At 39.5% G+C, this 57,671-nt stretch carries 53 protein-coding genes (2 of these 53 cut by a window edge); 17 read left to right on the top strand and 36 right to left on the bottom strand.

Annotated features, from left to right (window positions below):
- From ACLIJJ_RS19775 to ACLIJJ_RS19765, 3 genes are all read right to left on the bottom strand, one after another.
- A protein-coding gene (locus tag ACLIJJ_RS19775) for a methyl-accepting chemotaxis protein (RefSeq protein ID WP_341078401.1) crosses the window boundary here: on the bottom strand, nucleotides 1–836 show its start. Its footprint begins 1,252 nt before the window's first position; the window shows 836 of its 2,088 coding nt (coding positions 1–836); its start codon is at nucleotides 834–836; its stop codon lies beyond the left edge, outside the window.
- Nucleotides 837–950: 114 nt separating this feature from the next.
- On the bottom strand, nucleotides 951–1,898 hold the full coding sequence (locus ACLIJJ_RS19770) for a phosphoglycerate dehydrogenase (RefSeq protein ID WP_411411503.1): 948 nt from the start codon (nucleotides 1,896–1,898) through the stop codon (nucleotides 951–953).
- A 111-nt stretch (nucleotides 1,899–2,009) separates the two neighbouring features.
- Nucleotides 2,010–2,981 carry a carbohydrate kinase family protein gene (locus tag ACLIJJ_RS19765; protein WP_411411502.1) on the bottom strand — a complete coding sequence of 324 codons (972 nt, stop codon included), beginning with the start codon at nucleotides 2,979–2,981 and terminating at the stop codon, nucleotides 2,010–2,012.
- Nucleotides 2,982–3,232: 251 nt separating this feature from the next.
- Here ACLIJJ_RS19765 and ACLIJJ_RS19760 point away from each other — a divergent pair, with 251 nt between their 5' ends.
- Nucleotides 3,233–4,069, top strand: a complete 837-nt coding sequence (locus ACLIJJ_RS19760) for an undecaprenyl-diphosphate phosphatase (RefSeq protein WP_233316528.1) — start codon at nucleotides 3,233–3,235, stop codon at nucleotides 4,067–4,069.
- A 125-nt stretch (nucleotides 4,070–4,194) separates the two neighbouring features.
- Nucleotides 4,195–4,422 carry a Spo0E family sporulation regulatory protein-aspartic acid phosphatase gene (locus ACLIJJ_RS19755; protein WP_411411501.1) on the top strand — a complete coding sequence of 76 codons (228 nt, stop codon included), beginning with the start codon at nucleotides 4,195–4,197 and terminating at the stop codon, nucleotides 4,420–4,422.
- Nucleotides 4,423–4,462: 40 nt separating this feature from the next.
- On the opposite strand, the gene ACLIJJ_RS19750 is transcribed toward ACLIJJ_RS19755, so the two are convergent.
- Nucleotides 4,463–5,470: an AI-2E family transporter gene (locus ACLIJJ_RS19750; protein WP_233316530.1), complete on the bottom strand. Its 1,008-nt coding sequence runs from the start codon at nucleotides 5,468–5,470 to the stop codon at nucleotides 4,463–4,465.
- A 397-nt stretch (nucleotides 5,471–5,867) separates the two neighbouring features.
- Between ACLIJJ_RS19750 and bcaP the strand changes: the two genes are divergently transcribed.
- A complete protein-coding gene (gene bcaP, locus ACLIJJ_RS19745; protein ID WP_341078411.1) occupies nucleotides 5,868–7,253 on the top strand; it encodes a branched-chain amino acid transporter BcaP in 1,386 nt (461 codons plus the stop codon).
- A gap of 35 nt (nucleotides 7,254–7,288) precedes the next feature.
- Here bcaP and ACLIJJ_RS19740 read toward each other — a convergent pair whose 3' ends face one another.
- Both ACLIJJ_RS19740 and ACLIJJ_RS19735 read right to left on the bottom strand, forming a co-directional pair.
- Nucleotides 7,289–10,417: an MMPL family transporter gene (locus ACLIJJ_RS19740; RefSeq protein WP_251644715.1), complete on the bottom strand. Its 3,129-nt coding sequence runs from the start codon at nucleotides 10,415–10,417 to the stop codon at nucleotides 7,289–7,291.
- Nucleotides 10,414–10,908, bottom strand: a complete 495-nt coding sequence (locus ACLIJJ_RS19735) for a MarR family winged helix-turn-helix transcriptional regulator (RefSeq protein WP_233316533.1) — start codon at nucleotides 10,906–10,908, stop codon at nucleotides 10,414–10,416. Before ACLIJJ_RS19735 ends, ACLIJJ_RS19740 begins: the two co-directional genes overlap by 4 nt.
- A gap of 129 nt (nucleotides 10,909–11,037) precedes the next feature.
- On the opposite strand from ACLIJJ_RS19735, the gene ACLIJJ_RS19730 reads away from it, so the two are divergent.
- Nucleotides 11,038–11,433 (top strand): PaaI family thioesterase, encoded by a 396-nt coding sequence (locus ACLIJJ_RS19730; RefSeq protein ID WP_411411500.1) that lies wholly within the window; start codon nucleotides 11,038–11,040, stop codon nucleotides 11,431–11,433.
- A gap of 39 nt (nucleotides 11,434–11,472) precedes the next feature.
- On the opposite strand, the gene ACLIJJ_RS19725 is transcribed toward ACLIJJ_RS19730, so the two are convergent.
- Nucleotides 11,473–11,841, bottom strand: a complete 369-nt coding sequence (locus ACLIJJ_RS19725; RefSeq protein WP_233316535.1) for a winged helix-turn-helix transcriptional regulator — start codon at nucleotides 11,839–11,841, stop codon at nucleotides 11,473–11,475.
- Nucleotides 11,842–12,021: 180 nt separating this feature from the next.
- Here ACLIJJ_RS19725 and hxlA point away from each other — a divergent pair, with 180 nt between their 5' ends.
- From hxlA to ACLIJJ_RS19710, 3 genes are all read left to right on the top strand, one after another.
- Nucleotides 12,022–12,654 carry a 3-hexulose-6-phosphate synthase gene (hxlA, locus tag ACLIJJ_RS19720; RefSeq protein WP_233316536.1) on the top strand — a complete coding sequence of 211 codons (633 nt, stop codon included), beginning with the start codon at nucleotides 12,022–12,024 and terminating at the stop codon, nucleotides 12,652–12,654.
- 6 nt (nucleotides 12,655–12,660) lie between these two features.
- The gene (hxlB, locus tag ACLIJJ_RS19715; RefSeq protein WP_233316537.1) at nucleotides 12,661–13,218 is read left to right on the top strand and encodes a 6-phospho-3-hexuloisomerase; all 558 of its coding nucleotides are present in this window, start codon (nucleotides 12,661–12,663) and stop codon (nucleotides 13,216–13,218) included.
- Nucleotides 13,219–13,350: 132 nt separating this feature from the next.
- Complete coding sequence (locus ACLIJJ_RS19710; RefSeq protein WP_233316538.1) at nucleotides 13,351–14,067, top strand: 3-ketoacyl-ACP reductase; 717 nt, start codon at nucleotides 13,351–13,353, stop codon at nucleotides 14,065–14,067.
- A gap of 36 nt (nucleotides 14,068–14,103) precedes the next feature.
- On the opposite strand, the gene ACLIJJ_RS19705 is transcribed toward ACLIJJ_RS19710, so the two are convergent.
- The 3 genes from ACLIJJ_RS19705 to ACLIJJ_RS19695 form a co-directional block, all read right to left on the bottom strand.
- Entirely contained in the window at nucleotides 14,104–14,685 is a 582-nt protein-coding gene (locus ACLIJJ_RS19705; RefSeq protein WP_233316539.1) for a class D sortase, read from the bottom strand.
- Between the two features lie 7 nt (nucleotides 14,686–14,692).
- Entirely contained in the window at nucleotides 14,693–20,035 is a 5,343-nt protein-coding gene (locus ACLIJJ_RS19700; RefSeq protein ID WP_411411499.1) for a 5'-nucleotidase C-terminal domain-containing protein, read from the bottom strand.
- A gap of 335 nt (nucleotides 20,036–20,370) precedes the next feature.
- The gene (locus tag ACLIJJ_RS19695; RefSeq protein ID WP_233316540.1) at nucleotides 20,371–20,607 is read right to left on the bottom strand and encodes a hypothetical protein; all 237 of its coding nucleotides are present in this window, start codon (nucleotides 20,605–20,607) and stop codon (nucleotides 20,371–20,373) included.
- Nucleotides 20,608–20,826: 219 nt separating this feature from the next.
- Between ACLIJJ_RS19695 and ACLIJJ_RS19690 the strand changes: the two genes are divergently transcribed.
- Both ACLIJJ_RS19690 and pyk read left to right on the top strand, forming a co-directional pair.
- Nucleotides 20,827–21,084 (top strand): hypothetical protein, encoded by a 258-nt coding sequence (locus ACLIJJ_RS19690; RefSeq protein WP_233316541.1) that lies wholly within the window; start codon nucleotides 20,827–20,829, stop codon nucleotides 21,082–21,084.
- Nucleotides 21,085–21,459: 375 nt separating this feature from the next.
- On the top strand, nucleotides 21,460–22,521 hold the full coding sequence (gene pyk, locus ACLIJJ_RS19685; protein WP_237941864.1) for a pyruvate kinase: 1,062 nt from the start codon (nucleotides 21,460–21,462) through the stop codon (nucleotides 22,519–22,521).
- Nucleotides 22,522–22,555: 34 nt separating this feature from the next.
- Here pyk and ACLIJJ_RS19680 read toward each other — a convergent pair whose 3' ends face one another.
- Entirely contained in the window at nucleotides 22,556–23,323 is a 768-nt protein-coding gene (locus ACLIJJ_RS19680) for an alpha/beta hydrolase (protein ID WP_233316543.1), read from the bottom strand.
- 197 nt (nucleotides 23,324–23,520) lie between these two features.
- On the opposite strand from ACLIJJ_RS19680, the gene ACLIJJ_RS19675 reads away from it, so the two are divergent.
- Nucleotides 23,521–24,060: a hypothetical protein gene (locus ACLIJJ_RS19675; RefSeq protein ID WP_233316544.1), complete on the top strand. Its 540-nt coding sequence runs from the start codon at nucleotides 23,521–23,523 to the stop codon at nucleotides 24,058–24,060.
- A 55-nt stretch (nucleotides 24,061–24,115) separates the two neighbouring features.
- Here ACLIJJ_RS19675 and cdaS read toward each other — a convergent pair whose 3' ends face one another.
- Nucleotides 24,116–24,739: a sporulation-specific diadenylate cyclase CdaS gene (gene cdaS, locus ACLIJJ_RS19670; protein ID WP_233316545.1), complete on the bottom strand. Its 624-nt coding sequence runs from the start codon at nucleotides 24,737–24,739 to the stop codon at nucleotides 24,116–24,118.
- A gap of 212 nt (nucleotides 24,740–24,951) precedes the next feature.
- On the opposite strand from cdaS, the gene ACLIJJ_RS19665 reads away from it, so the two are divergent.
- Entirely contained in the window at nucleotides 24,952–25,509 is a 558-nt protein-coding gene (locus ACLIJJ_RS19665) for a hypothetical protein (protein WP_341078435.1), read from the top strand.
- A gap of 10 nt (nucleotides 25,510–25,519) precedes the next feature.
- Here ACLIJJ_RS19665 and ACLIJJ_RS19660 read toward each other — a convergent pair whose 3' ends face one another.
- The 4 genes from ACLIJJ_RS19660 to ACLIJJ_RS19645 form a co-directional block, all read right to left on the bottom strand.
- Nucleotides 25,520–26,593 (bottom strand): nitric oxide synthase oxygenase, encoded by a 1,074-nt coding sequence (locus ACLIJJ_RS19660; protein WP_233316547.1) that lies wholly within the window; start codon nucleotides 26,591–26,593, stop codon nucleotides 25,520–25,522.
- Between the two features lie 61 nt (nucleotides 26,594–26,654).
- Nucleotides 26,655–28,052, bottom strand: a complete 1,398-nt coding sequence (locus ACLIJJ_RS19655; protein ID WP_251644720.1) for an aldehyde dehydrogenase — start codon at nucleotides 28,050–28,052, stop codon at nucleotides 26,655–26,657.
- A 64-nt stretch (nucleotides 28,053–28,116) separates the two neighbouring features.
- A complete protein-coding gene (aroD, locus tag ACLIJJ_RS19650) occupies nucleotides 28,117–28,881 on the bottom strand; it encodes a type I 3-dehydroquinate dehydratase (protein ID WP_233316549.1) in 765 nt (254 codons plus the stop codon).
- 38 nt (nucleotides 28,882–28,919) lie between these two features.
- A complete protein-coding gene (locus ACLIJJ_RS19645; RefSeq protein ID WP_396953777.1) occupies nucleotides 28,920–29,474 on the bottom strand; it encodes a shikimate kinase in 555 nt (184 codons plus the stop codon).
- Nucleotides 29,475–29,874: 400 nt separating this feature from the next.
- Between ACLIJJ_RS19645 and katA the strand changes: the two genes are divergently transcribed.
- Together katA and ACLIJJ_RS19635 are read left to right on the top strand one after the other, a co-directional pair.
- Nucleotides 29,875–31,329, top strand: coding sequence for a catalase KatA (gene katA, locus ACLIJJ_RS19640; protein ID WP_233316550.1), 1,455 nt, complete (start codon nucleotides 29,875–29,877; stop codon nucleotides 31,327–31,329).
- Nucleotides 31,330–31,498: 169 nt separating this feature from the next.
- On the top strand, nucleotides 31,499–32,353 hold the full coding sequence (locus tag ACLIJJ_RS19635) for an aldo/keto reductase (protein WP_233316551.1): 855 nt from the start codon (nucleotides 31,499–31,501) through the stop codon (nucleotides 32,351–32,353).
- A gap of 45 nt (nucleotides 32,354–32,398) precedes the next feature.
- Here ACLIJJ_RS19635 and ACLIJJ_RS19630 read toward each other — a convergent pair whose 3' ends face one another.
- Nucleotides 32,399–32,530 (bottom strand): hypothetical protein, encoded by a 132-nt coding sequence (locus tag ACLIJJ_RS19630; protein ID WP_267913432.1) that lies wholly within the window; start codon nucleotides 32,528–32,530, stop codon nucleotides 32,399–32,401.
- A gap of 263 nt (nucleotides 32,531–32,793) precedes the next feature.
- Between ACLIJJ_RS19630 and ACLIJJ_RS19625 the strand changes: the two genes are divergently transcribed.
- Entirely contained in the window at nucleotides 32,794–33,441 is a 648-nt protein-coding gene (locus ACLIJJ_RS19625; protein ID WP_233316552.1) for a GntR family transcriptional regulator, read from the top strand.
- 52 nt (nucleotides 33,442–33,493) lie between these two features.
- Here ACLIJJ_RS19625 and ACLIJJ_RS19620 read toward each other — a convergent pair whose 3' ends face one another.
- The 10 genes from ACLIJJ_RS19620 to ACLIJJ_RS19575 all read right to left on the bottom strand — a co-directional run bounded on the left by ACLIJJ_RS19620 (nucleotide 33,494) and on the right by ACLIJJ_RS19575 (nucleotide 45,496).
- Entirely contained in the window at nucleotides 33,494–34,252 is a 759-nt protein-coding gene (locus ACLIJJ_RS19620) for a MerR family transcriptional regulator (RefSeq protein WP_233316553.1), read from the bottom strand.
- Between the two features lie 141 nt (nucleotides 34,253–34,393).
- On the bottom strand, nucleotides 34,394–35,107 hold the full coding sequence (locus ACLIJJ_RS19615) for a GntR family transcriptional regulator (RefSeq protein ID WP_233316554.1): 714 nt from the start codon (nucleotides 35,105–35,107) through the stop codon (nucleotides 34,394–34,396).
- 239 nt (nucleotides 35,108–35,346) lie between these two features.
- Nucleotides 35,347–36,738: a glycoside hydrolase family 1 protein gene (locus tag ACLIJJ_RS19610; protein WP_233316555.1), complete on the bottom strand. Its 1,392-nt coding sequence runs from the start codon at nucleotides 36,736–36,738 to the stop codon at nucleotides 35,347–35,349.
- A gap of 48 nt (nucleotides 36,739–36,786) precedes the next feature.
- Entirely contained in the window at nucleotides 36,787–37,761 is a 975-nt protein-coding gene (locus ACLIJJ_RS19605) for an aldo/keto reductase family protein (protein WP_233316556.1), read from the bottom strand.
- Nucleotides 37,762–37,937: 176 nt separating this feature from the next.
- Nucleotides 37,938–39,719 (bottom strand): ABC transporter ATP-binding protein, encoded by a 1,782-nt coding sequence (locus ACLIJJ_RS19600; RefSeq protein WP_233316557.1) that lies wholly within the window; start codon nucleotides 39,717–39,719, stop codon nucleotides 37,938–37,940.
- Nucleotides 39,719–41,470 carry an ABC transporter ATP-binding protein gene (locus ACLIJJ_RS19595; protein WP_233316558.1) on the bottom strand — a complete coding sequence of 584 codons (1,752 nt, stop codon included), beginning with the start codon at nucleotides 41,468–41,470 and terminating at the stop codon, nucleotides 39,719–39,721. Before ACLIJJ_RS19595 ends, ACLIJJ_RS19600 begins: the two co-directional genes overlap by 1 nt.
- Before the next feature lie 157 nt (nucleotides 41,471–41,627).
- Nucleotides 41,628–42,254 carry a hypothetical protein gene (locus ACLIJJ_RS19590; RefSeq protein WP_411411498.1) on the bottom strand — a complete coding sequence of 209 codons (627 nt, stop codon included), beginning with the start codon at nucleotides 42,252–42,254 and terminating at the stop codon, nucleotides 41,628–41,630.
- 99 nt (nucleotides 42,255–42,353) lie between these two features.
- Nucleotides 42,354–43,628: an ABC transporter substrate-binding protein gene (locus ACLIJJ_RS19585; protein WP_233316560.1), complete on the bottom strand. Its 1,275-nt coding sequence runs from the start codon at nucleotides 43,626–43,628 to the stop codon at nucleotides 42,354–42,356.
- A gap of 77 nt (nucleotides 43,629–43,705) precedes the next feature.
- On the bottom strand, nucleotides 43,706–44,593 hold the full coding sequence (locus ACLIJJ_RS19580; protein ID WP_233316561.1) for a carbohydrate ABC transporter permease: 888 nt from the start codon (nucleotides 44,591–44,593) through the stop codon (nucleotides 43,706–43,708).
- 18 nt (nucleotides 44,594–44,611) lie between these two features.
- The gene (locus ACLIJJ_RS19575; RefSeq protein ID WP_233316562.1) at nucleotides 44,612–45,496 is read right to left on the bottom strand and encodes a carbohydrate ABC transporter permease; all 885 of its coding nucleotides are present in this window, start codon (nucleotides 45,494–45,496) and stop codon (nucleotides 44,612–44,614) included.
- A 518-nt stretch (nucleotides 45,497–46,014) separates the two neighbouring features.
- Between ACLIJJ_RS19575 and ACLIJJ_RS19570 the strand changes: the two genes are divergently transcribed.
- Nucleotides 46,015–48,243 (top strand): alpha-galactosidase, encoded by a 2,229-nt coding sequence (locus ACLIJJ_RS19570; protein ID WP_233316563.1) that lies wholly within the window; start codon nucleotides 46,015–46,017, stop codon nucleotides 48,241–48,243.
- A 32-nt stretch (nucleotides 48,244–48,275) separates the two neighbouring features.
- The gene (locus ACLIJJ_RS19565) at nucleotides 48,276–49,202 is read left to right on the top strand and encodes an ROK family protein (protein ID WP_411411497.1); all 927 of its coding nucleotides are present in this window, start codon (nucleotides 48,276–48,278) and stop codon (nucleotides 49,200–49,202) included.
- Between the two features lie 50 nt (nucleotides 49,203–49,252).
- Here ACLIJJ_RS19565 and ACLIJJ_RS19560 read toward each other — a convergent pair whose 3' ends face one another.
- The 9 genes from ACLIJJ_RS19560 to ACLIJJ_RS19520 form a co-directional block, all read right to left on the bottom strand.
- Nucleotides 49,253–50,260 carry a LacI family DNA-binding transcriptional regulator gene (locus ACLIJJ_RS19560; RefSeq protein WP_233316565.1) on the bottom strand — a complete coding sequence of 336 codons (1,008 nt, stop codon included), beginning with the start codon at nucleotides 50,258–50,260 and terminating at the stop codon, nucleotides 49,253–49,255.
- Between the two features lie 103 nt (nucleotides 50,261–50,363).
- Nucleotides 50,364–51,323, bottom strand: coding sequence for an acetylxylan esterase (locus tag ACLIJJ_RS19555; RefSeq protein ID WP_233316566.1), 960 nt, complete (start codon nucleotides 51,321–51,323; stop codon nucleotides 50,364–50,366).
- Nucleotides 51,324–51,636: 313 nt separating this feature from the next.
- Nucleotides 51,637–51,906, bottom strand: coding sequence for a hypothetical protein (locus ACLIJJ_RS19550; RefSeq protein WP_251644727.1), 270 nt, complete (start codon nucleotides 51,904–51,906; stop codon nucleotides 51,637–51,639).
- 35 nt (nucleotides 51,907–51,941) lie between these two features.
- Nucleotides 51,942–52,136, bottom strand: coding sequence for a hypothetical protein (locus ACLIJJ_RS19545; RefSeq protein WP_411411496.1), 195 nt, complete (start codon nucleotides 52,134–52,136; stop codon nucleotides 51,942–51,944).
- A 306-nt stretch (nucleotides 52,137–52,442) separates the two neighbouring features.
- The gene (locus ACLIJJ_RS19540; protein WP_233316568.1) at nucleotides 52,443–53,846 is read right to left on the bottom strand and encodes a glycoside hydrolase family 1 protein; all 1,404 of its coding nucleotides are present in this window, start codon (nucleotides 53,844–53,846) and stop codon (nucleotides 52,443–52,445) included.
- Nucleotides 53,847–53,968: 122 nt separating this feature from the next.
- On the bottom strand, nucleotides 53,969–55,264 hold the full coding sequence (celB, locus tag ACLIJJ_RS19535) for a PTS cellobiose transporter subunit IIC (protein ID WP_233316569.1): 1,296 nt from the start codon (nucleotides 55,262–55,264) through the stop codon (nucleotides 53,969–53,971).
- Between the two features lie 32 nt (nucleotides 55,265–55,296).
- Entirely contained in the window at nucleotides 55,297–55,629 is a 333-nt protein-coding gene (locus ACLIJJ_RS19530; RefSeq protein ID WP_233316570.1) for a PTS sugar transporter subunit IIA, read from the bottom strand.
- Nucleotides 55,629–55,940 (bottom strand): PTS sugar transporter subunit IIB, encoded by a 312-nt coding sequence (locus tag ACLIJJ_RS19525; RefSeq protein WP_233316571.1) that lies wholly within the window; start codon nucleotides 55,938–55,940, stop codon nucleotides 55,629–55,631. Before ACLIJJ_RS19525 ends, ACLIJJ_RS19530 begins: the two co-directional genes overlap by 1 nt.
- A 193-nt stretch (nucleotides 55,941–56,133) precedes the next feature.
- Nucleotides 56,134–56,778, bottom strand: coding sequence for a TetR/AcrR family transcriptional regulator C-terminal domain-containing protein (locus tag ACLIJJ_RS19520; RefSeq protein ID WP_233316572.1), 645 nt, complete (start codon nucleotides 56,776–56,778; stop codon nucleotides 56,134–56,136).
- 127 nt (nucleotides 56,779–56,905) lie between these two features.
- Between ACLIJJ_RS19520 and ACLIJJ_RS19515 the strand changes: the two genes are divergently transcribed.
- A protein-coding gene (locus ACLIJJ_RS19515; RefSeq protein ID WP_411411495.1) for an MDR family MFS transporter crosses the window boundary here: on the top strand, nucleotides 56,906–57,671 show its 5' portion. 731 nt of this gene lie beyond the right edge of the window; 766 of the gene's 1,497 nt are visible here — the first part of the coding sequence; it begins with the start codon at nucleotides 56,906–56,908; its stop codon lies off the right edge, out of view.

The following is a 57,671-nucleotide window of genomic DNA, read 5'->3' as shown; positions in this document are numbered from 1 at the left end:
TCAGTAAAGGCCACTTCGCCTTCCTTCTCTTTATACATTTCCTGAATCCACTGTGAATTATCCTTTGCACCAGTATTTGAATTAGGATGATAAATATAGTTTCCTTGTGCATCCAGGAGCAGCATATATCCTTGTTCACCGATTTTCGAGCCTCTGATCATATCCTTTAAAGAACTGATCTTTAAATCGATTGCAATGGCACCTTTTTTGTCATACGTGACCTTAGAGAACGTAACAATCGAATTCCCTGTTCGCTCATCCTCCCTCGGCTGGAGCATCACAACATTCCCGTCTGAATTAACAGCTTCCTTATACCAGGTTTGATCGAGAAAATCTATTCCATCTGGCACTTCCTGATTTGCATTTATGTATACCTCGCCATCTTCCCTAACATAGTAAACATTAAGAACATCTTGGTTCTGTCCTAAGTATTGGGTGAATATTCTTCTTATTTCATTTCTGTCTCCGTCGAGCATTGAATCATCAATTGCATTCGCCATAAAGGTTGCATCCTGCTCTTTCTTAGTTGTTATAGATGCAATTTCATTATGAATAAACTTGACACTTTCATGTGAGGAAACAATTAGATTTTGTTCAATTTTATCTTTTGCTATTACATAGGAAACAATGGAAATAATTAAGCTGGGAACTAGGAGAATAGTGAGAAAGGAGAATATAAGCTTTTTTCGTATAGATACGAACTTAGTCTTTGTCTTTCTATTTTTCCCCAGTCTTGCAAACACAGTATTAATTCCTTTTTTCCAGTTTCGTATGCTAGCTGTTACTTTAGTGCCACCTTCTTTCTTTTTGAAAAATTTAGACTTTTTGCTTTTCATGAATACTACTCCTTTTGGGCTATTTATGAAAATATTCATATAAATCAAATTACCTATTCATTATAGCAAAAAACTAAATTTTTCTGAATAAATTATTTATAAAAAATATTCTTTTTAGTCGTTTATTGTCACTTTATGTTGTATTTCTCCTTTTCGTAAGTAGCTTTTAATATTTCCTAGCACCATATCTCCTATTCTCGCTGAACATTCCTCTGTAGCCCCGCCTATATGACTAGAACAGATAACATTATCAAGCTCAACTAATTCAAGCACAGGCGGTTCCTTGCTAAAAACATCTAATGCAGCTCCTTTTATCTTGTTAGCTTTTAAACAGGCGATAAGCGCCTTTTCATCGATTAAATCTCCTCTAGCAATATTGATTAAATAAGCAGAGCTTTTCATTAAGGAAAGTCTCGTTTCATTTATTAAATGATAAGTTGATTTTTTTAGACTAGTGCTGATTACTACATAATCAGATGTGGCTAGCAGTTCTTCCAGACTGACAAATTGCACACCAAGCCTTTGTGCTTCTTTTTCATCTTGGTAATTTGCAAATGTGACTATATCCATATCGAAACCTGTTGCCCGCTTGGCAACTTTTTTGCCAATTTCTCCAAATCCAATGATTCCAAGCCGCTTTCCTTCAATTTCATTGCCCATATGCAGCAGCCAATTGCCGTTTTTAACTATTTCATTTGATTTTGTTAAATTCCTTGAAACAGACAGCATCAAACCTATTGCAAGGTCTGCAACAGAAGATGCATTTTGGCCGGGAGTATTTGTAACCATAATGTCTCGTTCTGATGCAGCAGCCAAGTCAATATTATCAACACCAGTCCCAAACTTGGAAATATATTTGAGATTTGGAGCATTTGCTATCGTGTCTCGATCAATCCGCTCTACCCCAGTCACAATAATTTCTGCATCATGCAGGTAATCTGTTATACTTTCCTTTTTTGTTGTAATACTTGTTACCGAAACACCAAGCTTGCCTAATTCCTCCTCGAGCTTTCGCTTCTCTTTCGTAAAACCCTCACTTAAAGACAGTAAAATATTTGTCATGATTCTTCCCCCCATTAAATAACTGCTCACATAATAGTTGTATTATACAAAATCTTCTAACTAATTTCACATTCAATGGAATAATTTCTAACATAAAAAACCAGCTCTTTATTAGAAGAGCTGGTTTTTATGAGGATTAGTAAAAAATTTTTCGGCAATATTGCTGTAGCCTCCAATGTTAGGCAATGCTCCTGGTTCCTTGGCAATTAATGCACCCATTATGTTCCCATTGCAGGCATATTCAGCAGCCTTTTGAATGTTGGCAGGAAAACCATCTGTATAAATACTGTATAACACTGCCCCCATAAAGGCATCTCCTGCCCCTGTCGTATCAACTGCCTGTACTGCTTTGCTCTTAACATGCTGCACTTGCCCTTGAAAAACAGCATATGACCCGGCTTTTCCTGCTGTCACAAATAAAAGGGGAATATTCATTTCTTTTACTCTACTCAATGCCGCATCAAGACTTTCTTCCTCTAGTAAGAAAAGAAGCTCTTCCTCTGAAAACTTAACAATGTCAGCAATCGGCAGTAAAGATAGAATAGTGCTTCGGCAATGCTCTTCGCTCTCCCATCTTTTCAAGCGGATATTGGCATCAAAGCTAATGTAAACACCATTGTTTTTTGCTGTCATAATTGCTTTTACTGTTGCCTCCTTTGCCGCTTCATGAAATAAGGTTCCCGAGCCAAAATAGAACAGCAATTTATTCAAGAAGGCTTCCTCTTTAATATCATCAACTGACAGGACATCATCAGGTGTCTTATTTTCATAGGAGTGGAAATGCCTGTCCCCATTTTGATCTAAATGAATGTAGACACTTGGAAGCAGCTTTCCTTTCGACAGCACACTATAATCAAGCTTAATATTTTCCTTAGCCAATTGTTCCTGTACAAACTGGCTATCTTGTTCATTTCCGAGCTTTGTCACATAAAAGCTTGGAATACCGAATCTGCTTAAATGGACTGCCAGGTTCACAGAAGCTCCTCCAAGCCGCTTTTCATAATTGTCATTGTTCTCATTAATAGACAAATAATCTATAAAAGCATCACCGATAGCAATTGCCCCTTGATGTACTATTCTCATCTTCTTATTCCTCTCTATCTGTTCATATTCTCCTATTTTATTGTAAAAACCAAATAATGTGAAACCCTTTTGGTTTTTTTCCCGTTAATATATTGGTGGACTTAGTTTAGTTCCTATGGCTTATGGAAAAGAGGGTAGATGCCTATAGAAATGGGAGTTTTTCTTTTCAAATAAATTTGTTATGATAGATAGGACATGCGCATAAAATCAATAGATTATTAATTACATATAAAGCATTAGGAGTGGATAGTTTGGACGTTTTATGGGAAATAGTTGTCGCCATCATCTTAGGGATTGTGGAAGGACTAACAGAATTTGCACCTGTTTCCTCAACAGGTCATATGATCATCGTGGATGATTTGCTGCTTAAATCTGGAGAATTGTTTAACCCTCAGGTTGCCAATACTTTCAAGGTGGTTATTCAATTAGGGTCTATTTTAGCTGTTGTCATTCTTTTCTGGGGTCGTTTTATGAATTTACTTGGCCTGAAAAAAGATATTAACGGCAAAAAAATCGAAGGACCTAAATTAAGTCTTGTACAAATTATTATCGGTTTACTGCCTGCTGCAGTTCTTGGCTTCCTTTTTGAAGACTATATCGATTCGAAGCTCTTTGGCATTCGCACAGTCGTTTACGCATTGATTGCTGGAGCTGTTTTAATGATTATTGCTGATTATGTACAAAAAAAGAAAAAAATCACAGCAGAAACTGTCGATCAAATCACTAATAAACAGGCATTCTTCATCGGCTTGTTCCAGTGTATCGCTTTATGGCCTGGTTTTTCCCGCTCTGGATCTACTATATCAGGGGGAGTGCTGATGGGCTTAAGCCACCGCGCTGCAGCAGACTTCACCTTCATCATGGCAGTTCCAATCATGGCAGGAGCAAGCTTTTTATCACTATTGAAGAACTGGGAATACATAACTGGAGATGTTCTGCCGTTTTTCATCGCAGGCTTTATCAGCGCATTTATATTCGCATTGATTTCCATTAGATTCTTCTTAAAATTAATAAACAGAGTTAAATTGGTGCCATTTGCCATTTACCGCATCCTTATAGCGGTTATCATCATTCTTGTATTCTTCTAAAAGAGAAAGCTTTTAAGCTTTCTCTTTTTTCATATAAAAACCAATCAGTATAAAAGAACTAATTTCCTTCATTTTATGGAATACTGGCAGGAAAATACTTTTTATTTCTCCCTTATTTTGTTAACATGCAAAAAGTAAGTTCAAATCCAAGGAGCCTGCCAAAAATGCCAAACATTTCGAAGGAAACGGAAGACATCAAGGAATTGCTGCGAATGATAGACCATTTAAGGGATGAGTTGGTCCAAATTGCTTCAAGCGAAGGCTTTTCAAGTCCAAATACAATCAGGACAAGCCAGCTGCTTGATTCCTATCTAGTTAAGTACCAACGAATTTGCAAAAAAAAGAAAGATTAACTACAAAAAAACAAGTGCAATAAATGCACCTGTCCTTATATTAAATCCTATTTTTATCCTTAACCTCTAAAATATCCAATAAGAAAATAAAAATTGGGATACCTACAATCAGTCCCCATACCCCAAAGAAATGCTCTGAAAAAATCAGGACAATAAAGGTAAAAAATACAGGTAAGTCAGTTTTTGAGGACATAAGCTTCGGATTAAGTATATATGCTTCAATTGCATGCACTACCATTACAATAATAATGACTGTTACTACCTTCGCAATACCGCCTATCGAAAACGCAATGATACATAATGGAATCAACGAAATAATGACGCCCGCAACAGGAATAAGCCCTAATATGAAGATCATCATGGCAATGCCAAACAGCTGTGGGAAACCTAGAAAGTATAAGGAAATCGTCGTCAAGCCACAGTTTACTAAAGCAATAATGAATTGTGCCTCAATTACCTTGCCAAAGGTTCCAGCAAATTTACTCCCAAAATAACTCAATTCACGATAAATCGGAGCAATCTTGCTTTCATTGAACTTATGAGAAAACTGCTTGAGCCGGTCTTTCTCCAATAAGTAAAACAAGCTTAAAATAATAGCCAAAAACAGCTGCAGACCAAGTTTACCGATATTCGTAAAATAACCGAGAACGAAGGAAAAGCCCTGCTCTAAATAATTAAGGACCTGATAACGGCTAATTGTCTCTATCATGTAGTTGATAACCGGATTATCATTCGGTCTCATGTAAAAACGGATTATATTGCGCACCAATTGTTTAATTTCTTCAATAAAGACTGGCAAATAGGCGGAAATTCCGTACACTAGCGCACCTATGACAATGATATATAATGCGATGGCAATAATGCTCCGCTTTATAGGAAGTCTTTTGGAAAATAACTCGACAAATCGATCCATCAAAAAAGCAAAGATGAACGTAAATAATATTAAGTTAATCATACTGCTCACTGCATAGAGGATGACAGCAAACAAAACAAGAATAAAGAATCTCTTTATATCCTTGTTAGCAAAGATATTTTTGTACTCACCCATAAAAAGACTCCTGACACCAATAAAATAAGCGATTCAAGTTAATCACTTCAAACATGAAATTTCTTCCAGCGTTATCCAAAAATTTTTTAACTTTAAAAACTTTCCTATATCTTATTATCAATTTAGTTGCACAAAATAACAAGTGTAATTTATTAAGGATGGAAGGAAATTCGAATCATTCATCAGGACAACCCCCTTTCAACACTTGTCCTTTTCTCCTACTGTTTGGTAAATAGTGGTTGTTTTTTCACAAAGCTGTCAAACTCAGCATTTTCAAGCAATAATGTTTATATTTTTTTGAAAATTTCTTCTTTACAGTTTATTAAAATCCTAGTAAACTGGACAAAAGTTTCAACTTTAGATAATTTTCGATCTATTTCGACATCAGGAGGTTCTTATGAACATTTTTCGTAAAAAAGCTGTTTCCACTAGCTCAGCTACTTCGTTAAATCGTGTACTTGGCGCATTTGACTTAACCATGCTAGGTGTCGGCGCAATTGTTGGAACAGGGATATTTGTTCTGACAGGTGTAGCAGCAGCAAAGTATGCCGGACCTGCACTTATACTTTCATTTATTATCGCTGGGCTTGCATGTACATTCGCAGCTTTGTGCTACTCTGAGTTTGCATCGATGATACCAGAATCAGGCAGTGCATACACATATAGTTATGTAGCTTTTGGAGAGGTTATCGCATGGATACTCGGCTGGGACTTAGTGCTAGAATACGGACTCGCATCGGCTGCGGTTGCAAGCGGATGGTCCGGATATTTCCAAGGCTTGCTTGCAGGATTTGGCATCCATTTGCCGACCTTCATGACAAGTGCTTATAATCCTGCAGCAGGCACGTATATTGATATCCCTGCCATAGTAATCGTATTTATTATTACACTCGTATTAACGAGAGGGATTAAAGAATCATCGAAGCTGAACATCGTGATGGTTGTCATCAAGATTGCTGTTGTTCTATTATTTATCGCAGTTGGGGTTTGGTACGTAAAACCAGATAACTGGGCACCGTTTATGCCATTCGGTTTCCAAGGTGTCGCCACAGGTGCAGCAGTTGTTGTGTTTGCATACTTCGGTTTTGACGCAGTTTCCACAGCAGCTGAAGAAGTAAAGAATCCGCAGCGGAACTTGCCGATCGGAATCATATCTGCATTAGCTATCTGTACAGTTCTATATATTATTGTATCCCTTATTTTGACTGGAATTGTGCCTTTCGCACAGCTTGACGTTAAAGATCCAGTAGCATTCGCATTGGCTTTTATAAATCAAAACTGGGCTGCCGGTCTCATTTCACTAGGTGCCATCATTGGTATTACAACCGTTTTAATGGTAATGATGTTTGGGCAAACTCGTTTGTTCTATGCAATCAGCAAAGACGGTCTATTACCGAAACCTTTGCAAAAAGTCAGCCCAAAGAGCCAAGTGCCAATTGTCAGCACATGGGTCACTTCTGCTTTAGTTGCTATTTTCGCAGGGCTTGTCCCACTTAACCAGCTAGCAGAGCTTACAAATATCGGTACATTATTCGCATTTTCAGCAGTTTCACTAGGAGTCATCGTATTGAGAGTCAAACAGCCTGATTTAAAGAGAGGCTTTAGAACACCGTTTGTTCCGCTTATCCCAGGCTTGGCCATTGTTTTCTGTGTATACCTTATGCTTCAGCTAAGCTCATTTACATGGAAAGGATTTGCTGTATGGCTGACAATCGGACTAGTTATCTATATCGGATACGGCTACAGAAACAGCAAGCTTAACGCAAATAAAGCATCATCCTAATAAAAAAAACGGGAATCAGATGATTCCCGTTTTTTTTACTCATTATTTGGCCGTTTAAATGGCCACCAGTTTGCTTCACCGAAATTCTTGACCATAACAGGGATAAATAGCGGCAGGATAATCAATGCATACAGGAACAAGCCAACTAAAACAATGCTTGCTATTTGCAGCAGTGACAGCATGCCAGATGGCATCATCGCTGCAAACGTCCCACCTAAAATGACTGCTGCTGAGATAATGACAGTCCCCATTTTCTTCATTGCTTCAAGCATTGCTTCTCCAATCGATAAATCTCTGTATTCATTGAAGCGATCCATTAAGAAGATACTATAGTCCACTCCAAGTGCGACAAGAATAACAAATCCGAAGAACGGAACAGCCCAGCTTATTCCCGTGTATCCTAACAGATTGACGTAAATCGCTTCATTGATTCCCATCGCTGTATAGAATGTCAAAATAAGTGAACCGATAATATATGCCGGCATGATGATGGAACGGAATAAGAAAATGAGGACGATTCCAATTCCTACAAGCATCCACAGCACCGTTTTCGAGTAATCCTGATTAGACATTGTGCGCAAATCCGCATTGGTGCTGGTAATTCCCCCAACTGCCACTTCTGCATTTTCTAATTTCGTTCCCGTAGTTGCTCTTTCCACCGTATCCTTTATATCGTCAATTTGGTTGATTGCTTCATTAGAATAAGGGTTCGCTGAAAAGACTACATCCATTGTCATAATTTTATTATTTTTAGATAAGTAAGCATCTAAAGCCCCTTGGAAGTCATCACTTTCTAGCACCTCCTCAGGCAAATAAAATTGATTTTGGTCATTTTTGGATAAACCAGATAAATAATCTGTTGCTGAGTTCAAGCCGTCTGACACTTGATCAAGCCCGTCAGCACTTTGATTCAAGCCCTCAGTCAAATCGCCAAGCTGTCCGTTAATGTCACCAAATCCATCAAGCAGCTGCTTCTGTCCGTCATTAATGCTTGTTAACCCGCCTGTCAGCTTCGGCATATTGTCGACGATTTGGCCTTGCCCGTCAGCTAATTGGTTTAAGCCGGCTTGTTGTTGTTCGATGGCTGCGATGAGCTGTTCTAGTCCTGTACTTACAGCAGCTTGATTTTCTAAAATTTCGCCATATGTGTTGTTGGCTTCACTGACACCTGCTTGAAGTTTAACTAAGCCTGCGTTTATGTTCATAATACCACTATATAAATTAGGTAAGTTATTTTGTGCGCCCTGCACTGCCTCTTTTATACCTTTATAAGCAAGGTCACTGCTAATACCATTGTATCTTTGTTCAAGACCGGTAAAGTAATCAGGCTCAATCTTAGCAAAACCGTCATTAAGTTCTTTTAAACCATCTTCAGTCTTCTTGTAATTAGTAAGAAGTGTAGACAAGTTTGATTCTGTTTGTTCATAGCCAGCCAGCAATTGCTGATGATACTTAAGAAGATCTTCAGCACCTGACTTCGCTGTCTCCAGTCCTGCTTTAATCTCATCAGACCCAGCAGAACCTTGACGGATACCGTCTTCTATTTTAGCTAAGTTCGTCTGTATTGTACCTAAATTTGTTTTAACTTCATCAGTACCTTTAATCAAGTCATTAATGCCACTTGTTGCGTCATTTAACTGAGGTCCTGATTTGGACAGCTGATCTCCTGCTTCATGCAAGCCTTCGCTGATTTGATCAATGCCGTCCTTACCTTCGCCCAGACCTTCTTCTAATGTTTCAGCCTGCTTAGAAATATAGAGATCCTCAATTGGTTCTCCTGTTGGCCTTGTGACGGAACGGACATCTTTAACAAGGTCTACTTTCTCTAATTCCTTGCTGATGTTTTCTGCCAAGCCTAGATATTCAATAGAATCCATTTCTTCATCATTTTTAATGGTAATGGTTGTTGTCATCGATTCACCTGGACCAAAGCTGTCAGCAATTGCGTTGAAAGCTTTGATGGACGGTGCATCGTCGCCGATTTCATCCAATGAGTTAAAGGAAAGTGTTCCATCATATGTAACAAGGAATGGAACAGTGATTGCAGCAACAATGGCAAGTGCAATAATAGGGCGCTTGATGGAGAAGCGGCCGGCAATCTCCCAGATTTTACTGTCACCATGCTCTGCACTGCCTTTTGAAGGCCAAAAGATCTTCTTCCCGAGCAGCACCATAATGGCAGGTACGACTGTAAATAACGCTACTAATAATAATGCTACACCAACAGCAACTGCTGATGCTGATTGATACAGCTTAAACTGAGAGAAACCGATAGCAGCAAACCCGATCATAACTGCTATTCCGCTGAACAGCACTGTTCTTCCTGCATTTCGATATGTCTCAACAATAGCTTCTGCAATACTTTCGCTATGCATCATCTCTTCCTTAAATCTGCTTAATAAAAGAATGCAGTAATCTGTACCGATACCAAATAGAACGGCAACAAGGAAGATTTGTGTGTAATTAGAGATAGGGAAATCGAATTTATCAACAAGGATAGATACGATTGACTGGGAAGCCAAATAGCTCAATCCGACTGTTATAAGCGGTATGAACGGCGCTATAACCGAACGGAATACTATTAAAAGTACAGCAAGTATAAATACGACCGTTATACCTTCTGTCTTTTTTAAGCCTTCTTCTGAGCTTGTTGTTAAGTCTTGGTCAATCATCCAATTACTTGTATAATAATGATCTACTTTAAACTCTTCTAATTCGTCATATAATGCCTTACTGACTTCTTCTGCTTCTCTGTCATTCCAGCTGACCTTTAGTGATACAAGAATGGTTTTGCCATCGTCAGAGACGAGCTGGTCTTTAAGACTTTCATCTGTGAAAGAGGAGAGAATTTCTGTGATGCCAAGCTTTTCCTTGTCTGCTTCTAGCTTTTTAACAGCCTTCTCAGTTTCTGCCTTTTCCTCTGCAGTCAATTTCTTGCTGCTATGAAAAACAAGTGCAACTGACGACTGATCACCTTGGTTCTCTTGGCTTTGAATCTCATCCATGATTTCTGTTGCTTTTGCAGAGGAAAAAGTATCTGGCACACTTACCTGCCCTTTCTCTCTGACAAGATCCCCCATATTCGGAGCAATCATAAACAGCCCGACAATAGCTGCTATCCACAGAACAAGAACAATCCATTTTCCTTTGAGAATGCTATTCACTCTTTGACCTCCGTCTTCGTATCTTTATTTTCTTCTATTAATTTGTCCAGCTTTTCAAACGTTGCTAAAAAGCCTGAAATTTCCTGATCATCAAATTTATTGATAAGACTCTCCACTAAGCGATGTATTCTTTCTTCCATTTTCGTAAAAATCGCATTGCCTTTTTCTGTTAATGTCAAATAAATGACTCTTCGATCTTTTTCATCCCTTGTGCGTTCAATCCATTCTTTTTCAAAAAGTCTATTAATAATAGATGTAATCGCACTTTTATTAACACCGAACACTGCAGCCAGTTCAGAAGATGTACAAACCTTCACTTGGTTAATGTGGCGCATTGTGTAGTGCTGTTCACAAGTGAGAACATCTCCGATTTCCATTCTAATGAGATTATCCAATTTCCGGTTTACAGAGAAATTGATGTCCACATACCTATCGACGACATCTTTAATTTTTTTGCTGCTGATTGCTTTCACCCCCAAATAATAGTTCAACTACTTAACTATTAAACATTTTAACTTTCTCCTTGTTTTTATGTCAATCAGTTTCTTTTTATTCTTTTATTTTTTCTCATTGCATAGAGACTATGCTATAATGACCTCAAAATGAAGGGGCTAATGCATATGAAATTCACTAATGAAAACACACTTATGGAAAGACTGGGAATTGAAATAACAGAAGTAAAAGAAGATGGAACATGCATTGCCACAATGCCTGTTGATGAAAAAACAAGACAGCCTTTTGGCTACTTGCACGGCGGCGCTTCTGTTGCCTTAGCAGAAACGGTTGCAAGCTTAGGTGCTGCAAGTCTTGTCGATTTAGAAAGCACAGCTGTCTTTGGCCAGGAAATTAATGCTAATCATATCCGCTCCAAAAAAGACGGAATCGTTACAGCAATCGCTTCTGTCATCCATCAAGGAAAAAGCAGCATGGTATATGAAATAAAAATTCAGGATGAAGAAGGCAAACTCATATCGATTTCCCGCTGCACGATTGCAGTCGTGAATAAGCGTAAATAAAAGGGTGCATCCATAAGATGCACCCTTTCTTTATATGAATTAGTTTGTACTTATATCCCTGATTTCAGGCGGACTGTCCAGAACAGTTTCTATATAATTTTTACCCCAATTGTACATGCTGTCGAGGATAGGCATTAAGCTTTCCCCTTCTTTCGTAAGGGAATATTCAACCTTCGGCGGAACGACTGGATAAACGACTCTTTTTACAATAAGATCTTCCTCTAGTTCACGAAGCTGGTTTACAAGCATTCTTTGTGTAATACCTGGCATTAATGCCTTTAACTCACCAAATCTTTTCGTCCCCTCTTTGCCGAGATGCCATAAAATCAGCATTTTCCACTTTCCGCCGATAATACCTAAAGTCAGCTCTTTCTCACAATTGAAGACCTTATCTTCCATGCGGCTCATAGACACTCCTCCATTCCTTTTCCCATACTTAGTATACTTTTAGACACTATATATAAATAAAGTGCGTACTTACGTATTAAAATTATAAGCCGTATAATCGACATTGTACAAGAAATAGGAATCAAGGCGGCTTTGTTAGGCAAATAATAAAAAGCCCCAATCAAAAAAGGAGTGTTTAAAATGAAATTACAATTAGCATTAGATTTAGTAAATATCCCGCAAGCAATTGAAGTAGTATCTCAAGTAGCAGATCATGTTGACGTTGTTGAAATCGGAACACCGGTTGTTATAAACGAAGGTCTTCGCGCTGTTAAAGAACTGAAAGATGCATTCCCAAACGTGACAGTTCTTGCTGATTTAAAAATCATGGACGCTGCTGGTTATGAAGTAAGTCAAGCTGCTGCTGCAGGAGCTGACATCGTAACAATTCTTGCCGTTGCAGAAGATGAATCCATCAAGGGTGCTGTAGCTGAAGCGAAAAAGCAAAACAAACAAATCCTCGTTGATATGATTGCTGTAAAAGATATTAAAGCACGTGCTAAAGAACTAGATGAGCTCGGTGTAGACTATATTTGTGTACACACTGGCTATGATTTGCAAGCAGTCGGCAAAAACTCTTTTGAAGACTTGAAAGCAATTAAAAGTGTCGTAAAAAATGCAAAAACAGCTGTTGCAGGCGGAATTAAGTTAGATACTCTTCCTGAGGTTATTGCAGCACAGCCTGATTTAATTATTGTCGGCGGCGGCATCACAGGCCAAGATAACTTACAAGAGACTGCTGCTAAGTTTAAAGAATTGATCCTTCAAGGGTAACAGACTATGAACACAAGCGGATACTTGGAGGCTGTTTTAGCTGAGCTGAAAGAAGCCTCCACACATGTTTCCACTGAGCAGACTGACTCTCTAGTTGAGGCAATTTTGTCAGCCAAAAAGGTATTTGTTGCAGGAGCAGGCCGCTCTGGTTTTATGCTTAAATCCTTTGCAATGCGAATGATGCATATGGGCATTGATGCATATGTAGTCGGTGAAACTGTAACTGCCAACTTCGAAAAGGAAGACTTGTTGATCATCGGCACTGGATCAGGTGAAACGAAGGGCCTTATTTCGATTGCTGAAAAAGCGAAAAGTATTGGCGGCAATGTCATCGCTGTGACGATTTTTCCAGAATCCACAATCGGCAAAATTGCTGATGCAGCGATTAAACTGCCTGGATCACCAAAGGATAAAACAAACAGTGACTTTAAAACAATTCAGCCAATGGGCTCCTTATTTGAACAGCTTATGCTGCTTACACTGGACAGTGTCATCCTGAAATATATGGAAGTAAGAAATCTTGATTCCAATACAATGTATGGTAAACATGCCAATTTGGAATAAACTTATATAGGCTGCCTTATAAGCCAAAGCCAATTGATTGTATAATGGTTCCATTATATAGTATATTGGCTTTGGCTTTATTTAGTCTGTCTCTTGTAGACTTAACTAACTTGATAAAGGAGTAAATAAATTATGCAATCACTTAAAGGAAAAACGGCATTAATTACAGGTGCTGGCAGAGGCATCGGACGTGCGACTGCTATTGCACTTGCACAGGAAGGCGTAAACCTAGGATTAATTGGGTTAACAGAAGGCAATTTAAAAAAAGTTGCAGAAGAAGTAAAGCAGTATGGTGTATCTGTTGCAATTGCAACAGCAGATGTATCTGACAACCAATCTGTTATTGATGCTGTAAACAGTATCAATCTTGAGTTAAAGCAAATAGATATCTTAATTAACAACGCTGGCACTGCTAAATTCGGCGGCTTCCTCGACCTATCTGCTGAAGAATGGGAGAATATCATTAAGGTAAATCTAATGGGTACTTACTATGTAACAAGAGCGGTGCTTCCAGGAATGATTGACAGAAAAGCTGGAGATATCATTAATATTTCCTCAACAGCTGGACAAAAGGGCGCACCTGTTACAAGTGCATACAGTGCTTCTAAGTTTGCTGTATTGGGATTGACTGAATCGTTAATGATGGAAGTGCGCAAGCATAATATCCGTGTAACGGCGTTAACACCAAGCACAGTGGCTACAGATCTTGCCATCGATACAAACCTGACAGACGGAAATCCAGAAAAAGTAATGCAGCCAGAAGATTTGGCTGAATACATGGTTGCACAATTAAAGCTTAACTCTCGTGTATTTATTAAGACTTCTGGTATGTGGTCTACTAATCCATAAGAAAAAAGCAAACTCGGCGGACGAGTTTGCTTTTTTTCACACCTTTTTCGCATAAATAATATAGCGCTGCGGCGCATTGCCAACAAAGCTGAAAGGATAGCAAGTGGTCAAGACGAGCTCTTCTTTCGTATTATCCAACGTAATAATAGTCTGATCATCTGCTTCAACAATCTTTGTGGACGTGATTTCATAGGAGAAGCTTCCATATGGAAGCACCACTCTCAGCTCATCACCGAGTTCTAATTCACCAGCCCTTCTGAACACCGTATCACGATGTCCTGATAAGACAATTTGACCATTTTCGTTCGGATAATAGCTGCCCTTAAAGTGTCCGACACCTTTTTCCAAATCATCCGGATCTGTTCCTTCTACAATCGGCAAGTTCCCTTCGATTTTTGGTATCTCCAGAATGCCGACCGATTCCCCTGTAGGAGGCACGAAACGATTATCCTGCTCCTCATCCACCCAATCGTCCTTTTTCTCTTTAACCACAGCTTCTGCCTTTGATAATGATTGCTCTGTTTTCACCTTTGTTTCAGCTATATTCCATGCTCCCAATCCGAGAAAAACCGCTCCTCCTACTATAAGCAGGAGGGCAAACCATTTCAATTTTTTCATTATCAGCTTACGCCTTTCTTCTTTTTACGAATAGTACAACACTTCCTACTACTAGCATCATACACCCAATCAGAAGATAATTATAGTCCATTGTTGCTGTATTCGGCAGCACAGGTGTTGGATTTGTCTCTTTATCAGGCGTTTCTGGATTCTCACCTGGTTCTGGATTCTCACCTGGTGTTTCTGGATTCTCACCTGGTGTTTCTGGATTCTCACCTGGTGTTTCTGGACTCTCACCTGGTGTTTCTGGATTTTCACCTGGTGTTTCTGGACTCTCACCTGGTGTTTCTGGATTTTCACCTGGTGTTTCTGGATTCTCACCTGGTGTTTCTGGATTCTCACCTGGTGTTTCTGGACTTTCACCTGGTGTTTCTGGACTTTCACCTGGTGTTTCTGGATTCTCACCTGGTGTTTCTGTGTCTTCATCAGTGATTTCAGAAATTCGTTTTTCTGCACTGTATGAAATCGGCTCTGTAAATGACTTAACAAAATCTACTGTCGCCTGCAGATCATCCGGTCCTTGTACAGGATTTTCACCGAATTCAGTTAAACGGTATTTGTCCGTAGTATGTGGGTACATATAGTTATTAACAACAACTGTATATGTTTTAGACAAGTCTAATTTTGAGCCGTCTGGCAGCATTAAATCAACTACTTCTCCAAATTCACCAAGTGATGCATCCCACGTATACTTAAAGCCTGCAATGCTTACATCTGGACCGTATGAGCTGAATTGAGTATTAAGCACTTCTTTTAATTCAGCACCTGTCAGCTCTAATTTAACTAACGTGTTACCGAATGGTTGAATATTAAACAATTCCTCCCATGTGATTTCACCTTGAAGCAAGTCATCACGAATTCCTCCGCCGTTCATTAAAGCAAAATCACTGTCCATTGCTGCTACCATGCCATCAGCAATTAAGTTACCAAGTGCATTGTCACCGACTTCCCCTTTAGAAGCGTAACCACCTAAAATATCCGTTGCCGCTACTCCAACAACTTCCTTCAGCTTAGGGCCAACTATGTCTTGATATTTATCAAGAATTGCTTGCACTTTTGCATCTGGTGTAACTCCCTCTTGTTTCACATCTACTATTTCAGCAGATTTCTTCACAATGTCCTTCGTAACTGGATCGATTTCTAAATCAATATCAGAAAACGCCTTGCCATATTCCCATGCTTGAACAATCAGCTTATTATCAACTAAACCGTTTATTTTCACATGATTATGTGCTGCAAAGATAACATCAACCGCATCATCCACTTTGTTCGCGATATCAGCGATAGTTCCTGTAATTTCTCCACTGTTTGCATCTTGATTTCCAGGAACATGAGTAACCACTACAATTGCCTCTATTCCTTGCTTTTGAAGCTCAGGAACATATTTATTGATCGCTTCTATTTCATCTGTGAAACGAACATTTTCATTTCCTTTTGCAATAATCTGGCTTGGTGTATCAATATTTGCCACACCGATAAAGCCTACTTTTACGCCATCCACATCTTTAATTGTATATGGATCAAGCACAAGCTTACCTGTATCCTTATATTCCACATTTGCTGCAACAATTGGGAAGTTCATGCCGTCATAACCGGCAGTGCCATTCGGGTGCTCGCCGCCATTAATCATGCGGAGCATCTCGTCCACACCTTCGTCAAACTCATGGTTCCCAACAGTTCCGACATCAAAGCCTAATGCTTCCATTATCTCAACTGTCGGCTCATCTTGAAGCAATGCAGAAACTGGTGAGCTGCCGCCAATCATATCGCCTGCATGAACAAGTAATGTGTTTTCATTTTCTGCTTCATGCTGTTTTAAATAGGTTGCCAAGTAAGAAGCATAACCATAATTAACGCCATCTACTGTTCCAGTAACATCTATTTTACCGTGTAGGTCATTTACACCTAATAGCTGTGCTGAAATATTGCCTGTTGGACCATCAGTAGCATTCACTTCTGAGATTCTTCCCGTATTGTAAGAAATCGGACCATTGAAGCTTTTCACATAATCAACAGTCGCTTGCAGGTCTTCTCCCCCTTGAACAGGGTTTTCACCAAGCTTAGCAAGCAAATACTTATCGCTGCTATGTGGGTACATATAGTTATTCACTGTTATTGTGTATTTGCCATCTGGATCAATTTTTTCTCCATTTGGCAAGAAGATATCAACAACTTTACCAAATGATCCTTGCTTGCTGTCCCATGTATAGGAGAAGCCGCCAATACTGACATCAGGACCATAGCTGCTGAATTGGCTGTTCAAAATTTCCCGTAAGTCATCACCACTTATTTCCAGCTTAACTAAAGTATTGCCAAATGGCTGAATATTGAACAATTCATTCCAAGTAATGTCACCAGCATTTAAGTCATCACGAATGCCGCCGCCGTTCATCAGCGCAAAGTCACTATCCATTGCAGTAAGCATGCCGTCTGCAATCAAGTTTCCGAGCGCATTATCGCCAACTGCACCTTTTGTAGCATAGCCACCTTCCATAATCGTTGCTGCTTCTCCAATTACCTCATTCAGCTTCGGACCAACTTCCTCCGAATACTTGTTTAAGATTGCAGAAACCTCTGGATCAGGTGTGACACCCGCCTGCACTACATCAACAATATCAGCAGATTTTTTAACGATATCACCAGTTGCTGGGTCAATTTCAAGCTCTACATCTGCGAATGCTTTGCCATATTCTCCAGCTTGAACAATCAGCTTATTATCAACAACTGCATCAATCTTCACATGATTATGGGCTGCAAATAGAACATCGACTGCATCGTCTACGTTTTTCGCAATATTAGCAATATCACCTGTCGCACTGTCACCTGATTGATTGCCAGGAACGTGAGCAAGGACGATGATTGCTTCAACACCTTGATTTTGCAGCTCTGGTACGAATTTGTTGATTGCTGCTGTTTCATCTGTGAAGCGAATATTTTCATTTCCTTTACTGATAATCATATTTGGCGTATCAGTCGTTGCAACACCGATAAATCCAACTTTCACGCCTTCAACTTCCTTAATTGTGTATGGATCAAGCACTAGCTTACCTGTATCCTTGTATTCTACATTTGCCGCTACCATTGGGAAATTAATGCCATCATAGTTTTCCGTTCCGTTTGGATGCTCTCCGCCATTAATGAGGCGCAGCATTTCGTCCACACCTTCATCGAACTCATGGTTTCCGACTGTCCCAACATCGAACCCTAATGATTCCATAATTTCTACAGTTGGCTCATCTTGCAGCAATGCAGATACAGGAGGACTACCGCCTACCATATCACCAGCATGTACAAGCAGTGTATTAGGATTTTCAGCTTCTCGTTCACGTAAATATGCTGCTAAATAATCCATTCTGCCAATTGTGTTTGAACCATCTGCATATTCTTCGCTGATCTTCCCATGCAAATCATTAACGCTTAAAAGCTGCAGTTTAATATTTTCCTTGCTTCCTTGATTTTTAGCTTTATAGCCATTTGTTTCTGCTTCTTCTGCACTTGCAAAGAAGATGCGTTTTTCAACAGGCACCTCTGCAAATTTAGAAGGCTCCACATATTCCTTTGTCTCAGAATTTCCGACATATCTCGTTAATCCTTTACCTTGCTCTCTTGCCCGGAATTCAAATGGCAATTCTTCTAGAGGATTCTCTGCATTCCAGATACCTTTGCCATTGTCCTTTGCTTCTTTTACCGCAGATTGAAACTGATTATATTCAGCTTCCTCTCCGATTGGCCAAATGAAGTAAGTCGATGCATACCCTTGTTTAACCATTTCCAAGTTTGTATTCAAGCTATCGCTCTTGCGGATGATTTGAGCAAGCAGTCTTCCATAGTCATCTGTTGCCTCTTCTCCGACCTTAACGATTACTTTATCACCTGGTTTTAATAGGGAATTTAAATATGCCTTTGCTTCTTGTCCATGCTCTAGCTGACTTTCATCAGCAGCATTTTTTGGAGTATGATACGTTTCCGGTGTATCAATATTCACGTAACGCACCTTTGTCGCCCCAAGAACTGGTGATTCAAGATGAATAGTATCTCCGTCTACTACACTGCTAACAGTAGATTCATATTCTCCTGCTGAAGTTGGTGCATCAGGCTGCTCAGCAAGCAATGTTACGTCAGATGCCTTTCTTGGCAACACTTGGTAAGTATTATATTGACTCAATACACCTGTAAACTCATACCATTTTCCTGCTTCAATAGCAGATATAGCCTGTGTTCCTTCCATTACTCGCAATGTTGTTCCATTAAAGTTCTCATCAATTACGGAAACATTATAGCCCCCTCCAGCTGGAGTGGCAGGAATGGATTGTACATACCCTTTAAACTTAACTAACTGGCCTTCTTTTTGCTCAGCAAGACTAGCATCTGCCATGTTTTCTAGTGAAAATTCAATTGGTGCTGGTACTGCGTTTCCTTCTGATATGATTTCAATTCCATCAGCATTTGGTGCTATTTCCAGCAATTTGTTATATTCTGTGACTTTTCCTGTTACTTTTACTTTTTGTCCCTCTTTTAGGGCCGGGAAACTGCCAGCATTATTTGCATATAGATTGATACCTGCTGTATCATCTTGAATATATGTTGATAGCTTGCCGCCGCCGATTCCTTCATTATCAGCAGTTACAACACCTTCAACTGTTACAACTTGTCCATTTTTTGCTCGTGCATCAGAAATAGAGATTTTGTCTGTTGGAGTGGAAGGAGTTTCCTCTTCCTCTTGTCCTGGGTTTTCACTTCCATTGTCTGTATCTCCAAAAGTATGCTTGCCAAGATCAGCAAAATGATCAATATCATAGATATCCCATTCTAATGCTGGATCAAAGCTCTCACTTCCAATGCTTCCTTTCGTTACAGAGCTTTTGCGAATAAGAGTATGGTTTTCAGCAGCACCATCTCCCCATTTTTCTTGCACACCAACAGTGCCAAACACATCGATGACTGCATCATTTTTTTTGAGCTCAATTACATCGTCACCATTAAAGTTGACGACACCATGCTGAATATCAGCCTTTTCCTTTATTGCGGCGCTGGCAGAGCTATGTGTGATAACATACACATCTCCATCTGCAAGCTTCCCTTCAAGCTTTAATGTTGTATTAGGTTCTGTCTTACCATTGGCATAAAGTACCAGACTATAGCTGGCAAGATCTACTTCACTGCCAGTCCCATTAAAAATTTCAATTGCTTTATTGTTTGAGCTGCCTTCTATGTATTCAGAAATAAATAAGTCATCAGCCGTTTGGCTTGCAGCAGAAACACTTGGAGTAAAATTGCCTAAGAAGTTCGGTATAACTAAAGTGAAAATTAGCAATATTGACAAAATTTTAAAACTTTGTTTCCCCTTCATCTATATCCTCCTTGGTCCATAAATTGCCTTACCAATTAAAGATATCTTAATATTGTAAAATTCACACTAGAATTCTGTAAAAATATTAGATAATTTGTATTATTTTGATTAAAATGATTAATTTTTCCTATAATTTGTCATTGTTACCTCTACAAAACTACCAATTTATCGACAATTTATATTTTACATTATTTGTAAACCTCTTCATTCACAGCTTACTCCTTTCAAGACAAAATCACTAAATTTTTTTAGCAATATAATAAATTCCCCTTTTTTATTCCATAAAAAAACTAGCCTAATCATTTTCCGGCTAGCTTAACACTTCTATACAGCTGTTATTCTTCAGATGGAATATTTAAAATCTTAACTGTCTTAAATGCAGGTATAATCTTAAAATTCAGGTTCCAATTGGAAGAAACTACTTCAAACTCCTGGTCTGTGACAGAAAATTGCATTACTACATCATTTTCTTCATCCAGCAGGACATAAGAATTCTGATTTGCGAACATTTTGTAGGATCTGTCCGCTAGAAGCGTCCAGCCATTTAATAATTCATGCGTTTTATTGGCCAATCTTTCTCCTCCTTTTTCTTTCCTATAATCGATTGTCATTATAACATGCAGTCTGCCCAATTTTTCCGTTTTCTTTCAAGAACACATTTTTAATGTCAAAGTTATGCAGAGATTATGAGTCTGCATGGGATGATCCATTTCAATATTGAGATTTCCTCTCCAAAATATATATATATAATGATTAGAGTTTACTTAGTCCATCATTGAGGAGCTTGGAACATGTACAATACAATTTACCTAGTCAACTTCAGTTTTTATAAGATTATGGAGGACAATGTCAAACTGATCGATACTCATGTAAATCAGCAGGCAACAGAGAATAAAGAAAGCTTGGAGAGCCTTTTACGACTGCTTGGGTTTGAATTCATTGGCAATGATGATCTTTGGGGAGTTAGAACAGATAACATCATTATCATCGCTGAAATAAGCCAGAAAAAAAGCAGGGCCAATAAGCACTACCCATTTCAGCCGCTTTAATAGCAATCATAAAAATAGAAATGTCTTGTGCCATTTAATGAGGAGCACTGAAGTTGTACGTTGAATAAAATAACACATCAAGTTCCTGCACAACTAATGTGCAATCAGCCCCTTTCCCCATTGTTCAGTTTCAAATTCTAAGAATGGAACAATATAAATCAAGCTGGCAGTAAGCAAACGAACGAGCCTAGCCTTTGAATTAAGAAGTGTTACTGTTAACATTCTCTGTATTTTCATACATAGAATACGCAATTTCAAAAAAACCTCTAATCGGCTGCTGCTCACTCATGGGGAGTTGCTCTTTTTCAACACGGGGACTTATAAATTCAGATCAGGTTATACTATCTGTAAAAATTTTTTAAGGAGGCATCACCTATGATTGATAAAGTCTGCACCATTGGACCTGCAAGCAGCAAAGAAGAAATCCTCCAAGGGCTTGTCGAAAAAGGAATGACTATTATTAGGTTAAACATGTCACATGGCAGCCAAACAGATCATCTCGCTGTTATAGAAGCGGTTCGAAGCATAAGCAAGACAACAGGAATTGCCATCAAGATACTAGGAGATTTGCAAGGGCCGAAAATCCGCTTAGGAAAAATAACGGGAGATAAGGTATTGTTGAAGGATGGGGACAGCTTCATGCTGACCGTTGATGAAATAGATGGAGATAACACACAGGCAAGTGTTGATTACAAGGGGTTTATCCAAGATATAAAGGTTGGAAGCAGAGTCCTTATTAATGATGGTGAGGTAGAGCTTCATGTTGTTGAAACAGGGGAAAGCACCGCCAAAACGATTGTTAAAGCAGGGGGAAGCATCGCATCTCGAAAAGGTGTCAACGTTCCAGGAACATCCCTGTCGTTACCTGCTATTACAGAAAAAGACAAAGGGGATATTGAGTTTCTGTTAAAGCATGATATAGATATTATCGCATGCTCCTTTATTCGAAAAGCAAATCATTTACAGGAAATAAGAGAATATATAAAAACATTCACCAACACTCCGCCAAAGCTGATGGCAAAAATTGAGACATTAGAGGCAGTATCCAGCTTTATTGATATTTGTGAAGCAGCAGATGCTATCATGCTGGCAAGGGGTGACTTAGGTGTGGAGCTTCCTTATTATTGGATACCTCTCTTGCAAAAAGCGATACTTGCTGAATGTAATAAAAGCGGAAAATTCGTTGTGACTGCTACACAAATGCTTCAGTCTATGACAGAAAATGCTGTTCCTACAAGAGCAGAAGTAACAGATGTATTCCAAGCTGTTTTAGACGGCACAAATGGTGTAATGCTTTCAGCAGAGAGCGCTGTCGGAAAGCATCCGCTAGAAAGCATTCATGTGCTTACCACAGCAGCTGCTTTCTCTGAACGTTTTAAACAGACTATGCCTGACAGCTACACTGATCTCATCGATTTACTAAAGCAAGAACTATGATATACAGCTGGAGGATCAACCTCCAGCTGTATTGTCATTTCCTTAAAGGAAGCCACTCAAGCACATCCTGAATTTTTTTATCCCAATATCCCCATTCATGTTCTCCTGGAGAGAATTCATACGTATAGTCAAATGCAGTATGTTCACAAGCCTGCTTAAACCGCTTATTATCTTCAAATAGAAAGTCCTCTGTACCGCAGCATTGGTAAAGGGAAGGTTTCACGTTCTGATCCTTTACCTTCTCTACAAGAGAAAATAGATCATGCTCTGTCCCTCTAATGCTGTTTTCTCCAAAGATAAGCTGATAAAGGCCACCTTCTGATCTATCTTGAAGTGTTTCTACATCCATTGCACCTGAAAGGCTGGCTGCTGCGATAAAACTATCGGGCTTATTCAGAGCCCATTTGAATGCTCCATAGCCGCCCATCGACAGGCCTGCCACAAAATTATCTTCCCTTGCTTCTGATAAAGGAAAAAAAGACCTTGCGACCATAGGCAGCTCCTCTGTCAAAAAAGTCCAATATTTGTTGCCGTAAGCCATATTTGTATAAAAACTTCTGTCAACCTGCGGCATAACTACTGCTAAGCCAAGGGGTGCCGCATAGCGCTCAATAGATGTCCTTCTTGTCCATATCGTGTGGTCATCACTCAGCCCGTGAAGTAAATAGAGTGTCTGGTGCTTATTCCCGCTGACAGTATTTTTCATGCCAATTTGTGCGTTTGTTTCCTGCGGCAGAATTACTGTCATCGAAGTGCTCAATTGCAAGCTTTCAGAGAAAAAATCACATTTAATCAATGCCATATTGCCTGTCACCTCTCCTATTATTTAAACGCTTTCACATAAGGGAATTATAGCCGTTTTTTTCCTGTTTGGGAATTCATCTGCTCTTTCCATCCCTTTCCTAAAAGAGAAATACAAGCAGGCTTAATGAAACATATTTTTTTCTGTTTTTGCAAAAGCTAAAACAGAATCCTTATCGTTATGAAGGAGAGAAAAATGTGGACATAAATTGGTATATACTGTGTGCGGCAATTCTGTCAGGGGCAGCAGGATGTACACTCGTGCTTTGGAAAAAGTTCCAGTACTATAAAACAACCCTTCTCATTCATGCGGTGCTTTCCATCCTGCTTTGTTTATTCTTTTATTTTAATGGCTTTTACCGCTATGCACTTCCCGTCAGCTATATTCTGCCAGCTGTCGTAATAAATTTCGGGCTGTTTATTACATTTCTAATTCGATTTGAACCGAAGGGAGATACATTCCGCTTCTATTTTGTCTTAATTACCTGGACCTTCAGCCTTGAAATTGTGCTGGAATACTTCGGCTTTATCCGTTTTAGAAATGGCTGGGATTTTTGGGATTCTTACAGCCTTTATTGGATTTATGCAAGAATATTTAGTCATATCGGCAAACGATTGGTCCCGATGGATGGAAGAACACCTGTCAATATTTCCAACCGAGGATTTCGTACTCTTTATTACATGACCATCTTCTTTTTCTTTATCGGACTGTTAATCTTGCTCCGAACTGCTGCCTAACATGCTAAAAGCACAGCAAAAAAAGCTTGAACAAAACGCTTCAAGCTTTTCATCACTACATAAAGGTACTTGTTTGGACAGGAAAGAGCTGACCGTCAATGGAGAAGGAGATTCTCCCTGTTTCTTCTGAAACAACGATAACCAATGCATCTGTCTGCTCAGTTATGCCGATAGCTGCTCTATGTCTTGTACCGAGTTTATCTTTCCCATTATAAAATTGAGACGTAGGAAAAATATTAGCAGCCGACACAATCATATCTTTATCAATCAATACACCGCCATCATGTAGCGGGTTCCCTGGATAGAAAATGGCTTCAAGTAGGTTGGAAGACAGTTGTGCATTTAAGGTAATCCCGGAATGGACGAAATCCTCTAAATTATCCTTTCTTTTCATAGCAATCAGCGCACCATGCCGCTTCTCCGAAAATTGCTGGGCAGATGCCGTAAGCATCTCCATATAATCTGTGAACGGCTCCAAATAGGATTGCAAATAGTAAGAGGCTGCGAAGCTGTGAATGCTTTTAAACTGCTTGTTCATTTTCTCAAAGTCATTTAAAACACAGCAATCTCGTTCACCAATGGAGTCATACAGGCTATGGAGATTTGCTAATAGAGAATGCAAATCTGCTTTAAGCTGACTCTTAATAAAAAGCGGCATATTCATATCCTCTGCAGACAAGCTAACACTCCTTTTTCCTCATGCTCCTTTTTCTATACTATTTCCACTCTATTGCCTTTCTATTCAGCAGCTGCTTGTTGGTGAAGGAATGAAATTCTCCTAATAAATTTGGTTTTTTAGCATATTTACCTTTCTTATGAAGGATTTTCCACTCTATTAGCGAAATGATAGACAAGACATAACGAAACATCAACATAAGGGGTTGATTTAGATTGCAATGGAAAAAAATGATTATCTGGCTTATCGGGATAGTGATTGGAATTGGGGGATTGACTGCCTCCGTCGTTTTCGCTGTCTTGATATTCTTAGAAAAAGATAAACCTTTAGAATCAAAGAGTGAAAAGCCTGCCGTGAATGCAGCTTCTTCTCAGTCGGCAGGGTCAGAAGATATGAGCACAGAACCAGTCCATGAACCAATGGATGAAAGCATCGTTACATTGGCTGACGGCTCAAGCGGCCATGACTTTATCTCTGATTGGCATGATTTCTATAATGAAACACTAGGCTGGGGTAAACTTGAGACAGCGGATTATACAGAACAAAAAGAAGCGGCAGAAAGCATACTGTCCCAAGCTGAGAATATGGTCATTAATAACAGTCAAATCTCTGCTGATTTAGACCTTATTAAAGAAGCGGCAAACCTTGTAGCAGCAAACGACAATCGAGATGCTATGCGCAGCCTCCATCGATACTTTCACGACTTAGACATATATTTTAATGGCTACGATTATACCCAAACTTTTGGTGTTACTTCCTTTAAAGGAGAATAACGAACAATGCCTAATTTTTTCGCCTGTTGAAGAAATTAGGCTTTTTTATTTCATTGTTATAGCGTTTATGAAAGATGTGCGTCGCAGCAGGAGACAGAGGCGGAATCAGCCAAGCCCAATTTCCAGTTATATCCCGGCCTGCCTCCTCCTCCTTGCCTTCAAATATTTTAAACTGCTGTGCCGCTGTATGATGATCAACAATGGTCACACCTAATTGCCGAAATGATTCCAAAACGGCAATATTCAATTCGACAAGCGCCTTGTCTTTCCATAAAGAGGCAGACTTTTTCGTTTGAAGTCCCATTGCTTCCCCAATAGCTGGAAGCATATTATAACGGTTTTCATCAGCAAGGTTTCTTGCGCCGATTTCTGTTCCCATATACCAGCCGTTAAATGGGGCTGCAGTATAAGAAATGCCGCCAATCTCCAGCCTCATGCTCGAAATGATCGGCACAGCATACCACTGCAGCTCTAAGTCGGCGAACCAGCTATATTCCGGATGGCAGATGGGCACTTGTAATACAAGCTCTGCCGGGATTTCAACCAGCTTCGGTTTATTTTGATTGATTTGCACGACGAGCGGCAATATATCAAAATTCGTTCCCTGCCCTTTCCAGCCAAGTGTCTCACAGTATTCTGTAAAGGAGATGGAATCAGGATCTCCTACTATTCCATATTTTGTATTATAGCCAGCATAACGAAGCAATTGATGATTCAAAATATGGAAAGACTCGCCTGCTTTCTCTTGCGGAAATACAGTGATAGTCGGCCTTATTTTTCCCCCATTAGTTGCATACTCCATATGTTCAAATAATGAATTAATCATTTCCTCTTCCGATCGTACAGATCTCCTATCGATTACATGGAGATTCTTCCAAAATAATCTGCCGATACAGCGATTGCTGTTTCTCCAGGCAAGCATTGCACCATATGCCAGTTCTTCATATGTATGCTCATAGTATCCTTGGGATAAAATTTGCGATTTTATTTCTGCCAATCTACCTTCAATCCGATCATTTTGCTCCCATTCAGAGTAGCATAATTGAATAAAGGCTGAAGCTTCCTCGAATAAATCAATTTCCAACGAAAGTCCTCCTGTTTTAAAAAGTCTTTTTTATATTTTACAATTTTATGGAGAAAAACCATCATTTCAAAAACCGTCGGACAAGCTTGAGCTGCTGATCTGTATATGGAGGAAAGAGGTCTGTCATCTTTAAGCTTTTCCCCCTTTTTAAAACACTTCTCTTATGGGAAAAAGCCTCAAAGCTGTAGATACCATGATAGGAACCAATACCTGAGGTTCCAACGCCTCCGAACGGCAAATTAGGATTTGCCAAATGTGTCAGTGTATCATTTATGCTGACACCGCCAGATGGGACAGTGTTTAGCCAATACTCTTCCTCCATCTTATTTTGTGTGAAAATATACATCGCTAGAGCCTTTGGCATGCTTGTTACCTTTTTTACTGCTGCCCTTTTTTCTGAATAGCCGATAATCGGCAAGATTGGTCCAAAGATTTCATCCTGCATGGAAGGTGAATCCCAGTCAGCACTTATTATTGTTGGCTCAAGGAACCTTTCGTCTTCCTTCCCGCCACCGCCATGCACAATGCTTCCTTCTTCCGCTTTCATAATTTGCTGAAGCCGCGCAAAATGCCTCATATTAACAATTCTTCCGAAATGCTCACTTCTTTCAACTGATTCTCCATAAAAACGAGTTATCGTCTTTTTCATTTCCTCGATAAGTTCATCCTTTATACGTTCATGTGCTAACACATAATCTGGAGCGACACAGGTTTGTCCTGCATTGACTGTCTTTCCCCATATAATCTTGTCAGCAGCCAGCTTTATATCTGCCGTTTCATCAACAATCGCCGGACTTTTGCCTCCTAATTCTAACGTTACAGGAACGAGGTTTTCTGCGGCTGCCTTCATAACAAGCTTCCCAACAGCTGGACTTCCCGTAAAAAATATATAATCGAATTTCCCTTGAAGGAGTGCCTTGTTCGTTTCTACTCCTCCTTCGACTATACACACAAAACTTGGATCAAATGTGGCTGAAATCATTTCTGTTACAGTCTTTGATACAGCAGGTACTAGTTCGGACGGTTTTAAGACAGCACAGTTTCCTGCTGCGATTGCGCCAATGAGCGGTTCAATCAGAAGCTGAAACGGATAGTTGAAGGGACCAATAATCAGCACTGTGCCATACGGCTCGTGACGGATATAGCTTTTGGCTGGAAAAAGCGCTATTGGCGAGCTTACTTTTTTTATTTTTGTCCATTTTGATAAGTTTTTTATCGTATAGGTGATGCTTTGCAATACAAAGCCTATTTCTGTTGCATAGGACTCAAATGGATGCTTGCCTAAATCTGATTGCAAAGCATCTATAAGCTTTCCTTCATTATCAAGAATAGCCTGCCGTAATTTTTTAAGCTGGTTTATTCGGAAGCTAACATCTAATGTTTGTTTTGTTTCAAAAAACTCTTTACTCTTTTTTATGATTTCTTCCACTTCATACAATTCAATGTCTTTTTCGTTCATATCAGGTCCCTTTCTGAAATTAGATTATAAAAAAAGGAGAATCCTTAACAGATTCTCTATGTTGTCATATGCTGTCATGCAAGATAGCCATTGCTTGTTTTAATTTCCCGATCGGTATTTGTCCAGGAGCAGAGGCTTTTTTGGCGGCGCCAAATGTAAGAGCCGAACCAAAAGCTTCGCCGGCAATACGGCTTATAGCTCCTTGTCCTCCCATTGACATAGCTATGATTGGTCTGTCCGCATATTTCTCTTTCATCGTATTTACTGCATCCAACAGTGTAATCACATCTTGCATGCTTTGCGGCATGAGTGCAATCTTAGGCAGGTCCCCGCCCAATTCCTGTGCCTTTTTCAGCCGGGCAATGATTTCTTCTTTCGCCGGTGTCTGACCAAAATCATGATTGGAAAGGATGACCGCAACTTGGTGGTCATGAGCAAACTTAATAAGCTCCACTACATCTTCTTCTTGCCCAAACAGCTCCACATCTATTAAATCAGCAGCTCCTGAACTTGCTGCCGCTTTATTTATCATACTATAAGCTTCCCGCTCAATCTCTCTTTCGCCGCCTTCCTTCTTGCTTCGGAAGGTAAAAACAAGAGGCGTATCACCGATCCAATTTCTAATATATGTGAGCGTACGAAGTACTTCGTTTACATCGTCTCCATTTTCAAAAAAGTCAACGCGCCATTCAATTACATCGACTCCTTCGCTCATCAAAAATTCTGCTTCTTCCTTAAGCTGGCTTGCTGTTTCACCAATTAATGAAACACAGATTTTGGGTATGCCTTCACCGATTGTAACAGCTCTAATTTTTAACGGTCTAACCATTTATGCACCTCTATTGTTATTGTTGATCTTCGTTTTAATTACCTTGGTTCATATAAATCCCAAGCATATTTTAAAGAATCAACAATATAATCTGCAATTTCTTCCATATCCTTGCTGTCTGTATCTACCTTCGAATGGTGGTCAGCATAAATTTGTTTCCTGCTGTTGAACAGCTCCTCCATATCATCAAGCGATTTATCCTTAAGGACAGGTCTGCTGTCAATGATAAGATTAATTCGATCCTTCCAAGAATCCCAAGATAGGTCTAGATGGATAACAATACAGTTGTCTAAGCAAGCCTGCTTAATTTCTTCCTGCAAGAAGGAACCGCCGCCAAGTGAAAGAACAAGGAGCTTTTTTTTGCTCAGCTCTGTCACCACTTGCTTTTCTTTTTCTCTGAATGCTTTTTCTCCAACCTGTTCGAAGATTTTTGAAACAGGCATGCCATACTCTTCTTCAATAACATGATCTACATCCAAAAAGTCGCGATACAGCTTTTTGGCAACTATCTTCCCTATACTTGTTTTGCCAACGCCCATAAAGCCAATGAAAACTACACTTTTTTCCCTTAATGGTACCCGATTGTTTTCCAAGATGATGCCTCCTACTATTTTCGTGACAGCAAAATATTTTTTACGTCGTATTCTACTATTCATTATAAAATAATTATAGGGCTAATCCTAGTTTATTCTTCTGAATATTCTATTGTCTGCATGCATACATATGATTGATTGGATGATGATGAAAAGAACTGCCTCTTTCTCAATCGTTGTAAAATTTTCTCCTTTATCATTCAATTCCCTGTAATAGCTGTTCTATTTTCTCTGCTGTGTAACCCCTTTCTTTCTTATCATTACAAGAATCTTTCATTTTAGCATTCTATCATTCAAAAAAAGTTATTTATAATAATTATAAAATAGTATTGATTTTTTAATTATAGATGATATTATTATGTACATAAGATAAAGAACCAACAAATTATGAGGTGATTATATGTCAAACAATAAACTAACTACTAGCTGGGGTGCACCAGTAGGAGACAACCAAAACTCTATGACTGCTGGCGACCGCGGACCAACATTAATCCAAGATGTTCATTTGCTTGAGAAATTAGCTCATTTTAACAGAGAACGTGTACCTGAGCGTGTTGTTCACGCAAAAGGAGCTGGCGCACACGGCTACTTCGAAGTGACAAATGACTTAACAAAATATACAAAAGCTAACTTCCTTAATGAAGTAGGTAAAAGAACTCCAATGTTCATTCGCTTCTCTACAGTTGCAGGTGAGCTAGGTTCTGCTGATACAGTTCGTGACCCACGCGGTTTCGCTGTTAAGTTTTATACAGAAGAAGGTAACTATGATATCGTTGGTAACAATACGCCTGTATTCTTTATCCGTGATGCAATCAAGTTCCCTGACTTTATTCATACACAAAAAAGAGATCCAAAAACACATTTGAAAAACCCTACTGCAGTTTGGGATTTCTGGTCTCATTCACCAGAATCACTGCACCAAGTTTCAATCTTGATGTCTGACCGCGGTATCCCTGCAACACTTCGCCATATGCATGGTTTCGGAAGCCATACCTTTAAATGGGTAAACAAAGAAGGCGAAGCTGTTTGGGTGAAATATCACTTCAAGACAGAGCAAGGTGTGAAAAATCTTGATGTTGCAACTGCAGCAAAATTAGCTGGTGAAAACCCAGATTATCATACAGAAGATTTATTCAATGCTATTGAAGCTGGCGACTTCCCTGCTTGGACATTATATGTACAAATCATGCCTGTTGAAGATGCTAACACATACCGCTTCGATCCATTTGATGTAACAAAAGTATGGTCTCAAAAAGACTATCCATTAATTGAAGTTGGTCGCATGGTGCTTAACCGCAACCCAGAAAACTATTTTGCTGAGGTTGAGCAAGCAACATTCTCACCTGGAACATTCGTACCAGGAGTTGAAGCATCACCAGATAAAATGCTTCAAGGCCGTCTGTTTGCATATGCTGATGCACACCGCTACCGTGTTGGTGTTAACCACAATGCACTTCCAATCAACCGTCCGCAAAGCCCTGTGAATAACTATCAACGTGATGGTCAAATGCGCTTTGACGGCAATGGCGGAGGCTCTGTATATTATGAGCCAAACAGCTTCAGCGGTCCTAAAGAATCTGCCGAGGACAAAACATCTTCATTCGCAGTTTCTGGAGTAGCTGACAGTGTTGCATATGATCACAATGACCATTACACACAAGCTGGCGATTTATACCGCTTATTATCAGAAGAAGAGCGTGCTAGATTGGTAGAAAACATTGTTGGTGCAATGAAACCAGTAGAATTAGAAGAAATCAAACTTCGTCAAATCGGACACTTCTACAAAGCAGATCCAGAATACGGAACACGCATTGCAGAAGGACTTGGCTTAGCTGTTCCTGAAGCAGTAAAATAATTAATTTCTCTCATATAAGCCCTTAACATTTATTTGTTAAGGGCTTTTTGCATTTTTTCTAAGTCAACTTAATACATATTCATTGAAAAAATCTGGTACAAGCTATACTCTTTAAATATGTAAGGGCTTTTAACATGGCCAATTTAAACCTTTAGAGGAGCTGATAAGATTGTCATTAACACTTAGCAGTACAAAAAAACTTAGCAATGGTGTAGAAATCCCTTATTTAGGCTTAGGAGTCTTTCTTGTGAAAGATCCTGCAGAATGTGAAAATGCAGTGAAAGCTGCGATTAAAAACGGCTACCGTTCCATTGATACGGCAACCCGGTATGAAAACGAAAGCTTCGTTGGCAATGCACTACAAGCAGTTGATGTGCCGAGGGAGGAATTATTCATTACAACAAAGGTATGGCTGAGCGACTTTGGCTATGAAGAAACGAAACAAGCACTGCGCCGATCATTGCAAGAAATGCAGCTTGAATATCTTGATCTTTATCTTATTCACTGGGCTGCTCCAAACTATGCCGAAACATGGCGGGCAATGGAGGATTTGTACGAGGAAGGACTTGTGAAAGCCATCGGTGTGTGTAACTTCCAAATTCACCATCTTGAAAAGCTTGCAGAAACGGCAAGAATTACACCGATGCTGAATCAGATTGAAACACATCCTTTATTCCAGCAAAAAGAATTACGCGAATATATGGAAAAGCATGGGATTGCACATGAAGCATGGGCACCGTTAGCTCAAGGCAGAGATGGACTTTTTGAAAATCCGACATTGCAAGGTATCGGAGATAAATACGGAAAATCAACAGCGCAAGTTATGCTAAGATGGCATCTTCAAAGAGATACAATCATCATTCCGAAGTCTGTTCATGAGCATCGCATTATTGAAAATGCCAATCTGTTCGACTTTACTTTAACTGATGAAGATATGAAAGCGATTGAGCAGCTTGATACTGGTTCACGTGTTTTCGGTGATCCTGATGATATTGAAAGATTAACTGCCTTACAGCAGCAATAAAAATAAAGAATGCAATGGCTAAAAAGCCGCTGCATTCTTTTTTTGCTATTCTACTGATTTTTTGTTAGTAGACGCCCACTGGTTATCAGTAGCTGTTTTTTCTTCTCTTTTACTTGTAACTTCTGCATTAGCTGCAGCCCATTGATTATTTGTTTTTGTCTTTTTTTCCTTCGCCATGATTTTGCCTCCCATGCTAATGATATAGTGATGCATAATTAGTATGAGATAAAAAAGAGCAGATTATGAACAATCACAAGCAATTTCGCAACAAACACAAACTACCATGTTCATCGCATATGTCTCCTAGATAAAATTGCTGTTCTGTAAAGCAACTGGTGTCAGCATTTCAATTTTTCCATATTCTTTTACATGCACTTATTTAATTAAAGTTTACTTGACCCTATTATGTGTCAAATTGAAAATTATGATATATTGTTTGTATGAAAAATATTTCTCAAATCAGCAGAATTTCCTTAAGAGATCAAGTTTACCAACAGTTAAAGCAGGCCGTAATTCATCTCGAACTCGCCCCTGGCGAAAAGATCAGCGACAAGCTTCTTGCTGAACAATTCGGCGTCAGCAGGACACCAGTAAGAGAAGCGTTGAAAAGATTGGAGGATGAGGGACTAGTCATATCTTCTCCTGGTTCAGAAACAAAGGTTAGCTTGATTGACATTGAACAGGCTAAACATGCCTTTACAGTCGTTGCAGCCTTAAATGCTTTAGCTGCAAAACTCGCTCTGCCTTATTTAACGGAAGCACACTGCAAGGAACTAATCACCTTAAATGAAGATTTTGAAAAAGCAATAATGAAAGAAGATAAATATGAAGCAATTAAAAAAGACGATCAATTTCACTCTGTGCTATTGCATGCATCCAATAATCCAGAGATTGAAATGGCGCTTGAGCGCCTTCTTCCGAAAATTAGAAGACTTGAGTTGCTTAAATTTAATAAGGTGGACGGTCTTTCATCCATCCGCCAACATAACGAAATAATTGCCTGCCTCGAAAACGGAAACCACCAGGAGCTTTCAAAGCTTGTGGAAGAAAACTGGCTGAGTCTGGCATCCTACTTAACAAAAGTATAAAAAGACCAGATGATTGAAATACCTCAATCACGCTGGTCTTTTCGTTTACCCCTCATAAGCTAGTATAGTGGAGAATAGCATCTCTTAAAAAAACAGCTGCACCTTGTTCAACCTTATCGTAATAGGCAGTAAACCGCTCATCGTCCACATACATTCTGGCAAGATTAGCATGAGCTTCTTTGCTGTAGGAATTCCAATAAAACGTGAGCCAGCGCTTATGAAGCTCTGCAGTCCTTTGTGCTGCCGCACTTTGTGGATCTCCTGTTTTCATTGCTTCTTTTAATCTTTCCAACACCTCTTCCCCAAGCCTTTCTGCTTCTGTGAATTCGGCTTCTGTCATCTTCAGCAATTTCTTGTTAGACTGATCGATTGTGTCCTCCCCATACTTTTGTCGAAGCTCTTCGCCATACTTCTGTTCGTTTTCTTCGACCATTTTTTGCTTTAAACCTTCAAACCTGTCTTTATCGCTCATTCTCACTCTTCCTTTCGTCTCTTCTAACGTTTTGTCGACATTTTGAATAATCATGTCTATACGGTTTCGTTTTGCCAGGAGATTCGCCCTATGTTCCTCTAACGCTCCTTTAATATCAAAGGAAGGGGAAGAAATAATTTGTTTAATATCCTCTAAACTGACTTCAAGCTCTCGATAAATCAAGATTTGTTGAAGCAGCTCTACCTCTTTTTTTCCATATATACGGTAGCCTGATGAATTGACCCTTGCCGGCTTAAGCAGACCAATTTCATCATAATACCTTAATGTTCTGGTGCTGATTCCAGCTATTTGACTTAAGCTTTTAATCGTGTATTCCACTAAGCATCTCCTCCTGACTATTTCATCTTAAAGGTTTACGCAGCGTTAATGTAAATAGGTATTTTGAAAAAAATATTAAAATTTTTATTTTATTATGGCACAAAAAAAAAGGCCGGAAACCTCCAAAGCCTTTTAAATATTTCAGCGCTTAATATTTACTGTTGTTACCTCAAACTTATCATATCGATGCCTTGAAAAGGAATACTCGAACGGAACTCCATTGTTTAAAAAACCCACATGCTCTACTTCCAAGATAGGGTCATCCTTCATACATACAAGATGAGCTTGATCTAACTCATTGGACTTGCATGCCCGTATCTTACGATGTGAGCCGGCAATCGTGAGACCTAAGCTTTTCGTGATATGCTCATAAATGGAACCGTCCAATATCTCATCCGTAATGCCTGTAATAAGGGTTGTCGGCATATACGTTATCTCCATAACGTAAGGCTCCCCGTTTACAAGCCTTAACCGAATCAAATAGTAAACAGGTGTTTTCAGGTCGATAGCAAGATGTTCAGCAACGTCTTCTGATGGAAAACCAACTTCAAACTTAATGACCTTGCTTGTCACCTGCTGCCCCTCCATCAGTCTGGACAAACCTGTGACCTCATTGCTCAATACATTTACGCGGCTGTCTTGAATGGCTGATTTGACAATAAATGTGCCATGTCCTCTTTTCCGGTAAAGAAGCCCTTCAAGGACCAATGTGTCAAGCGCTCTTTTCATCGTCATCCTGCTGCAGGAAAACTCTTTCGAAAGAGTTATTTCATCAGGTATTGGCTGATCGAAAGCATAGTAGGACTCTTTAATTCTTTTCTTCATTTCTGCTGAGATTGCTTCGTACTTGTTCATGATGGAACCACCTTAAAAAATAGATAGTTATATTATAAATTTATTGGTTTGAAATTGTTAGCTATCCCAGTGTTTTTTTGAAAGATGGCTTTATAGTCCAGAATGGCGAAAACACATGTAAGGGATACGCTGCAGGGATTCACTGCTCCGAGCAGCGTAAATCCTCCTGTAAGAAATTCTAGTAAAGGGCATCTTTCTTATTTCTGTCCAACTATTCTTCCAACCATTCATCAACTACATTATGATAATGAGACTGTTTCTGATTCCTCCAGATTTTCGCCGTTTGCTGCAATAACTTCTTTGTACCAGTTGAAGCTCTTCTTTTTGTAGCGTTTTAAGTCTCTTAAATCTGTCTCTCCTCTGTTGACGAATATAAAACCATAGCGCTTCTCGAATTGTCCGCCTGAGCTTATTAAGTCTGTCGAGCCCCATGTCAGGTAGCCGAACACTTCCACTCCTTCTTCCATCGCTAGCTTCATCTGTTTAATATGTTCTCGCAAATAATCGATGCGGTAATCATCTTCAACTGTGTTTTGCTCATTCAATTCTTCTCTAACGCCAATCCCGTTTTCTGTAATAAAAATCGGCAGCCTGTATCGCGCGTACATATCCTTCAGACTAACTCTAAAACCAATAGGGTCGATCGCCCAGCCCCATTCATTCGCCTTTAAGTTCGGGTTAGGCGTGATACCTGAAATGATTGCATCCTCTTTGACTTTCTCACTGCTGACAGTCTGACTTTGATAATAGCTGATACTAATATAATCAACAGTATTTTCTTTAAGAAGTTCTGCATCGCCTTCTTCAAAATGAGGCATAATGCCTTTTCGCTCAAGATTGCTTGTCACATAGCTTGGGTATTCACCGTTTGCAAACACATCTAGATAGAAATCAACCAGCAGTTCTTTTGCTTTCATGTTGGCAATAACGTCTTCTGGAAGACAGCTGTTCGGGTATGTCGTCATATACGTGACCATTCCTGCCATTTGACCACCTGGCACAAGTTCATGCAGTGCTTTGACTGCTTTTGCATGTGCAATAAAGGAATTATGTGTAACTTGATAGCGCAACGCCTCTTCATTGTCTGCTTCATCAGTAGAAACGCCCCAAAATTGAAGATTTGTTAATACAAGATTCTGCTCATTAAATGTAAGCCAATATTTGACCTTTTCCCCATAACGGGCAAAGACTGTGCGTGCATATTTTTCGAACAGGTCAACAACCTTCCTTGATGCAAACCCGTTGTATTTTTGTGCAAGTTTTAGAGGAAGATCAAAATGATATAAAGTAATAACAGGCTGAATGCCGTTTGCAATCATTTCATCAAATAAATCATCATAGAATTGCAAGCCTTCCTCGTTCGGCTCTCCTTCTCCATCAGGGAAAATCCTTGCCCATGAAATGCTTGTACGATATGCATTAAAGCCCATTTCTTTAAAAAGAGCAATATCCTCCTTATAGCGGTGATAAAAATCAACTGCAGTTTTCCAATCAGACTGCCCCTCTTTCACAGGTCTTGCATCAACAATGGAAGGACCTTTTCCGCCCTCATCCCATGCACCTTCTGTCTGGAAGCTTGTCACCGCTCCACCCCATAAAAAGCCTTCAGGAATAACAGATTTCTTTGTCATATTAACCTCTCCTCTTCCTACTAGTTATTTTTATATGAAACTGCTAACTTACCAGATTGGCACAAAAGTATTGATTTCTTCCAGCACTGCTTCTATTTCCTCTAAAACAGAAGCGTTTAACTCTAGGCCGGATGCCTTCACATTTTCTTCTACCTGTCCAGGTCTGCTTGCCCCTATAATGGCTGAGCTGACATTAGGCTGTCTTAACACCCACGCTAATGCAAGCTGTGATAATTCCACTCCTAGACCATTCGCAATGGCTGAAAGTTTCTGAACACGTGTCAGCACTTCGTCATTCAAGTAGCTTGTAATCCATTTATTTGTTTCTTCATTTGCTGCACGGCTTTCAGATGGCACTTGCTCGTTCGGCTTGTATTTTCCTGTTAAAATACCTTGTGCAAGCGGGGAGAATACAACTTGGCCAATTCCCTCCTTCTCACTGACAGGAATCACTTCTTTCTCAATATAGCGGACCATCATATTGTAGATTGGCTGATTAGAGATGAGCGGTCTTAAATTCTTCTCTTTGGCAATATGTGCAGCATCGGTTATTTGCGCTGCCGTCCATTCGCTTACACCTGCATAAAGAATCTTTCCTTGTGCAGTTAGATCATCGAGTGCTCTTAAGCTCTCCTCTACCGGAGTTTCCGAGTCAAAGCGATGGAATTGATACAAATCTATATAGTCTACACCTAATCTCTTCAAGCTTGCATCACATTGCTCCATAATATGCTTTCTCGACAGTCCCCTGTCATTCGGACCATCTCCCATCGGGAAGAAAACCTTTGTTGCCAGCACGTAGCTTGAGCGGGAATAATCTTTTAATGCTTCCCCAAGGACTGTTTCTGCAGCTCCCTTATTATAAGCATTTGCCGTATCGAAAAAGTTGATGCCAAGATCATATGCCCTGTGAATACAAGCTATGGACTGCTCCTTTTCCACTGCGCTTCCATATGTAAGCCAGCTGCCTAGTCCAATTTCACTTACTCTTAAGCCAGAGTTTCCTAGTTTTCTGTACTTCATTTCTAATCACCCAACCTATTCGTTTTTTTTAGCCATGCTTATGTGAGAATCTGCCACAAATGTGACAGCTTCCCACAAAGTTTTAGATCATCAAATTAGAAACGCTTACAATTATATTATAAAGGGTTCAAAATAAATGTCTATACTTTATATAAATTAGAATAGACATTTAAGTTTCATCCTACTTCCAAAGATGTATGCTGAGACGTATAAAGATGCCAATATTGTCCTTTTCTTTCCATTAATTCATCATGTGTGCCTTCCTCTGCAATTCGTCCCTTATCAATGAACAAAATTCTTGTTGCACTTTGAATGGTAGAAAGGCGGTGAGCAATAATGAAGGACGTTCTTCCTGCAAGCAGTGTTCCTAAGCCTTTTTGGAGAGCAAGCTCTGTTTCTGTATCAATGGAAGAAGTTGCTTCATCTAATATTAAAATTCTTGGGTCTGCCAGCAGTGCTCTTGCAAAGGAAATAAGCTGCCTTTGTCCTGCAGAAAGCCTTGTTCCTCGCTCATTTACCTCTGTTTCATAGCCATCCTTTAATGTCATAATGAAAGCATCGGCCTGAACCGCTTTTGCTGCTTCTATTACTTCCTCATCGCTTGCATCGAGACGTCCGTAGCGGATATTATCCATAATTGTTCCCGAAAAGATAAACGGATCCTGAAGCATAATGCCCATTTGCCTTCTGAGTGAAGGGATTGTTACTGTGCTGATATCCACCCCGTCTATTTTAATTTTGCCTCCATTCAAGTCATAGAAGCGGCTGATTAAACTAACAATGGATGTTTTCCCAGATCCTGTCGCCCCGACAAGCGCAATCGTCTCTCCAGGCTCAGCCCTGAAATGCACATCCTTCAAAACCCTTTCCTCTCCTTCATAACCAAACTCAACATGCTCAAACTCGACTTTTCCGTTAATTTGCTGAAGCACTTTTCCATCTGGATTATTGCGCACTGTCGGCTTTTCATCCATCATTTCAAAAATTCGCTCCAAATAAGCCATTGCATTAATGATTGCATTATAGAAGTTGCCGATATTGGAGATCGGCGTCCAGAACATCCAAATATATCCGACGAACGCTACTAAAGCACCGACGGTTACTCCTTGCCCAATCATCGAAATCCCTGCAACATAGATGAAAGATACTGTCAAAACAGAGATGTTTTCAATCGATGGCCAAAGAAGAAACTGAATATAGACAGCTTTCATCCATGACTTTTTGTAGCCTTTAGATACATCTTCAAAGATTTTCTTGTTCTCTTCCTCCCTTGCGAATGCTTGGGTTACCTTCATGCCATTGATGCTTTCATGGATATAGGCGTTCATATTAGACTGTTTATTGCTTAAGTCCTGCCAAGCCTTGCGTTGAGCATTTTTTATAAAAAAGATAACAATGGCTAACAGAGGGAAACCAACCATTGCATAAATAGCCAAACGTACGTCGATGGCAAACATAAACCCGATAATGACAATCAAGCTAAATATATCCGTAATCAAGTTGATAAGCCCATTAGAAAGAAGATCACTAAGTGAATTCACATAATTGACGACCCGCACCAATATTTTTCCGTGGGGACGATTATCATAAAAGGAAAAGGACAGTGATTGAATATGTGTAAACAAGTCCTTGCGAATGGTCTTAATAACATCCTGACCAATCTGGGCCATCATCCTGATCCGGTACTTCATACAAATTCCTGTGATAATCAGCGCTCCTAAATATATACCTGCAAGCAGCGACAGTCCGCCGATATTCCCTTCTGGAATTTCTTTATCGATTGCCTGCTTGATGAGATAAGGACCAATTAGGTTAGCACCGCTTGCCACAAGCATGATAAGAATCGTGACGATGATTTTTTTCTTATATGGCTTTATATAACCAAACAAGCGCTTTAGATGAGCAAAACTAAACGGGGTTTCTAACTCCTCATCCACATCGAACTTATTCCGTGCCACTAGATCACATCCTCATCTCTGTGCTTTTGTTCGAAGTTTCCATATTGATTTTTATACACATTAAAGTAATAACCCTTCTTCCGCAGGAGTTCATCATGTGTGCCTCGCTCCATAATTGCGCCATTATTCATCACCAGTATTTGATCTGCATCTTTTACAGAAGAAATTCTATGGGCAATGATAAAGCATGTTTTGTTTTTTTGAATAGATTTCAATGTTTGCTGAATTCGGTGCTCTGTTTCCATGTCAAGGCTTGATGTTGTATCATCAAGAATCAGGATGGACGGATCTTTTAAGATAGCTCTTGCCAGTGCAATCCGCTGCCTTTGTCCGCCAGACAGTCCGACACCTCTTTCCCCGACAATGGTGTCATAGCCTTCTGGCAAATCTTTAATAAAATCATGGGCATCTGCTAATTTTGCAGCAAGTTTAACTGCTTCATTAGATGTATTGGGATCACCGTAAGCAATATTGCCTTCAATCGTATCAGAAAACAGGAAGATATCTTGCATAACCATTGCCATTCCTGTGCGGAGCTGCTGCAGCTCCCAGTCCTTCACATTTCTGCCGTCAATCTTGACCTCACCGCTTGTCGCATCATAAAAGCGGCTAAGCAAATTAACCATTGTTGACTTGCCTGCTCCTGTCGGTCCAATGATGGCTAGTGTTTGACCTGGCTTCACTTTAAAGCTGATATCCTTCAAGATGGGTTCCTCTCCATAGCTAAAGGACACCTTATTAAACTCCACGACGCCTTTATAGTCGCCAATTGGAACAACGTTATCGAGACTGGCTATTTTTGGCTTTGTCTCTAGGAGATCCTCCACCTTTTCGGCAGATGCTATAAAGCGCTGTACATCATTTAGCAGCCAGCCAGCCATTTTCATTGGGTTGCTTAACGCCCATATGAATGAATTAAACATTACTAGCTCTCCAAATGTGAGTGTGCCTTTAATAACCATCACACCACCGGCAAAAATCATCAGCACTGTCAGCACACCAGCCAAGGAATCCAAAATCGGCAAATATTTTTCCCAAATTTTTGATGATTTTAAGTTCTTATCTTTAAATCCTTCATTGGCAATCGAAAATTTAGCGATTTCATAATCTTCTTTCGCAAAAGCCTTTACTACCCTGTTTCCACTGATATTCTCTTGAACGACTGAATTTAATTTCGCAAACTGGTTGCGAATCTCCGTAAAGGTCGGCCGGACATCCCTTGTCAGCCTGAAAGCGAAGAAGCCAATCACTGGTGTTACAATCAGGAGAGTAAGCGCCAAGGGCGGATGTATATAAAACATAAAGGCAACTGCAAACAGTAAAATGGTGGCGTTTTCAAAAATCATGTAAATCGTCCATGCTGTGAAATGCCTGACCGCTTCCATATCCCCTGTCATTCTTGCCATAATATCGCCTGTTTTAGTACGGTCGTAAAAGCTGAAATCCAATCTGTGCAGGCGGTCATACAATTGTTCTCGTATATTGTAAATAACATTTTGTGAAACATTCTCAAAAATCATCTGATACGTATAGCGGATTATCGTCCTAATAAATGTTCCAGCAATCATGATACCAAGTATCGGCCACAGCAAATGAAGCTGCTTGCCATACATAACATCATCCACCATCTTCCCAGCCAAATAAGGGTTTAACACACTTAAAGCTGATACGATGACTGCGCAAAAAAGGCCGATAGCTATCTTAAGACGATAAGTATGTAGAAACCCCCATATCCATCGCAGACTATGCATCTAGTCGGCTCCCCCTTCTATCTTTTTTTCCTTTACAGCAGCATGTATTTTTTAGCTCCCTCCCTTAAAACAAACATTACCGAATAATCATATTAGCGTTACTTGCTTTCTATGTATGTCCTCCAAATAAAATCTATCATTTTTTTAATAGACCAAATTACACAGCAACCTCTGCTTTCTTTTTCTTCCATTTAAATGTAAATATAAATCTCGCACACGTCCCGTAGATGGCAGGAGCGAAGAATAGGAAAAAAATGAAATTAACATAAATCAACAAATAGATAATTAAAATCACTAAAAGCAAGATAAAGGAACGAAAGGGTTTCTTCACAACTAGAAAAAGACTGACCAGCACAGTGTTCTTTATTGGCAATTGCAGGTGCACTAAATTCCAAACTAAATAAGTAAAGAAAATAATGGATAGCAAAAAAGCATATATGCACACAAATTTAAGGACTGCTGCCGCAAACGAGTCAATTGTTTGTGGAAACGGCAGAATGATGAAGGTTCCGATATAGATAAATAAACCAAACATAATCGCAGACAGTCTTTTATTGTTGGCATATTTAGGGCTGATCTCTTGAAACAGCTTGCGCACAGAAGTGCCGTTTCCTTTGAATATCTCATCAATAACCGCCAGTAATGTGGATGTGGAAGAAATCAATCCGCATACAAAAAAGCCTTTTCCTGCATAAAACCAAAATAATAAACTTGCCCTGACTAAACGGTATGTAATGTCCATAAAAGAAAAAAACTTGCTGTCGATGAATCGGCTTTTATACAAGATACTCCCTCCTTATAAAAAAAGGCTGCCTGAAACCAGGCCGACCAATACAAGGTTTCCCGTATTAGGTCAAAGCATTTCCAGACAGCCTCTTTATTGTTATTTCAAGCCATATTCTTTGCGGATTTGATCTGCTACTTCCTTCAGCTGTTTCTCTGCATCCTTGCTGCCATTAAGATTGATGTTATCAATGACAGGCTGGATTTTACTTACAATTTCAGCATACTCAGGAATGTAAGGAGCGTTCATAACCGTTCTGCCTTCTGCTAAAATTGTTGACAATGCTTTCGCATTTTCAGGCGCATTTGCCATTGACTCAATTTTATCTGCATTCCTTTTTACGACAGGCACTGCTGATATTGTGTCTACCTGCAGGTCTTGACCTTTTCCAGTAGTCAAGAATTCAAGAAGCTTATATGCTTCGTCAGGATGCTTCGTCTTTGAGCCAATTCCGATTGGAAGATAAGAAGCTGCTGCTACATTTCCTGCTTTTCCTGCCGGAAGTGGAACAACATCCCATTTGAAGTTAGCGTTTTTCGATGTATCAGACCAATCCCATGGTCCCATCATTTTCATTGCTGCTTGACCAGCGAGGAACATATTGGATAAACCTTGGCTTTGAGCAGAAGTTGGCTGCACATGATATTTATTGATCAAGTCTGCCCCAAATTTAATTGCCTCAATAGATTCAGGCGAATCAACGATAACTTCCTTGCCATCCTGGCTGACAAAACCTCCGCCATTTTCAACAAGCAATTCATTTGTATAGAAGTTTTCCATACCGAACTGAACTGTTTTGCCGTTTTTCTCGACTGTCAGCTTTTGAGCTGCTGCAAGGAAATCATCCCATGTCCAGTCATCCTTAGGATATTCAAGACCAGCAGCATCAAACATATCCTTGTTGTATCCAAGCATGAAGGCAGATGCATCACGAATAAGTGCATACTGTTTTCCATCCACTTGGCCTAGTGAAAGAACATTTGGCATATACTCTTCTTCATTGATTTCTTTATCAGATAAATCCATCAACACATCTTTACCCACAAATTGACCGAATGCAGAAGGCTGAAGCCAAACTAAATCAGGCTGATCGCCGCCAGCAGACATTGTCAGGAATTTATCATTGAATTTATCATATGGTGCATAGACTTGCTTTACTTTAATTCCAGGGTTCTCTTTTTCAAATTCCTTAAAAATTTCCCCTTCCAGCTTTGTTCCTTCTGGATTATTATTCCATACGAGAATACGCAGTGTTACATCTCCTGATTCCCCGCTAGCAGACTCAGAATCTGAGCCAGAACAGCCTGCTAAAAATGCAGATAGAGCTAATACAAAAGTTAACAGTAAAGCACTTAATTTCTTTTTCTTTCTCACGTGATTTACCCCCTTAGGTAATGTTTTTGTATGGATAACGGATAAATGAGATTCATTTATCCAAGTGATACCATAGATTAGCCCTTTCCGCCTGTTGTAGCAATTCCTTGGACAAAGTACTTTTGACCAACAAAGAAAATGATAATAAGCGGTAAGATAATAAAGACGCTCGCTGCCATCATCGGTCCCCATTGAATTAAGAGAGCCCCTTTAAATTGCAGAATTCCCAGTGCAAGCGTATATTTGGAATCATCATTTAAATAGATTAATGGATTAAGAAAGTCATTCCACGTCCACATAAAGCTCAACAAAGCGACAGTAATAATAGAAGGAACTGATAACGGAACGATAATTCTCCAGAAAATACCGAAAGGACCACAGCCATCGAGATAGGCACTCTCTTCTAGCTCCTTTGGGATTGTCTTAAAAAATTGACGCAGTAAAAAGATGAAGTAAGCGCTACCAAAGAAAGATGGAACAATTAGCGGCAGGAACGTATTAACCCACCCCAGCTTAGAAAAAATCATATAGACAGGAATCATCGTTACTTGTGGCGGAAGCATCATTGTTCCAAGCAAAAGCACAAACCAGAAATTCCGTCCTTTCCCTTTTATCCTTGCAAAACCGTATGCGACGATTGTAGAAGAAACAACTGTCCCAATAACTACACATACAGTGACAATAATAGAGTTCATGTAATACTGCCCAAAGTCCACTAATGTAAATACTTCTTTATAGTTCGCTAAATCCCATTCCTTTGGCAGCAATGTCGGTGGAAATGCCATTGCTTCATTTTCCGGTTTTACAGAAGTTCCAATCAGCCACAAAAAAGGGAATAAAAAGAGAATAGAAAGTGCAATAAGTAAAAAGTAAGTAAGTGCCTTTTCCGCTTTTCTTCCTTTCTTCATGCTGCGCAGTTTCTTTGCTTTCATTGCAGCAGTCGGCTTCGCAGGTGTTATTTCCATAACTGCCCCTCACTTTCCTTATTCATCGTATTCGTAATACACCTTTTTCCCAAATACTTTAAACTGAATTAATGTGAAGATAAGAATGATAATGAATAAAATCCAGGCGAGTGCAGACGCATACCCCATCTTAAAGAACTTAAAGGCATCCTGGTATAAATAGAATACATAAAACAGAGATTTATAGTTTGGTCCGCCATTGCCGCTGCTGACAACATAGGCTTGTGTGAATATCTGAAAAGAACCAATCAGCCCCATAATCAGATTGAAGAAGATAACATTAGAAGTCATCGGGATGGTAATATTCCAGAACTTATGGAATTTACCTGCCCCATCCAGTTCGGCTGCTTCATACAGAGATGCGGGAACACTTTGAAGTCCTGCGAGATAAATAACCATACCGCCGCCAGCACCCCATAAGCTCATAATAATCAGTGTCGGCTTTACCATGCTTTCACTTAACAGCCAATTTGATGTCGGCAAATGAAAAAAGGACAGGATGCTGTTCGCAATACCGAAATCCGGCTGAAAGATTAATATCCATAGCAACGAGCTGGCAACTGTTGGCACTAAGGAAGGTAAATAAAAGATTGTCCGGAATACCCCCATAAATCTCACCTTTGTGTTCAGCAAGACAGCAAGCATGTAACCGACAACTAAACCAAGAGGAACGCCGACAATTGTATAAAAGAAGGTATTCCATAATGACTGCCAAAACAGCGGATCTTCAGTAAACAGCTTTTTATAGTTTTCTAACCCGACCCAATTCGCTGCCCCAAGTCCTGAGTAATCAGTAAAGGACATGTATAGGGAATACACCATCGGGCCAGCCGTAAAGACGAAAAAGCCGATCAGCCATGGCAAAATAAATAAGTAAAACAATAAAGTTCTCGATTTATTCATTTGCTTCACCTTCCATTTGATAAAATCACCAACTGCAATTCTTGCTTGCTAAATCACTCCCCCCCTTTTTCTTTATCTTAAAAAACGCAATACTTTAACCATCATGTAACTACTTTTTGTCAGTTATTTAACTTACAAATAAAGTTATGTAAGCCTTTTCAACTACAATTACATATTAACTTCTCAATTCAAAATTATCAATATATTTTTAAAGTATTTTACCTAAATTTTTTTAAACTTATTAAGTAATTAAATTAGTTTAGTAACCTAAAATAGTCAGTACAACCCTCGTACTTCTCCAACATGCGTATTTATACCTATAACAAAAAAGCTTTTATATATAGGAGATTATCTATACACTTAAGCCAATTTCTACAGTTAAGTTAATGATACTTTCTATAAGATTACCGATTACTTAAATTAATTCAAATACTTATTGTCTTCCATATTTATAATTGATACAATCAAACATATAATGTTGTAAGGGTTTTCATTCCAAATGGCGAGGTGCAGTGATAATGGCAATCCATGTAAATCTAGAAACGAAGGAATTTCATTTGTGTAACGACAAAATCAGCTATATTTTCAGAGTGCTAGAGAAATCCAACCAGCTTGAGCATTTGTATTATGGAAAAAGAATTCGTCACCGTGCGTCTTTTAGGCATTTAATTGAAAGGGAGATACGGCCATCCTGCAATTTATTTGAACATGATCATACTTCCTCCTTCGAGCATATTAAGCAGGAATATCCGAGCTTTGGGACAACTGACTACAGGCAGCCAGCCCATATGATCACAGATAACATCGGCAGCAAGGTAACAAACTTTTGTTATGAAAGCTATAAGCTTATCAAAGGTAAACCAGCACTTGAAAACCTCCCTGCTGTGTATACAGAGGCAGAAGCCGAAGCAGACACATTAGAAATAACTCTTTACGACAGCGTGCTTCAGGCAAGTCTCCTCCTCAGCTATACGATATTTCGTGATCGCAATGTTATTTGCAGAAGTGCGAGGTTCCATAATACATCTGGCAGTCCCTTCTTTCTCGATTCAGCGATGAGTGCATCTGTCGATTTGCCTGATGACCAATTCGAGATGATTAGTCTTGCAGGTGCATGGGCAAGAGAGGCACATATGGAAATCCGTCCTTTATCCCCCGGGATTCAATCGGTGTACAGCTCAAGAGGTGCAAGCAGTCATGCCCATAATCCCTTTGCCGCATTTAAGCGCTTCGACACGACAGAGCATACAGGGGATGTTTATGGTTTCAGCCTTTGTTACAGCGGTAATTTCCTTGCACAAGCAGAGGTTGATACATATGGAGTTTCCCGTATTATGATGGGCATTAATCCGTTCCAATTCAGCTGGAAGCTTAATCCTGGCGAAACATTCCAGACACCAGAATGTATTATGGTATATACAGATGAAGGCTTAAATGGAATGAGCCAAACATTTCATCAGTTATATCGCGAGCGTCTGGCGAGAGGTTATTGGCGGGATCGTGCCAGACCTATTCTTATTAACAATTGGGAAGCTACTTATTTTGATTTCAATGAAGAAAAGATTCTTTCTATAGCTGAAACAGCCCAAAAGTTGGGTATTGAGCTGTTTGTCCTTGATGATGGCTGGTTTGGCAACAGGAATGACGATACCTCCTCTCTTGGTGACTGGTTTGCAAATGATCAGAAGCTTCCCGGCGGTATTAAAGGATTGTCTGAGAAAATTAACCTACTGGGAATGAAATTCGGTTTATGGTTCGAACCAGAAATGGTATGTAAAGATACTAAGCTGTTTAAAGAACATCCTGACTGGATTATTGCAACACCTGGCCGCATGTCTTCACATGGGCGCAACCAATTTATTCTAGATTTCAGCAGAGATGAAGTGGTGCAGCATATTTTCAAACTCATGGATGAGATAATTGAAAATGCTGAAATTAGCTATATCAAATGGGATATGAACAGATACATGACAGAAGCCTACTCAACTAACCTGCCAATTGATCAGCAAGGAGAAGTGAGCCATCGCTACATCCTTGGTGTATACAAACTGTACGAGATGCTTCTGGCGAAATACCCAAAAATCCTGTTTGAATCTTGTGCCGGCGGAGGCGCCCGATTTGATCCCGGTTTGCTTTATTATGCACCGCAAGCTTGGGCGAGCGATAATACAGACGCTGTCGAGCGTTTAAAAATTCAGTATGGCACAAGCTTCGTCTATCCGCTCTCTTCCATTGGCAGCCATGTGTCTACTGTTCCAAACCACCAAGTTGGACGGATGACACCATTGGACACACGGGCGAATGTCGCTTACTTTGGCACATTTGGTTACGAATTGGACATAACCAAGCTTAACGATGAAGAGAAAGAAAAAGTCAAACAGCAGACTGCTTTCATGAAAGAACACAGAGACTTTATCCAAAAGGGAAATTTCCACCGTATATTATCACCGTTTGATTCCAACGAGGTATCTTGGATGGTTGTCGCAAACGATAAGAAAAAAGCAATTGTCGGCTATTATAAAATCCTCGCTAAGCCAAACGAACGTTATCACAGGCTTAAGCTGACAGGACTTGATCCTGACAAACTATATTCCATTGAAGGCAGAAACACACAGCATTATGGGGATGAGCTCATGAATGTCGGCATTCTGCTTTCCGAGGATTATACTGACCGTGCACAAGACTACTGGCAGCGGGAGAAGCCTAGCGACTTTGCTTCCTGCTTGTTTATCTTGACTGAAGCTTAAAATAAACAACTCGATTTTTAGGAGGACATCACATGACGAATTATATGGTTTTCGACGTTGGAGGCAGTATGATTAAATTCGCTGTTATGAAGGACGATGGCGAATTTATCGAAAAAGGCGAACTGCCAGTTTCCGACTCAGATTTCAGCCTGTTCCAGGAAACAATCATTGAGACAGTGCTGGAGAACAAGGTAAAGCATCAAGTTGCAGGGATTGCCTTCAGCTGTCCAGGTGGAGTCGAAAGCGATACAGGCATTATCGGCGGTTCCAGCGCACTTCCCTGTATTCACGGACCTAATTTTAAAACCATTTTCAGTGAGGCGACAGGACTTCCTGTTGAGCTGGAAAATGATGCGAATTGCGCTGCATTAGGAGAAGTCTGGAAGGGTGCGGCAAAGGAAAACGAAAATGTGCTGTTTACAATCATTGGCACAGGGATAGGCGGAGCGATTATTAAAAACCGCCGCATTCATAAAGGCGCCAATCTCCATGGCGGAGAAATAGGCTATATGGTGCTGCAAGTAGTAAAGGAAGACGGAAAAACAGCCTTCCAAACATGGAGCCAGCTAGCTGCCACAGGCGCTTTAGTTAAAAATGTCGCCAAACGCAAAGGCATGAAGCCAAGTGAACTGAATGGAAAATTAATCTTCGAGAAAGCTGCAGAAGGGGATGAGATTTGCCTAGAAGAAATTGATGAATTTTATCTCCGCTTGGCGCAAGGTATTTATAATATCCAGTATGTGTACGATCCAGAAAAGATTATCCTCGGCGGAGCCATCAGCAATAGAGATGATTTGATTGTGCAAATCTACAAAAAAATCGATCTTCTGCTCGAATCTGTGCAGGCTGCAAAAATTAGACCAATCATTGAGTCCTGCCAATTTAAAAATGATGCTAACCTGCTTGGAGCACTATATCACTATTTGCAATGCCAAGCACCTGAATCGGTGGAAGCATAACAAAAAGAGGGGGTTTATAAGCGATAGCTTACAGACTCCCCTCTTTTTGTTTACTTAAGGCTTTTCACTGAATTGCGATGAATAATCTTGCCATTAATTAAGGTTCTGCCGTATTTTTCATTAGGATTATGAAGCTTTTCCATTATTATTTTTACAGCAGCCTTTGACATTTCTTTAATATTTACCTCAACCGTTGTGAGCAGCGGCTCCGTTAAAGCAGCGTAAATCGAATTATCAAAGCCGACAACTGAGCAGTCATCCGGTACTTGATAGCCGTTTTTTTGCAGGTTGTTAATCAGATTATAGGCAATCTCATCATTATTGCATACAAACGCTGTCGGCATGTCATCAGGAAAGCTTATATCAATATATCTGCCTCGCTCATCACGATCATTAATAATATAATCCTGCCTCAATTCAATTCGATGCTCTAACAGCGACTTGTAGTAGCCTAGAAATCTGTCTTGTATGCTGCTAGTCGCATATATGTTGCCGACATAGGCAATTTTTTTGTGGCCGTTTTCCACAAGGTAATTCGTTAATTCAAAACCGCCGAAGAAATTGTCTGTCAGCACAGAATCAATTTCGTTTTGATCTGTGTAAAAGTCTAAAAAGATTACAGGACTGTCAATCTTCTGTATCTCTTTCACATAATCGTTGCCGATCTGCCCAAGAATAATGAAGCCGTCGACCTTTTTCTCACTGTAGATTCGCGGCAATACTAGCTGGTCCTCATCCTCCTGACCCAAAATATAAAGGATGCCAGAGTAATGATAGCCATCAAGGATTCTTGTCAACATTTGATAAAATTGCAGATAGAATGATTGTGTCTTCCCTGTGAAGCGCTCTGGAATGACAATACCTAAATTGTAAGACAGCCCATCCTTGATTGACTTTGCATGTGTATTAAAACGGTAGCCCATCTCATCTGCCAATTGCTTTATTTTCTCTTTTAATTCTTCACTGACCCCATCTTTATCATTTAGCGCTTTGGAGACAGTCACACTGCTGACACCTAATTTATTGGCGATGTCACGCATCGTAACATTGCTTCTCACAAAAATTCCTCCGATATAAAATAGTTCTAACAACATAATACATTCATGGAAATACTATACTATAAGATTCGCATTTTCTACATCCAAAAGCAAATCATGCAGACTACATATCCGCAAAAAAGGCATGTACTTTGTCTCCTAATGTCCTTATATACTCATGGCCATACTCAAAATAGATCAGCATCTTCTTATCTGATTGAATTTTATTGTAGGCTGCAAATTGCGTAGAAGGCGGACAAATCTCATCCTCCATCCCTGTTGCCCACAATACATCCGCCTTGATTCTGTCAGCAAGATGCTGGATATCTATATACCCTAATTTTTCGAATACCGCTTCCTCCCGCTCATGATTAGGATCAATAAATTTGAAGTAATAATGAATTTCTTCATAAGCAGAACTCGCTATATCAAGCTCCCATGCCCTTTTAAAGTCGGAAAGAAACGGGTAGACAGCAGCTGTTTTCCTGATTCGAGGCTCAAGACTTGAACAAGCAACCGCCAGGGCTCCGCCTTGTGAGGCACCGTAAGCGCCCACTCTTGATTCATCAACCTTCTCCATCGCAAACAAAATTCTAGCTGCCTGAACCGTATCTAAATAAACATTGCGGTAATACAGTTTGGCTGTATCCTCTTCATCTATCCCTCTGATGATATGCCCTTTTAATGTTGTGCCCTTTACTTGAAGAGTATCTTCAGAAAGCCCGCCTTGTCCGCGGCAATCCATCGCCAGAATCGTATATCCTTCAGCAGCATAGCCGATTTTATCAATCCAGTCACCGCTGTTCACATGATAGCCATGAAACCAAAGCAAACCAGGACCTTTCTCTGTTTGCCCTTTTGGTCGGACAAGCTGGCAATGCACTTTCGCACCATTGATACCTGTAAAGTATAAATGATAACATTCTGCCACCCTGCTTTCGAATGCAGCTGGGATTAACTCGTATTCTAACGAGTGCTCATTTAATTCTTGCAGGCCTAAGTTCCAATAAGCATCAAAATCAGCTGGCTTTGGATTTATTCCTTTGTATTGATTCAGTGCATCCAAGGGCATATCGAATTTCATCAGGCATTCCTCCATTTTATTTTCACGATTTTATGTATGCGTTATCATTTTGTTTAACTTAAACGATAACTTAATTATAAAACGTTATGAAGTTAACCGTCAATAGAGAGAAAGTTTCCTAGAATGCAAAATAAAAAAGTGATTTCTATGTGAAATCACTTCTGACTGCCGACAAACCTAGTGTTTTTAAGTTATTTTTATTTTAAAGCGGTTGAGAGTTCTCCGAAGTCTACGCTCGCTTTCCGCGGATAAGCACCGCTTCTCGGCAAACTTTCTGCTTCAAGTGGCCTTTTTTACTTCATTGTGCATTCTATTATTTTTTCCCTTTAATTCGCTCTAAAATATCATTACCAAATAATATAGCTAGAATAAAACTACAAACATATAACTCAATATTTTTAGGCAAAAATTTCAATACCCATATAGACATCATAATAGTAGATATGGTTAGAAGATTAATTTTTTCCTCTTGTTTCAATTTTTTTAAATTTGTCACCAATACAATATAGCCAATTGGTGGCGTAAGAATGCAAATGCAATATAGAAATTTTTTTCTTAAATACCAAGGAGATTTTTCCACCATGCAAATCCTTCCAATAAACTATATTTTATTAAAAATTAAATGGGAATAACCATCGTTAACGTTTTTGCAATTTCCGTTTGCCACCCAATTAGGCATACTAGATACAATGTATTGATTCCACGGTATGCCTTATTTTCAATAGTATCAGTAACTCCTATAAAATTATTTGTTACTTTAATTAGAAGAAATACTTTAATAGCTTTTTTCCATTTCCTTATTGACTCTTTCATATCAAATAGTTTCTTTCTCTCACTACCCAAATCCTTTGCGTTCACAAAAAGGTCATAATGTTTCGTAAGCTTGATTTCACAAATAAGTCATATTAATTTAGACCAAGGCTGAATATAAATTAATCACTTTAACATGTTATATTTTAATACCGGTCAATAAGATTAAAAGAACTACCATTTATGACATAATACACCTGTTTGAATTTTAGGCTTAAAGCTAAAAAGCCCCAGTCGAATGTTTAATTTGACTGGGGCTTTTCTACTATACGAGGTGATTTCTATACGAAACCACTTTTTTCAACCATATTAGAAGCCGTTATTTTCTGCGACTGTTTTAAACCATTGTCCACTCTTTTTAATTGTGCGTTCTCCGTCTTTTTCAAGATTAACAGACACAAAGCCATATCTGTTCTTGTAAGCATTTGTCCAAGACCAGTTATCCATGAATGTCCATAGATGATATCCTTTTACGTTAGAACCTTCCTCGATTGCTTGATGAACCCATTTAAGATGGCCTGAAATGAATTCAATCCGGTAATCATCCTGAATGATTCCATTAGGATCACGGAACTTTTCTTCTCCTTCAACACCCATCCCATTTTCTGAGATAAAGCATTCAATATTGCCGTAGTTATCTTTCAAATTAATAAGAATATCATATATTCCTTTTTCATAGATTTCCCAGCCGCGGTGAGGATTCATTTTTCTGCCCGGCATCACATAGTTATCAAAATAGCGATCTGGCATAAATGGAGCTTCTGGATTTGGAAGATGCTCTTTTGCTTTCACTCGTCTTGGCTGGTAGTAATTGACACCAAGCAAGTCGACTGTATTGTTGCGGATGATTTCCAAATCTCCATCCTCTATTTCAGGCATAAAGCCTTCCTCTTTAAGAATATCAACAAGCTCCTGCGGGAATTCCCCTTTCACAGACGGATCAAGAAACGATCTGTTAAAGAAGGCATCAGCAAGCACAGAGGCTTTTACATCTGCCGGATTTTGGCTGCGCGGATATGATGGTGTTAAGTTTAGAACGATACCAATTTTTCCATCTTGTCCTTGTTTTTTATAGGCTTGAATTGCTTTTGCACTTGCAAGTATTGTATGATAGCCGACTTGGACAGCCTTCTTAAAGTCTACTTCATTTGGATAGTGGAAGTCATACAAATAACCGCCTTCTACTGGAACGATTGGTTCATTATGAGTAAACCATTTTTTCACACGGTCCCCAAACAGCTCGAAGCAAGTGCCAGTATAAGCTACATATGCATCAACCACTTCTCTGTTTGCCCAACCTCCGATTTTCTGCAGTTCCATTGGCATATCGAAGTGAAACAAGCCGACAAATGGCTCTACGCCATTTTCAATGAATTCATTAATAACATTATTGTAGAATTCAACTGCTTTCGGGTTTATTTCTCCTTTACCCTCTGGGAAAAGCCTTGACCAAGAAATAGACATGCGGAAGGAGTTATGGCCAATTTCCTTCATTAGTTTAATATCTTCCTTATACTTTACATAAAATTGTGATGTATCTGATGGCCCAACTCCATCAAAAAAACGTTCTGGCTGTTGTTCGTACCAGTAATCCCATATATTTTGTCCTTTTCCGTCAACATTAGCTGCTCCCTCTGTTTGTGTTGCAGATGCAGCAGATCCCCACCAAAAATTATCTGGAAAACGATATTTCACTTCATTATTTACAGTCATTGCGTAATTCCCCTTTCAAAAACCTATCTAAGATGTATTGCTTATAGGAAAAAGCAGGAATACTGCGCTTTGCTGCCGCTAAAGCCAATACTCTGCTTCCTCCCTTCTACAATTGAGTTATATTAAGATGCTTTATTCATTTCTTCTTCTTCCTTCTTCACATTGACACGGTCAATGACTTTCAGGAATGGGAACCAGATTGCAAATACAATCGCCATATTGACAAGCTGCATCAGTCCTCCTGCAAGGGAGTTAGTAGCCATGATGCCGTTGATGAAGAATGGCACAGTCCATGGCACGGTAACGCCAGTAGGCGGCGGAACAATTCCAGTTGACATTGCAAAATAGGTTACTAATGTAACAATCATTGGCGAAATAATCCAAGGCACTACAATCAATGGGTTCATAACTATTGGCAAACCGAAGATAATCGGTTCATTTACGTTGAAAATACCAGGTCCAAGTCCAAGTTTTGCTACTTGCTTCATCTGCTTGCTCTTCATGAATACAAGGATTGCAAATACTACTGCAAGTGTCATACCTGTACCACCCATGCCGACTGTATAAATCTCCATGAACGGTTTTGAAATGATATGAGGGATTTCTTGTCCGCTCGTATATGCAGTCAAGTTTTCCACTTGAAGTGTGTTCCAAATTGGATCCATTACAGAGTTGATGATAATTTGACCATGAAGACCAAAGAACCATAGAATCTGAATGAAGAATACGGCAATAAGTGTCGGAATGATGCCGCTGCCCAAGCCTACAAGCGGTGCTTGAATTGCTTTATAAATAACATCATGCAGATTTGTATCGAAAGCTGCTGTTACAATAACATTCACAAGCAAGAAGAAAGTCAATGTAAGAACGGCAGGAATCAATGCTGCAAACGATTTTGCCACTGCTGGCGGTACACCAGGAGGCATCTTAATAGTGATATTCTTTTGCACGATTGTACGATAAATTTCACCGGCAATAAATGCTGTAATCATACCAAGGAACATGCCCTTCGCACCGAGGCGATCGACAGGAATAACCCCGGAAATAGCATCACCTGTCTCAGGCTGAACGACGAATGGCGTTAATAATAAGAAAGAAACAAGTGCGATTGCACCGCCAAACACAGCCTCCACATTATAGCTTTTGGACAGGTAATAACCGATACCAAACACGACGAACACAGACATGATGCCCATTGTTGCAGAGTTGGCAATTCCAAATAATGATTGGAAGGTTGCAATAGAATCAGCACTCATGAATTTTTTCAAGAATGGCAGGTTTGTCAGTACGACAAAAATGGACCCGAAAATTGTCAACGGAAATGACAGCATAAATGCGTCACGCAGAACAGTTAAATAACGGTTGTTATTTAATTTCCCTGCTATTGGCACCAAATATTTGCTTAATTTTTCAAACACAGGATTCTCCCCCTTTGGATATACAGTAATGTTTATAATTTCTTTTCTTTAAAAATTTCCAGCAATTCCTTAACAAGCTCCTTCATGGAAAGCGTAGACATTAAGTGGTCTTCTGCATGCATTAGAAGAAGAGCGAATTCCACCTTGTTTCCAGATGCCTCCTGCTGAACAAGCTTAAAGTGAATTTCATGAGCAACACTTAAATCTGCCTCTGCCTGTACAAGCAGCTCGTCTGCTGCTTCCGGGTTACCAGAACGATACTCACGGAGTGCTTCAATGATTTTGCTTCTTGCATTGCCGCTGTGAAGGATAAGCATGAAATTGATTTGTTCTGCCGTTAATGTATTAACATCAATCTTTTCCATTACTTATCACCCATTAAAGCAAGTGCTTGTTCATACGCTTTTTTACCGTCTGCCAAGCCATATGCCATCATGTCGATAACATCTACTTTAATTCCATATTGATCTGCTGCTTTTTGAAGTTCACCCTTCAAGAAGCTCATTTGCGGCCCAATCAAAACTACATCTGCTTCAGCCATATCTTGCTTAGCTTTGTCCTGACCGACAGCCCAAATTTTTGCATCTGCTCCAACTGATTTTGCATGTTCTTCCATCTTTGTAACTAGTAAACTAGTAGACATTCCTGCACTGCAAGCTAGTAATATCTTTTTCATATCGATCATGCTCCTTTATCTTTTATATATTCTATTTCACTAAATCGTTTTCAAAAACCGCTTACATTTATTATTATAATCATTTAATACTATTTGTCTATACATTTAAAAAATAAAATGTAATCATTTTCATTATTTGAAAATAGACAAAAAAAAGATGCCAAGATGGCACCTTCTGTAGTTCTCTTTCTTCCTATTGTATCTGCTGCAGTCCTTTTATCATCACCCGTAAACTTAATAGGAAGTCATCCTTTGACTTCAAACCTTCATTTGGCGAAAGAAAATGGTGATAAATATATGGAGCTTCTTCTTTTGAAATTTCGGCAATAGCTTGGGAGAACTTCTCTTGGATTGCTTCAAATCCAATTTCTTCAAGCAGTCTTTGCTGTTTTTGCTCGTCGAGTACGTATGCCGTCACATATGTATTGATATTGTTAACGGCCTGAAAAATTTTGTCCTCTTGCAAGCCTGCTCGGTGAAAAATGGCGAATGTCCTGTCAATCAGCAGCAACCGCTGCCTTGTTACAGGCAATGTATCCATCATTATTTCTGCTCCATCGGGAACAGACAATAATACTCTCCTTAATTCAAGGGAGAATAACTCAATTTCTTCCTCCCAGCTTTTGCATTCTTCCGGAAATTCAAATTGGCTTGATATGTATTCAGCAAGCAGCTGCAATAGCTCCTGTTTATTTTTTATATACCAATATAAGGCTGGGGCCTTTATTTTCAGCTTAGCTGCAACATTTCGCATCGTCACATGCGATAAGCCGTTTTCATGAAGCAGCTCAAGGGCCGCATCTGTTATCGTTTCTTTGCTGACATTTTTTCTCGTCATGAAAGTCACCTCTTATACTTATATTGTATATTATTTGTGGCAATAATTCTTTACTAACCTATTTAACCATGTTAAACTGCATATTGTTCATTTAACACTGTTAAATAAGAAAAGAGGGTTATACTGTATGTCTTCTAATCAGACAAAATTAGTTCCTGTTATGATTGCTTTAATGCTTGGTATTTTTGTTGCGTCTCTTGACAACACAATCGTAGCCACTAGCATGGGTTCCATTATCGGTGACTTAGGCGGAATGGATAAATATGTTTGGGTTACTTCCGCTTATTTAGTTGCAGAGATGGCAGGTATGCCGATATTCGGGAAATTATCAGATATGTATGGCAGAAAGAAGTTTTTTGTATTTGGAATTCTCCTATTTCTAGCTGGCTCTGTCCTTTGCGGAATGGCAGACTCGATGATACAGCTATGTATTTACAGGGCAATTCAAGGAATTGGCGGAAGCGCCTTGATGCCTATCGCTTTCACTATTATCTGGGATGTCGTGCCTCGTGAGGTCCGCGGTAAAATGAGCGGTATTTTCGGAGCTGTCTTTGGGTTATCGAGCATCGCCGGTCCTTTATTAGGATCCTTTATTACAGAGCAATTCGATTGGCGCTGGATCTTCTTTATTAACATTCCAATCGGAATTATCGCATTAGCATTAATCGTTATTTTTTATAAAGAATCTAAAACACATACGAAACAATTCATTGATTGGTTCGGATTCATATTTTTGCTCGGCTTTACAATAGCTTTAATGTTTGGACTGGAACTAGGCGGAGAATCCTATTCATGGATTTCATGGCAAATCATTTCCCTGTTTTGTCTATCTGCTGTCTGCTTTATCATCTTTCTTGTAGTGGAAAGATTGGCGAAAGATCCGATTTTGCCAT

The organism is Niallia laureatilytica (assembly GCF_046613985.1).
GTDB lineage: Bacteria > Bacillota > Bacilli > Bacillales > Cytobacillaceae > Niallia.
The sequence above is the reverse complement of the archived record's forward strand: the minus strand, read 5'-3'. Positions and strand labels throughout refer to the sequence as shown.

What these genes read in the sequence shown, in the direction of transcription:
- ACLIJJ_RS19770 (WP_411411503.1), bottom strand. Translation starts at nt 1,898, where the DNA reads ATGACAAATATTTTACTGTCTTTAAGTGAGGGTTTTACGAAAGAGAAG.
- ACLIJJ_RS19765 (WP_411411502.1), bottom strand. Translation starts at nt 2,981, where the DNA reads ATGAGAATAGTACATCAAGGGGCAATTGCTATCGGTGATGCTTTTATA.
- ACLIJJ_RS19755 (WP_411411501.1), top strand. Translation starts at nt 4,195, where the DNA reads ATGCAAAAAGTAAGTTCAAATCCAAGGAGCCTGCCAAAAATGCCAAAC.
- ACLIJJ_RS19750 (WP_233316530.1), bottom strand. Translation starts at nt 5,470, where the DNA reads ATGGGTGAGTACAAAAATATCTTTGCTAACAAGGATATAAAGAGATTC.
- bcaP (WP_341078411.1), top strand. Translation starts at nt 5,868, where the DNA reads ATGAACATTTTTCGTAAAAAAGCTGTTTCCACTAGCTCAGCTACTTCG.
- ACLIJJ_RS19730 (WP_411411500.1), top strand. Translation starts at nt 11,038, where the DNA reads ATGAAATTCACTAATGAAAACACACTTATGGAAAGACTGGGAATTGAA.
- ACLIJJ_RS19725 (WP_233316535.1), bottom strand. Translation starts at nt 11,841, where the DNA reads ATGAGCCGCATGGAAGATAAGGTCTTCAATTGTGAGAAAGAGCTGACT.
- hxlA (WP_233316536.1), top strand. Translation starts at nt 12,022, where the DNA reads ATGAAATTACAATTAGCATTAGATTTAGTAAATATCCCGCAAGCAATT.
- hxlB (WP_233316537.1), top strand. Translation starts at nt 12,661, where the DNA reads ATGAACACAAGCGGATACTTGGAGGCTGTTTTAGCTGAGCTGAAAGAA.
- ACLIJJ_RS19710 (WP_233316538.1), top strand. Translation starts at nt 13,351, where the DNA reads ATGCAATCACTTAAAGGAAAAACGGCATTAATTACAGGTGCTGGCAGA.
- ACLIJJ_RS19705 (WP_233316539.1), bottom strand. Translation starts at nt 14,685, where the DNA reads ATGAAAAAATTGAAATGGTTTGCCCTCCTGCTTATAGTAGGAGGAGCG.
- ACLIJJ_RS19700 (WP_411411499.1), bottom strand. Translation starts at nt 20,035, where the DNA reads ATGAAGGGGAAACAAAGTTTTAAAATTTTGTCAATATTGCTAATTTTC.
- ACLIJJ_RS19690 (WP_233316541.1), top strand. Translation starts at nt 20,827, where the DNA reads ATGTACAATACAATTTACCTAGTCAACTTCAGTTTTTATAAGATTATG.
- pyk (WP_237941864.1), top strand. Translation starts at nt 21,460, where the DNA reads ATGATTGATAAAGTCTGCACCATTGGACCTGCAAGCAGCAAAGAAGAA.
- ACLIJJ_RS19680 (WP_233316543.1), bottom strand. Translation starts at nt 23,323, where the DNA reads ATGGCATTGATTAAATGTGATTTTTTCTCTGAAAGCTTGCAATTGAGC.
- ACLIJJ_RS19655 (WP_251644720.1), bottom strand. Translation starts at nt 28,052, where the DNA reads ATGAACGAAAAAGACATTGAATTGTATGAAGTGGAAGAAATCATAAAA.
- aroD (WP_233316549.1), bottom strand. Translation starts at nt 28,881, where the DNA reads ATGGTTAGACCGTTAAAAATTAGAGCTGTTACAATCGGTGAAGGCATA.
- katA (WP_233316550.1), top strand. Translation starts at nt 29,875, where the DNA reads ATGTCAAACAATAAACTAACTACTAGCTGGGGTGCACCAGTAGGAGAC.
- ACLIJJ_RS19630 (WP_267913432.1), bottom strand. Translation starts at nt 32,530, where the DNA reads ATGGCGAAGGAAAAAAAGACAAAAACAAATAATCAATGGGCTGCAGCT.
- ACLIJJ_RS19625 (WP_233316552.1), top strand. Translation starts at nt 32,794, where the DNA reads ATGAAAAATATTTCTCAAATCAGCAGAATTTCCTTAAGAGATCAAGTT.
- ACLIJJ_RS19615 (WP_233316554.1), bottom strand. Translation starts at nt 35,107, where the DNA reads ATGAACAAGTACGAAGCAATCTCAGCAGAAATGAAGAAAAGAATTAAA.
- ACLIJJ_RS19610 (WP_233316555.1), bottom strand. Translation starts at nt 36,738, where the DNA reads ATGACAAAGAAATCTGTTATTCCTGAAGGCTTTTTATGGGGTGGAGCG.
- ACLIJJ_RS19605 (WP_233316556.1), bottom strand. Translation starts at nt 37,761, where the DNA reads ATGAAGTACAGAAAACTAGGAAACTCTGGCTTAAGAGTAAGTGAAATT.
- ACLIJJ_RS19595 (WP_233316558.1), bottom strand. Translation starts at nt 41,470, where the DNA reads ATGCATAGTCTGCGATGGATATGGGGGTTTCTACATACTTATCGTCTT.
- ACLIJJ_RS19580 (WP_233316561.1), bottom strand. Translation starts at nt 44,593, where the DNA reads ATGGAAATAACACCTGCGAAGCCGACTGCTGCAATGAAAGCAAAGAAA.
- ACLIJJ_RS19575 (WP_233316562.1), bottom strand. Translation starts at nt 45,496, where the DNA reads ATGAATAAATCGAGAACTTTATTGTTTTACTTATTTATTTTGCCATGG.
- ACLIJJ_RS19570 (WP_233316563.1), top strand. Translation starts at nt 46,015, where the DNA reads ATGGCAATCCATGTAAATCTAGAAACGAAGGAATTTCATTTGTGTAAC.
- ACLIJJ_RS19565 (WP_411411497.1), top strand. Translation starts at nt 48,276, where the DNA reads ATGACGAATTATATGGTTTTCGACGTTGGAGGCAGTATGATTAAATTC.
- ACLIJJ_RS19555 (WP_233316566.1), bottom strand. Translation starts at nt 51,323, where the DNA reads ATGAAATTCGATATGCCCTTGGATGCACTGAATCAATACAAAGGAATA.
- ACLIJJ_RS19550 (WP_251644727.1), bottom strand. Translation starts at nt 51,906, where the DNA reads ATGGTGGAAAAATCTCCTTGGTATTTAAGAAAAAAATTTCTATATTGC.
- ACLIJJ_RS19545 (WP_411411496.1), bottom strand. Translation starts at nt 52,136, where the DNA reads ATGAAAGAGTCAATAAGGAAATGGAAAAAAGCTATTAAAGTATTTCTT.
- ACLIJJ_RS19540 (WP_233316568.1), bottom strand. Translation starts at nt 53,846, where the DNA reads ATGACTGTAAATAATGAAGTGAAATATCGTTTTCCAGATAATTTTTGG.
- ACLIJJ_RS19530 (WP_233316570.1), bottom strand. Translation starts at nt 55,629, where the DNA reads ATGGAAAAGATTGATGTTAATACATTAACGGCAGAACAAATCAATTTC.
- ACLIJJ_RS19525 (WP_233316571.1), bottom strand. Translation starts at nt 55,940, where the DNA reads ATGAAAAAGATATTACTAGCTTGCAGTGCAGGAATGTCTACTAGTTTA.
- ACLIJJ_RS19520 (WP_233316572.1), bottom strand. Translation starts at nt 56,778, where the DNA reads ATGACGAGAAAAAATGTCAGCAAAGAAACGATAACAGATGCGGCCCTT.